Raw genomic sequence first — 49,125 nt, forward strand, 5'->3', positions numbered from 1 at the left:
ATGACTAATGACTAATGACTAATGACTAATGACTAATGACTAATGACTAATGACTAATGACTAATGACTAATGACTACACTACTTTTTTAAGATTAAATGCAGCTTCTGTGAGTTGTTGAGTACCGATTTTAACTTGATTAATGCCGCTGACTGTTTGAGACGCAGATTCCTTCATAGAACTCATGGCATCACCTACTTGCTGAATTGCGATCGCCTGCTGTTTAACATTAAATGAAATTTGCTGGTTGCTAGCAAACACCAAATTGCAAGCTTCCCTCACACCCATAAAAGCCTCTGCCGTATCTTGTGCTGTTTTCACCCCTTCTGCAACCGTTTTGCGACTATCTTCAGTTGCTTTCACCGTGGAGTCGATCGCGCCCTTAATTTCTGGAACAATACCATTAATCTTTTGTGCTGCTTGTTGGCTTTCATCTGCTAACTTACGAATTTCGCTTGCTACCACCGCAAAACCTTTACCGTACTCACCGGCTCTGACTGCTTCAACAGCGGCGTTAAGAGCCAGCATATTAGTTTGGCTGGCTAAATCGCTAACCAAACTTGCGAGAGTCGATATATTGCCAATCTGACTCGTGCTGTCGTCGAGTCGATGATTTTGCTTAGAAATTGCCACCACAGCTTCTCTAAGATTCAGCATTTGATTGAGAGTTTGATCTACCTTTTTAGTACCTTCTTCGGCTAAATTTAAAGCTTGGCGAGCGGCAATGGCAACAGACTCAGCTTGCTCGGCTGTTTGCTGAGAAGATCTGCCCAAATTTTCTAGAGTTATAGTTGTTTGATTGACCGAAACAAATTGCCTATCTGCTATTTGTTCTTGCCTATTCATATTAGATTCTATTTGCATTGAGAATGAGGAAATTTGGTAAATCAGCCCCCGAATGAGAGCCACAATCTGTTGCAGGAAAAACCAGCCAAATCCCAGCACGACAGCCAGGGAAACAATAGCAATCATCGCTGCTATTTTTTGAAGCGAATCGATGGAATAAAATAGCAACTTTTTGGGTGAACTATCCACTATCACTAAAAACTTATTGGTATTTTGTTTGCTGGGAAAAACTGTATTATAGCTAATCACTAGATCCCTATTATCAATATTTCCCTGACCACCTGAGAGTATTTTAGCAACAATGTCTCCTGAATAATCATTTTTGACATTTTCCTTAGTTTTGAGTTCAAATCCCCATGTTTTTTTATGATTGGGATGAGCCAGATAATACCCATCTTGATTTAAGATAAAAGATTGATCTGATAATTCATGATTAAGATTTTTAACCCTGTCGATCAGAGTGCTACCTAGAGCATTACTAATCAAAATACCTTGTCTTTCTCCTTTGGTATCAAAAATTGGAGTTGCGTAGCGAATTGTTGGCTTGTAAGGAATTTCTATTTTCCCCCTTTCCTGATTCAGCTCTAAAGAAGACACATAGACTTCTCCTAATTTTAGCTTCATAGTTGCTAGAAAGTAATCTCTGTCTGCTTTATTTTGTAGTTGAGAGTCTGGAATCACTTGGATATTTGGGCCGTCAGAATCTACGCGCACGATCTCCTTGCCACTGTTATCTATGTAACGCAATTGCATATAATATGGCTTAGCTTCCATCATGGCTAAAAATGTGAGTTGCATTCGATAAACCCAATCTTTATAAGTTGAATTAGTTTGTTTGTCTACTCCATTTCCTGCCCTTGCTCTAATCATTCCCTGAACAGGGGGAGTTTTGGGGAGAAACAAAATATCTGCTCTCAGATTTTCAAATTTGTTAATCATTTGATTGGCGCTAGAATCAACACTGTCACTTAGGGTTATTAATGCTAAATTTTGCAGTGCTTCTGTTGAAGAATAAATTCCATACCAGCCAACAATAGATACTGGAATCAAGGTACTTAAAATTAGGAGTAGCAACAGTCGGTGCTGCATTTTTTGGAAAAATTTGTTCATCATTGGTTACTGGTAACTTGTACGCTCGCATAGTCTAAGTATAGGGAATTGGGAAATTATACGCTCGCGTAGCCTGGAGCATCTCATATTTGTAAAAACACTTCTTCAGGCTTCTTCCTTCTGGCTGCTGGCTGCTGGCTGCTGGCTGCTGGCTCCAATTTCTAGGGGAGGGCTGCTTTCATTGAGATGCTCCCGCGTAGCCGAAGTATAGGGAATTGGGAATTGGTAGTAAAGAAAAAATAACAACTCCCAAATAATAACTCACAACTCACAACTAAGTACACTGCTGATTTGAGATTAGGTTCTGATTTGCCCAGAAACAAGTTATTACTCCCGTTAATATCGCTGGAATTGTAGCGAGGCCGATCGCCAAAGCAATTGATTTAATTTTTAAGGATATATTTGGCATTTTTGGGGAACTCCTCATAATTCATTGCTCTCCTACAAAACGGCTTTCAAATCTAAGGCTGCTTCATTCAATTTTTGAGTACCGACTTTAGTTTGACTGATACCGCAAGCGGTTTGGGCTGCGGCTTGATTGAGAGAGTTCATAGCTTGCACTACCTGTTCGATCGCGATCGATTGCTGTTTCGCATTCAGAGAAATTTGCTGAGAGCTCAAAACCACATTGTTAATGGCATTGGCAACTCCTGCAAATGCCACTGCGGTTTCTGAGGCAATATTCACGCCCGATTCCACTGTTTTAGTTCCTTCGTCTGTCACCATTACTGTTGAGTTAATCGCCTTTTGAATATCAGCAACTAATAGATTAATTTGCGCTCCCGATTTTTTACTGCGATCGGCAAGTTTGCGAATTTCTGACGCCACCACGCCAAACCCCTTGCCGTGTTCTCCCGCCCGCACAGCTTCAACAGCAGCGTTGAGTGCTAACATATTAGTTTGATTTGCCAAATCGCTAACTACAGTTGAGATATTACCAATGTGATCTGTTTGTTCGCTCAACTCTATAATTTGTCCTTGGATATCCTGAACTTTAGTTTTTAGAGTTGCCATTGCTTCTAAAGTTTGTTCTACAGCTTTTGTGCCACCTCCAGCTAAATTCAAAGCTTGCATTGCTTGAACCACCGCTGTTTCTATCTGCTGTGATGTCGCCCTGGAAGATGCTCCCAATTCGTCCATTGTAGTAGTAGTTTCATTTACTGAAGCTGCTTGCTGACTTGCCATGCGTTCCTGTTCTTCCACGGTGGCTGCAATCTCAGTGGAAGAAGTGGCGATCGAGCTAATTGCCCGATCGATAGTTTGGGCAATTCCTGACGAAATCAGCCAAGCTATAACCGTACCTAACACCAATAAAAGCACGGAACCCAATACCACAGCCCAGAGCAAGAAAACTAAAGATTGCTTCGTTTTTTCTGTAGCTTCCTTAATCGCTTTTACTTCTATTTCGCGAAATTGCTTATTCAATTCCACAAATTCATTCACAATTTTTGTCTGTTTTCCGGTGTTAAATATAGCCACTGCTTCCGCCCTCTTATTTTGTTGTAAAAAAACCACCATTTCGTTAGAACTCTCATAATATTGGTCGCAGAGTTGTAGCATCTTCTCTAAACGTTCTTTTTGTTCAGGATTTTGGATCATTGACTCAACACTATTAGCCGACTGGCGAGCTAATTCTACACCTGTTTTAAAATCATTTAAAAACTCCGTATTTTTATTATTAATTAAATACCCGCGCAACCCCCGTACCATTTGCTCGGCACCTGCAGACATATTATTTGTGTGTCTGATCACATTTTCGATCCTTTCTACTTCTTGAAAATTACTCAATACCTGATTAGTGATTGTATAAACTAGCAGGGGCAAACCCAAGTATATAGTTGCCGGCGCTACATATGCAAGCAGCATTCTTTTTCTAATATTTAATCTTATTAACTTAGAAAACATATTTTTCTCCTTAATTTAAGCAAGTGAATACACGAATTAGATTCCTTCGTCAAATCTCGCTTGAAAAGCGGATTTGGTATAATAACTCAATACGCTTGGGTTAAAACTATTTATTCCTCAGAGATTCCTTGCAGCATCCCCCGCATCGTTGCGAGGACTTTGAGTAAATTATTGTCCTCCCCCTTGAGAAGGGGGGCGTCAGGGAGATCGAGCTTAACTTAACCGTATTGTGGTATAACTAACTTCTTTAGTCCTGGACGCATTTCAAGATAATTCTCTCATGCTACGTCTCGCTCGTTACCAGTTCTGATCTATGCGTTGGATCGGGATTGGGAAGGAAATGAAGTACCAAGCCAGATGCTTCACTGGACTCATGGCACATAGGCTTTGCGTAAGTCCTGTTCTTGGTTCAAACCTCTTCATCAACAACTACTCCTCCTTTTGTCAGCAGTTTTTGCAAGTTCAAAATAGCCATCATTTTTTCCCCGTAAATAGCTGTCCCCCGTAGATATTCACGGTTGGCAGAATGCAGTGCTGCCGGAACAGACGCAATTTCCGACACATTTAAGTATATAATATCTAATATTTCGTCAACAACTATACCAGCGACCAAATCGGCTACTTCAACAACGATCGCCTTAGAGAGATAATTGGCAGCCTCCGACATATTGAAAGACATATTTAAAGCACTGCGAATATCAATTATGGTCACAATTTCTCCCCGCAAATTTATATTTCCCACTATGCGATCTGGAGTGCAAGGAACCGGAGTTACTTGACCAATGTCAGTAAATTCGCGGACTAGATCCAAATGAATACCAAAGTATTCGCCATTCAAAGCAAACACTGCCAAAGACATATTAATTGCAGCATCATTTTCCTCCTCGCCTCGCCGCCTCAAATTATTAGCCCGCGATTTAAAAATTTCCTTTTCTTCCGGCGTAGCCTGTGGACAAAAAACTTGACTCTTGCTCAAAATTTTAGGATTTGCGCCTAACAATTTTGCATTTATTTGCCACTGTAAATTTTCCCTGTCTGCCTCACCTCCTCTTTCTTCATTACCTGCATTGCTTGGAGAAACAGGCCAGCTTTCCTCTAATTTTTCGGGAGAATATCGAATTAAGTGCTCGAGATTCAGCAGCATGATAATATCGTCTTCGCAGCGGGCCAGTCCAGCTACAAAATGATGAGAGGCTTCTGAATTCCCTCGTCCGTAAGATAGCTGCGGAGTGATGGCATCTTCTGAGAGTTCCTTAACTTCGCGAACTTGATTGACAATTATACCGAGTTTCGATTCTTGCCACTCTATGACGATCGTACTATCTGTCACAGAATACTCTTGCCAAACGTATCCAAAACGAAGATTCAGATCCATCACGGGCAGAATTTCGCCCCGAAGGTCGATCGCCCCAACAATATCTTGAGGTGCTTCTGCAATTGCTGTCAACTCCGGCAGAAAGAAAATTTCCCGAACGTAGCAGGCTTCTATACCGCAGAGAAAACCGTTCTGTTCAAAGATAAGATACGGTTTAGTTTCCATATTTTAGTGTACAGTTTCTTTACTGTATAATCTTAACAATTTTTTTTTAACATTCATCAGCACTTGACTAGCTGTCATTTTCCCCTGTGAATCTATGGGAGTGTTTGGCGGTAGTGCTTTCAGGATTTCACAAGATGAATTGTACATTTTAAGAGCTCTTTTTACTTGACCTTCTTTATTGTATATATTCCCTAGTTCTATATAGGCTGACACAAAAGAGGGACACATATAAATAGTCCTCTTTAATAATTTCTTTGCTGTTTCCAATTGCCCCTGTTCTTCAGCAATTTGAGCTTGTAAATAATCAGTAAATACTGAGCCTGGATCGACTTTTCTAGCTCGATTACAGTATTCTATTGCCTGAGAATAATTGCCGGAATTTGCCTGAACTTGAGCCATCAAATAATAAGCCTCAAAATTATGTCCCTGCAAGTCTATTGCCTCTTGTGCCTTGTTGATTGCCTCAGTATAATCTTTATTTTTAAATGATTTTTTAGCCTCTAAGATTAGCATTTGAGACGTTTGATTTTGAGCATTTTCTGCTAGTATTTTTTCTGTAACTGACACGGCATTGTTCGGCAAGCCGTCCTCCAGATAGGGAGAGGGCAGCATCTTCCCCAGCGGATTACTTATTTTTAATACCGGAGGCATCTCTATCTCAGGAAAATTGCTGTTAGTAGTAACACTAGGTGGCATCGTTTCCCATGTTAGCAACTCACCACTATCATCGCCCATAGTATCTGCTTTGGGGAATTCCCGAAATGCCGAGTTGGCTTCCCCTACCGTTGCAACCCTAGACTCTATTTGACCGCCTTCCTCCGGTAATGCCTCCCGACGCTGATAAACCACCGACTCCGGAAAAATCTTGGCTTCAAACTCGTTCATAATTTGACCGTAAACTTCAGCGTGACCGGTCATTAAATATCCTCCAGGTCGCAGGGTATTGGAAAATTTTTTCAGTACCAGTGAAATATACTTATGTTCAAAATACACAAAAACGTTTCTACATAAAATTAAGTCTATGTTATAAAGATTTTGGTAAATATTAGGAAACTCATCTGTGATTAAATTTACACAGCTAAAGTTTACACTTTGGCGCAATTCTAGATTAATTTCCCAATCATTTTCCCTCTGATGAAAATACTGCTTTTGTATCTGCGGTTCAACCAAGCGAAACGACCAATGACTGTAAACTCCCTGGGGCGCTTTTTTGATTACTTTTTCATTGATATCTGTACCTAAAATTAATATTTTCCATTGATCCCAATCGGGAATCAACTGTTTTAAAACAATAGCTAAAGAATAAGGTTCTTCACCGGTGGAGCACCCCGCACTCCAGATTCGCAGGGTCGGCTGCATTCCCAAGGTATTGTGCAAGTTTCTTTTCTGCTCTATCAATTCAGGAAAAATTACTCTTCTTAACAGAGCAAACTGTCCTTTATCTCGCATAAAATAACTTTCAATTGTTGTTAATAGCAATACTAATTCGGTCCATTCATTTTTACTTTCCAAAGTTGGGGCGGTTAAAAGTTTATAATATTTTTCGGGTTCTGCGATTTTTTTGGCTCTCATCCGAGTCAAAATTTTGTGAGACAAAGCCGAACGATCTTGCGACCGTATTCGCAAACCAATCTGAGTAGTAATTAAGTTAATAAATAGCTGAATTATTGAATCATTCATGTCAACTGAGGTAGATTCATTTAATAATTTGGGAAGTGGCAACTTTTACTGAGCTGGTGCTGAGTTTGTGCTGAGCATAGCTGCTAGCCTGCGGCTCGTCGGTTCGCGAAGCCGAAGGGAAGTGCGTAGCCGAACTATTGGGAATTGGGGAACTTGTAAGCTCGTGTAGTCGAAGTATTGGTAATTGGAAATTGGGGAATTTGGAATTATAAATTGAGAATTTAGCCGATCGCCTTAACAAGAACAGTATCACACAACATCATATCAGAAAGTGGTCAGCTACTTAAAGGAAAAAGGCAAAAGGTAAAAGACAGAAGCCAGGAAAAAATTCTGCCTTCTGCCTTCTACCTTCTGCCTTCACAGGCATCAACCTCCCACTTTAAGCTGGATATATCCGCAGGCGGCGATTGGGTTCTTCCCCAAAACTGTGGGATTTCAGGTGATAGTGTTCCACAAGTTCGTGCTGCATTTTGCGGACGTTGGGAGAACGGGGCAGGAGTTCCACCGGCTGTCCCTTCGGAATGACAATTTGCTCCACTGCTAAGCGCGTTTCTTCGAGAGCTTCGAGCTCGTCAGAAGAACCGCTGCGGGCGAATAAAGCGAGGTCGGCCACTTCCGGGGTACCTGGGTCATCCATGTCCAACAGGCGCCGCAAAGCTCTCGCTACGTGGGGAATAGTGGCGGCCTTAATTGTGTGCAGGGGAACTTGGCGAGTTTTGGCCAAGTGCCTCAATTTCGACTGGTTCCGAACGTTCGATCGCAAAGCCAAAACCACGTCAGCACTCTCAATATCCTTCGTCAGCAGCACCGGCAGATTCAGCGTCGAAATCACCTGTTCGAGCTGGTGTCGAGGTATGCCGTAAGGATAAACGTGGAGGGGCAAATCTTCGCCGTTAGGGCCGACATTATGGGAATAGCGTCCGGGGGTGGGTACTGGTTCGACGGACAGGGATTCTTCGAGCAGTTGCTCGAAATACCGAGTCTCAGCAACCGGCGCGCTCTTAGCAGCGAAGTTCGCGCCTTGAGCGGGCATCGGCACCATTTTGCCAGCACTCCGCCACCCAGAGATCGGTGTGATCGGCCGGATTGCCGATACAGCAGCGGGGCCGCCGGAAGCTGGCATTCCCGGAAACCGGGCGGGGGGAGCGGCTGAGTCGCGCTCGATAATTACTTCTCCTGTCTCGCTGACACTTCTGATTTGCTGGCTCGGTTCGCGTCCCCGCAGCAGAGTGTCGATCGAATCTGCAACTCGCTCGTGTATTACCCAGCGCTGGCGTTCCAGCATTTCGACGGCTATTTCAAAAGTGGGCGGTGATTTGCGCTCCAAAACCGTCTTTTGAGAACCGCGCCGTCTTGCTTCGTCATCTCCCAGCGTCACCGCTTGGATGCCCCCAATTAAATCGGCCAGAGTCGGGTTTTTCATCAAGTTTTCGAGCCGGTTCCCGTGGGCGGTACCTACCAACTGCACGCCCCTTTCGGCGATCGTCCGAGCCGCCAAAGCTTCGAGTTCCGTGCCGATTTCGTCAATCACGATCACTTCCGGCATATGGTTTTCCACTGCTTCGATCATGACTTGGTGCTGGAGTTCGGGGCGGGAAACTTGCATTCTGCGAGCTCTGCCGATCGCTGGGTGGGGAATATCTCCATCTCCGGCAATTTCGTTGGAGGTGTCGATGATTACCACCCGTTTTTCCAAGTCATCGGCGAGCACGCGGGCAATTTCCCGCAGGGCCGTGGTTTTGCCAACACCGGGGCGGCCGAGCATCAAAATTGACTGACCGGTTTCCACCAAATCGCGGATAATGCCGATCGTCCCGAACACAGCGCGGCCCACCCTCAACGTCAAGCCGATAATCTCGCCGCTGCGGTTGCGAAGGGCGCTAATTCGGTGCAGGGTTTGCTCGATACCGGCTCGGTTGTCGCCGCCGAAGTGGCCGACTCGCTCGATGCAATAGTTGAGGTGTGCTTTGGTAATCGGAGTTTGGGAAAGAGGTTCGGCCAAGGATGGAAAACGAGCTTCTGGTTGGCGGCCCAAATCCATGACAATCTCAATGAGATTGTTGCGCTGCGGGTGCTGCTCTAAGGGCTGCCGGATCTCATCTGGCACGATGTCTAATAATTTGTTGAGGTCGTCTGTAATCTGCATTCGCCTCGATGTGTTCGGTGACTTTTTCAACTTTTTAGTCAGTTGTCAGTTGTCAGTTGTCAGTTGTCAGTTGTCAGTTGTTTTTTACTTGTAACTAATGACTAATGACTAATGACTAATGACTAATGACTTGTGACTAAATTTCTTTGAGCTGGGAAACTAGAGAACAAGCTAAACTCACGGCCTGTGAGAGAAGTTCTGGGACGGCTTCGAGCTGAGGTAGCCGAGATGTTTGAACTCCGGCTGCTGGCCGCGCGACTGCCACCGGAACGGCATAGGCTCGATCGGTCTGCATTGTTTCTAATTGTTCTAAAATTGGCGATAGCAAAACCCTGGCATAGCTGCCGTAAGCTACACCTGCAATGTATGGGACAGGGGGAACTGACAAATTTTTCCCGGCATCCTTCATCAGTCCCTCGGCTCTCAGCTTGCTGACAGTGTGAGCATTAGTGCCGCCTGCAAGTTGCACGTATCCCGGCAACTGGGCAGCCAAAACTTTTTGACCGAGTTTGACCGCGGCTCTAGTAGTTCCTGTTCCGATATCTCCGCTCATTGGCCTACCGTCCGTTTGCCAAATTAGGGGACAAGGAAGGGGGGAAATTATTTGATACAGTGTCCGCAAATAATCAATCAAACCGTCTCCATCGGGGCAACTAATTGCTATTACCTTGAGTTGAGCGACCCAGGGAGCTATGCTCGACCAAAGTCGCGCAAAATCTGCCTCTCTGCCTACTTGCGTGTGAATTTCTAGGGCATCCGCACCGGATTGCAAGATTAAAGGTGCGATCGCGGCGGGAGCAGACACGTAAGAACGAGTATAAATCAGTTGGCTCGGACAAATCGGCAGACAGCGACCGCAGCCATAGCATTGCTGGTCTATCACCCCGGAAAAACCACTGCCAGCACTCTGAAAAACTATTGCTTCGGCTGGACATATTTTTTCGCACGGCCGCCAGCAGTCCACCGGACAATCGGCTGGGTTGAATTCGGCTTTGCGAAAATGCGGGTCTTCCCCATCGTTTAAACTCACCATCAGCAACGGCAACCCTTTGCCGCCAAACCTGCGGTTTTGAGTTCTTGCCTGTAATTCGCTGGCCACTTGTAGGGCTTCTTTCGCTGCGGCGACGGCGGCGGGATCTGCCGCGACATCGATACAGTCAGCGCCTGCTAAGGTGTAAGCCAAGGTGAGATTCCGTACAGCCGGTAGGTGCTGAAAGCTCGCCCCACAGATCAGCTTGAACCAATGGCCATCTTTTAATGAGTTTAGGGGATGATAATGTTCTGTCACCCTTATATGTTAATCCTTTCAGCTAAAAATTACGAGGCAAAAATTTGTACTGAGTTTTCCGGCTCAGCCAGATACAAGTATCAAAACGCTACCGATAGGAGTGGGACTTGGGGGGTCAGCCCTAGATGTGGAGTATCGAGCATGACTTTTTTGGCAATCTAATTTTTTTAAGAGTTTTTGTTACGGGTACGATTTTTAATTTTTGGCTGAGGTTTTAATTGCAGGCAGACTTATAATAATATCATTTGTTAGCGGTGGGTGCAAGATAAAAGCCGACTATTATTGCAGGATTGAGAGTTTTGGACTCGGAAAACTCGATTCGGAGCCATCTAGCGCTAACCAAAGCACCTGCGCGTATTGAGCGCACTCAAACCAAGGCAGAATGAAAGTTAAATAGCCGATCGCCACTGCTGATAAATCGGTATTTGGGGGCGCGATCGCGCATTTCAAGCAATATCCCCACAAAGCAACAGCAGCGATTAGTCCCAGAATGCCTGTAGAAATAGCAGTATCTAAAATCCAATTGTGAGCTTTATAACTCGGTATTTTTTCAGTGCGAACCTGTCCGTTTGGGGCAATATAATCATAAGAAAACTGACCTAAATTCACAATTTCAGGAACCTTATTGGGAGTGGCGACGAAAGGATATGCGATGCCAAATCCGTTAAAACCCCAGCCAAAGAGAGGTCGTTTTTGAATCCCGCGCACGGAAATTTCCCACAAGGGCGATCGGCTGGACATTACTTGTGCAACAGATACTCGATTCCAGTCCAGAGGTCTAGTAAAAGTCATCGCACTAATGGCCAGCAAACCAATAAAAATACCCGGAATTAATTGTTTGTAATATTGCCGTCCCAATAAGTAAGATAGTGATATAATTAAAGATAAAACTGCTGTACGAGTGTTGGCAAATAGCAAAGCGGGGAGAATGAGAAATAAAGCGAGAGTGGAAGTGCGCTCGCTAATTAATTTCCGCTTCCAACCTACCGCACAAATAACGGCTGTCAAAGTCAATACTATAGCTGCGTGACCGCGATGGGAGAAAAGTGCGATCGGCTGCTGTCCTCGAAAAATCGTACTAGCCAAAACATCATTTGCGATCGACTGACCGTTCGTTGCTGTATAATCAATTTGCCAGTTGACAACTTGCGGAAAAACGCTAACAGCTACAACCGCACCTCCTATCAGCAAACCCCGTATTTGACAGCAAAACAATTCTGGATGCAGTTTTAACAGCAGCCTATTGGTGAGGCTAAAAATAGAAATTAACAGCCAGTACAGCCAGCCGTCTCCCATTTGGTCTTGTCCCCAAAAAGAACGCTCCGGGAAAGGACTGTTGAGGGTAGAAATCGCTCCCACCGTCAAAAAAAATCCCCACAAAATCAGGCAGACTTTCCACGACCGGGAAAAACTTAAAAGTTTCCTTTCTTCCCATAAAAATGATAAATTTGAAAGCACAATCAGCAGGACAACAAAAACTTTAGGCTGCGTCCAAATTTCGCCGCGGCTGCCTCCCCAAGGGTTGATGAGAATGAGACTGAAAGCATATAGCAAAGTGTAAATATTTTTCATATGAAATATAGTTGTGTAATTGCGAGCTTTGTGTCAGTGCCAGCGAATCGAAGCAATCGCAGCATCTTCAGTTCATTCGATAGTGATTCCTGTAGGGGCGGGTTCACCAACAATATCTGCTAATAATTGACAATCTCAAAAACCCGCCCCGGTCTGGATATTAGGGTCATTCGATAGTGATTCCTGTAGGGGCGGGTTCACCAACAATACCTGCTAATAATTGACAATCTCAAAAACCCGCCCCGGTCTGGATATTAGGGTCTAGAAAAATTATCCAGCCTGCCGCTTTTTTCGCAAAATATGCCGCATCCCAGCGAACCACAGCAGCATTCCCTTAGCCGCCAAAATACTTCCAGGTTCCGGTACAGCTTCCGCATCAATTGGCTTGGAAATTTGCCGCATCTTGAAACTTCCTTCCCGTTCCTGAAAAGCTAATTGAATCGGAAATGCTGTTTCTGCTGTTTCGCCAAATAATGAATCAATCCCCGTGATTCTAAAATTATCTACTGGATAACCCAATAAAGAAATAAAGTCTAACTTATCTCCCGGACTGAAATTACCGAGTATCGAATCTCCTACTGCAACAGTAAACTCCTGGTCATCGCCCGCAGGAAAATCAAGAATTTCAGTAAATAAAGTGTCTTCCAAAGATTGGAATTCAAAGCCGTAAGTAGTTGGGGGGTCAAACCAGCGGCAGCCGGGAACTTTGTTGAAGACTTGCCAGCCATTTTGGAGAGAATTGGGAAGGATGGGGTTTTGTTGAGTGAGGCCGCGCATTTCTTTTCCAAAGCCGCCACCGCCGCTAGCTGCAGAGCTAAAATCGGGCGATTCTTGCGGGTCGTAAACATCAACAAACAGCTCGTAATTGCCTCTGTCTTGTCCGCGAGCACCTCCACCAGCAGCACTGACATTGAGGTTGATATTGCCACTACTGCCCACAGTACCAGTTAGTGCGGAGGCAAAGCCATTTCCTACAGGGCTACTGTCGTCGTTAAATCCTAGCTGAAAACCTGAGTCATTCTGAGTGCTTAAAAATGTGTTTGGGTTGCAGCGGTTGGAGGGAAGGTCATTGTTTGTCCAGGCTATATATTTTGAACCTGGAGTAAGGTCAGAGAGGTTAAAGCGGTCTACTTCAAAACCGGAGGCGAGGCTGTCGGAAAACTTTTTAGAGGTTTTAGGAGGAGTGAATATGCTTTCCCAACCCCATGATATCCCATTATATATTGTCACTTCATTTGGGTTATTAATGGGATCTTTGACCTCAGCAAGATAAAGTTCTGCGCTCCAGTTTTTGTTGTTATAATAGATATCTTCTCGAGCTACAATATCTACAAAAAGAATTGTTTGATTTGGATACCTTACCACCTGACCATAGGTGTCGTAAAAAGGGTTAAATGTTGGTTTTTGGGGATTTCGAGGGTCGATAAAACCTAGTTGAGTTTGCTCTAGGACTGTATCAATTTTATCGTCAGGAGTTCCCGGCGGTTGCTGGATGGCTCCCTGCAGGGTAATGGTATTAGCATGATTGTTAACTACCCGTTGGATAAAATGGACGTTACTTCCTACTGGATCTCCGACACCAGGGTTATAAAGAACTTGTATTTCAGCTCCAATTCTTTCTGGGGTAGTAAGAAAAATAGAGGGAGCATAAACCCCAATATCAAACCTACCTGTTAAAGATTCTACAGGTTGCGCCTTGTTAAAAGTCCAACCATTTTGGGCCCAAACAGATGATGTGAGAAGGTTAAAAAAATCATTTGTGCCACCTAGTGGGAGTACAGAGACTGAGGTAGTAGAGACAGTCAAAGTACCAACACCAGGCTTTGTCTGAGATATTGAGGAACAGTAAGGCGAGGTAGGAGTGCATATCGGGTTTGGTTGTTGAGATGGCATTGTGAAAGAAAACGCGAAACTGGCTCTACCTGTGAGTAAAATCAGCAAGGGTGAACTTAATAAAATTGTCCAGTGTTGGGATAGTCTCATTGCTGACAACTCCTTTGTATGTACTAGGAAATAACAGTCTTGACCTGAAATCGAGTAAAAATTGCCACTTAAGTTTTATTTGGATTCAGATTGGACGATGCGAAACTTCACAAAGGGTGTGACTATTTGACCTGTCCAAATCCCTCGTGTTAATTTGTATTCAGTCATGTGTGGGTCATCACAGAATAATACTGACCTAGGATTGATGTATTTCAACCTAATTTGATAGTTACCAGGCCCAATATCGAAAGTCCATCCGCCACCCAATCCATCATTGCCTCCAAATAGAAGCTGATTGTTCTGCCAGAAAAGTTCCGCTTTCAAGAAAAAGGTTAGATTTTCTCGCGGTTGAACTAAGGGACAAGCCAGTTGCGGAGACTTGAGAAGCATACCTCTACCCCCAGAACTTCGTAATAAATTACCATCAGCATCTACTATTGCTAGTGGAAATACCAGCAGGGGATCGAGTGGAGGAAAGCGAATGGGGTAAGGTGTGTTGTTTGTAATTTGAAAACCGATCCGAACAGGAGTAGTAGCATCTTGTTTTTCAGGTATACGCCATACCCTGTCTGGTACTAAAATTTCCAACCGAATACCATTTCTTTCAACTGCATTGCTATCGATATTGCTATGTGTTGATTCAAAGGATGTCAATTCAGTTGCCCTCCCCAGTTCCGCATCAACAGCCCCAGCTAACAATCTGGGTACATGGCCGAGCGCAATTACACCGGAAGTGTCAGGTTGTTTTTTGGAAAGGGTCAATACAGGCTCTGGCATTATGCTTTCAAAGCGGATGCCATCAATTTCAGCGGATTTCAACTCAGTCACCCTGGTTATTCCTATATCAGAGGGCGCTGTCGCTCCTGCGGACACATGGCTCAGTGCCATTACACCCGAAATGATTAAAGCCAATAAAAACAAGGCAAAATGCTTAATCACATCAATTAGCTTTGCTTTCACAAAGTGACTCATCAATTACTTGGTTATATATTAGGACTAATTCATAAATGTTTTAACCGTAAAAATACTGATTTTTTACGTGATATTTTTATGATGAAACAATTAAAAATACTAAACTTCGATCGCCTCCAAAAAAAGTATCTTACACTACAATATATAATTTATCAATAAAGTTTCGTATGTTCATCAATTTACTAGGTGTAAGTCCACAAAAGGCATCGCTATCCAACCAGTCCAGACTTTTTCTAATACCTGTTCTTTGATGTTAGTTGCTCTTTGTGCGCCAATGAGGTATCTAAGTCCAAGATGATATTTACCGGGCTTGAGGTCATAAAAATAATAGAAGCCTCCAGCTTGGTATCGATGTTAGAACCCCGACTTCTTAGAGAAGTCGGGGTTCTGGGTGTTCTGTTTTTTTAGATTTGTCTGCTGGTTACTTGCTCAGCCGCTTGTAAACCGTAGCCAAAGCATGGCTATCCCCCACATTTCCCGGAAACAAAACAACTGGTAAATTGGGAAACAGAGGATGATTAGCCTCGGTTTTCACCACCGAACAACCTGCGATAATTTGACCGATTTGCCTGACACTTTTCAGCGACAAACCTGTACTCAAAACATCATTAGAAGTAATGCCGCCCTTGCTAATCAAAAACCCGATATCGGCAGGCAGTCCCCGCACGATATCCATCAATAAAGCAGAAACCGCCTCTCCAAATTTTAACCGGACTTCGGTATTTTCAAATTCGAGTTCCTTGCGGCTGGTATAAATTACAGGCGTTTTGCCATCGGCATGAGAAGTGCGGGCTTTTTCGAGAATTTCATCGAGCAGTTGGGTGCGATACTCTGGTGAATCTTCTAACAAGTGAGATACATCTATTTCAATGCTAACTATATTGGGTTCTTTTAACAAGCGCTCCAATTGTTCAGTAGTTTTCTTAACGTGGGAACCAACTATGACTGCACCGGGTTTGCCATCCCTCACGTATTTTGCCATTTCGTCGGCTGCTACTGGCTGCGGGCCGAGGTCAGCTAAGGATGTTAAAATACTTGCTGCACTGCGGAATAAAAACTTTTTGCCTTGACTGACTGCATGGAGAATGTGTTTGGCAAATGTGTCTAAATCGCCTTGGCTTTGGCCGTCAACAACTGCACATTGGTTGTCTGTCATGTCCATCAGTCGATCTAAACTTCCGTAGCGAATGTCTCCGAGTAAAATGCGATCGACTGCATCAGCAGGGATGCGACCTTTGGTTTTTTCTTCTACATAGTCTGGCAGGTAACTGTGACTGTAGCCGAAGACTGAATCTTTGGCAAATTCGGTTTCGTGTACTGGTGTCGGGACGCTGTTAACTATTAGGTAGTGTACGCTGTGGCGGGTAATTCTGCCTCCTTCAAAAAAGGCGGGAATTAGAAAATGGGCGTCGAAGGGACCAAGTTCTTCAGCGATCGCGTCGGTTTCGATGGGATAGTGGCCGCGCAGGGTAGAATCGGAACGGCTAACTATTAGGAAGTCTTCGATTTTTTCGCTGGCGATCGCCCTTTTTAGATTTTGGCACACTTCGCGGGTGACGGAGGCTGCTTTTTCGGGAGTTAGCGATCGAGTATTTGTCAGTATGAAGAAAATCGGGTACTTGTCCCGCAGCCCCAAACGCAGGGTGTCTTCGTCCCAACGTGTCAGCAGCAAGCAACTGTGCACGGTTTGAGAACCTGTCGGATCGTCGTCGAGAACTATAATCTTGGGTTTGGCAGAAGACATACTGACCTGGTTGTTAACGTCACCTTTCCAAGATATCCTTACCTGTTACGTAATAGGTAAAAATTTACAATAATTATGATATTTTTTCAACAATTCTCCTAATTCATAATTTTAAAAATGTCTTTGAGTTCGAGTGGAACAGGCATCCTGCCTGTTGCGGTTCAGCAAGCTGCATATTGCTACTGCGTAAGAGGCGCACGCAGCCGTGCACGCTACTTACTTTTGCCATTTTTAAAATTAGCAGCGTTTCGCTCTTGCAACTTTTTCATTTCTGCTTGAACTCCCACGGCTACCTGCAAAGCTTCGTTGAGTAATCGTCCCGGCTGGCTCGATCTATCGCTAATTTGCAGGGCATTCAAAGTTCTCAAATTATTGGCAAACAATTCGGAGTTAGTAGCGACAAATTTTTTGTTTTCCCTGAGAATTCTTTCGGTTTTCAAAGCTCGAACTAAATCGTCTCTGATTAGCTGCAAGGCTTGAATGACTTTTGCCCGATCGCCGATTTTGACTCCCGCATTGCCAGCATCTTCTATCCGATCATTAATGGCGATCGCTTCGATTATACCATTATAGCGATCCACATCATCAAAAAGATTGATTAAATCTTTGTTTTGCCGACTGCACCGAATTTTCCACGCATCCTCAAGGATTAAACCGAGTATCGCAACCAAGTGGAGGGCGAACCACAACAAATAAGCTCTAGGAAATATCGCAACCAGCAGCCAACAACTGATTAGAAGCAAAACAATTAAACCGACAGTTTTCAAAGCTTCGCGGGCAAACTTAGTCGCTGTCGGCGGGCGGTATACGCGATCGGGCCCCGCGCCTGTGAGGTGCTTGAGCTCACCGACAGTAATTTCTAATCCCTGAATGTCAGCTCGCATAAATCTTCACAAATATTTCTTAATTATAAAGTTTTGTAGTAGAACAAGGGGCTCGTCTACAATAAACCTAACACTTTTTTCACCCAAAACTGCACTATGTCCGCACGTCCTATATACCTCGACAACCACGCCACAACCCCCGTAGATCCAAGGGTACTTGATGCGATGCTGCCGTATTTCACCGAACAATTCGGCAACGCAGCCAGCATCAACCACGTCTACGGCTGGGAAGCAGAAGCAGCAGTAAAACAGTCACGACAAATCATAGCAGAAGCGATCAATGCTTCTCCAGAAGAAATTGTTTTTACCAGTGGCGCCAGCGAAGCAAATAACTTAGCGATCAAAGGTATCGCCGAAGCTTATTTCAGTAAAGGAAAGCACATTATCACAGTAAAAACCGAACACAATGCAATTCTAGACCCCTGTACCTATTTGCAAAAATTGGGGTTTGACATTACTGTTTTACCAGTGAAAAGCGACGGGCTGATTGATATAGGCGATTTGATCAAAGCGATTCGCGCCGAGACAATTTTAGTTTCAGTGATGACGGCAAATAATGAGATTGGCGTCATCCAGCCGATCGCAGAAATTGCAGCAATTTGTCGGGGAAATGACATTCTTTTTCACACAGATGCGGCACAGGCGATCGGCAAAATTCCCCTCGACGTAGAGGAGATGAATATCGATCTAATGTCCTTGACAGCCCACAAAATCTACGGGCCAAAAGGCATCGGTGCTCTCTACGTGCGCCGCAACAAACCGAGAGTGCAGCTAGCGCCGCAAATGCACGGAGGAGGCCACGAAAGGGGAATGCGATCGGGAACTCTCTACCCACCGCAAATAGTTGGGTTTGCCAAAGCAGTAGAATTGGCAATTGCGGAAATGGAGTCGGAAACAGAACGAGTGGTTAATTTGCGGCAGCGTTTGTGGGAAAACTTGAGTGAATTGGGCGATGTTTTTCTCAACGGTCATGCTACTAAGAGATTGCCGGGGAATCTCAATATTAGTGTAGCCGGGGTTGACGGTCAAGCGTTGATGTTGGGTTTGCAACCGGCGGCGGCAGTTTCTTCGGGATCTGCTTGCACTTCGGCGAAAATATCTCCATCTCATGTTTTAGCAGCGATCGGGCGATCGGACAAATTAGCTTATGCTTCAATTCGGTTCGGTATTGGCCGGTTCAATACCGAAGCCGAAATAGATGCAGTCGCCGAACACGCGATCGCAACTATTCAATCTCTCCGACAAGCTCAAAAAGTGATGAGTTAGAAAGTATTGGTGTCAACTTAAGCCTAAAACCCACTGTCTCTCTCATTTTTATCAAAGTCTCGATCCCCCTAAATCCCCCTTAATAAGGGGAGTAGGGGTTGACTATGAACATACTCTTGTCCCCCCCTTATTAAGGGGGGCTAGGGGGGATCGGGAAGATGAAAAAAAGTCATTTAGTTACTTAGAACCAAACACCTCGCGCACCCGATAAATCGGTTTTCCCTGCGACTCGTGATAAGTCCGCATCATCACTTCAGCCAGCAAACCAAAACAAAATAACTGTACGCCAGTCAACAGCAAAACCACAGCCAAAATCAGCAAAGGACGGTTCCCAATAATTTGGCCAAAACCCAATTTTAAGACTGTCAAATAAATCCCTAAAACCGTTCCCAACGTCATAGAAGTCAGTCCCAAAAGTCCAAAAACGTGCATCGGTCGAGTCAGGAACTTTTTCATAAAAGAAATAGTTAACAAATCCATCAACACCCGAAAAGTCCGCCAAATTCCGTACTTACTTTGACCGAAACGGCGGGCGTGATGGCGCACAGGCAGTTCTGCAATTCTCGCCCCTTCAATAAACGCCAAAGCAGGCAAAAAGCGGTGCAATTCCCCGTAGAGATTCAAGTCTGCTACCAACTCGGATTTATAAGCTTTCAAAGAACAGCCGTAGTCGTGCAAAGTTACGCCTGTAACGCGACCAATTAACCAGTTAGCAATTTTAGAAGGAATCAACCGGCTAATAGTATTGTCTTGCCTATTTTTGCGCCAGCCGCTAACTAAATCGTAGCCTTCATCTAACTTTGCCAACAATAGCGGAATATCAGCCGGATCATTTTGCAAATCGCCGTCTAGGGTAACAATAGCACGACCGCGAGCGCGATCGAAACCTGCCGACATGGCAGCAGTTTGCCCGTAATTGCGGCGCAAAATTACAGCACAAAGGTCATCGCGAGTGCTGGCTAACTGCTGGAGAAGTTCAGCAGAACCGTCCTTAGAACCGTCATCTACACAAATAATTTGATAGCTGAGTCCAGAGGGTTGGATAGAAGAGGCGATCGCCTCAATCAAATGAGGCAAACTTTCCACCTCATTATACACCGGCACCACCACCGAAACATCGAGAACAACCTCAGCCTCAGCTTGCTGTCTCGCCAATTTTTCCAAAAATAATGCAGCGTCCATTTTTTTATTCGATAATATCAGTAATCATTAGTCATTAGTCATTAGTTAACAGTCAACAGTCATTAGTCATTAGTCATTAGTTAACAGTCAACAGTCAACAGTCATTAGTCATTAGTTAACAGTCAACAGTCAACAGTCAACAGTCAACAACTAATTAGGTTGATAACTTGCCACAACTTTACCATATCCCCGCAATTGCTGGTAATAAGCTTGACTGACTCGATCGCCATCCTCCGACAAAACATCGATACCGATACCGTTGCGACCTTGTGCTTGTCCCGAACTGTGAATGTAGCGATTATCTCCGAGATATAATCCTACATGAGTGGCTTTTTCGGGCGTACCAAAAAATACTAAATCCCCCGGTTCTAAAGCACTGATACTAATAGGTTTAGTAAAAGCTTCCTGCTGATAAGCATCCCTCGGCAACCAGATGCCCGCAGCCACAAAAGCAGCTTGCATCAAGCCCGAACAATCATAATTGGGCCCGACTGTACCGCCCCAAAGATAATAATTGGATTGGTTCATAGCCTCGCGAGCGAAAGTAATTACAATTGGTAATTTTTCCTTGATTTGGGCCTCAGAAAGCACCAGAGGATGATACACTGTTTTTGCCACATCGAGCAACTCAACATCTCGAATATCCAGCCATCCCGGATAATCATCTTCGCACAGTCGCACCATCACAGCCGTTGTATCCCCCTCAACAACCGAGTCTATGGCATTTCTCCCCCCCTTGATAAGGGGGGGCTGGGGGGGGTCAACAACTCGCAAATGCCGCCCTAGGGCTGCTTGAGTTGCCAATCGATCGCACTTTGGGGAATCGTAAATATTTATGTGCGATCGCGCCCGGTACTCCACAACATCAGATAATTGATAATTGGCCATTGCTAATTGCTCATTGTTTGCTGTTAATTGTTCGCATTTATTGTTCGCATTTAACGATAGATTGCCATTAGCTGCTAGCCGTTAACCGTTAACCGTCAGCCATTAACCATGACATTTTTTCACAAAGACGAACAATTAGAAACCCTCGGCAGTAGCATTATAGACTCCGCATTGTCAGAATTTACAGGATTAAGTGGCGATAGTATAGCCATTACCTGGATAGTCTACGATCCGCCGGTGCGAGTCAATACAGGCGGCGCGCTGAGTGCAGAAGAATTTTGGAAGTATCAACCGCGAGGTTTTAGCGCTAGAGCTTCCCAACGAATTTATCCCGCCAGCATCGTCAAATTATTCTACCTCGTTGCCATCTGGGAATGGGCGCAAAAAGGCATGATTCAAACATCGCCCGAATTAGAACGCGCCGTCCGAGATATGATAGTTGATTCCAGCAACGACGCCACCAGTTTAGTAGTAGACGCCCTCACCGGCACCACCAGCGGCCCAGAATTATCACCCGCGCCCTTTGAAACTTGGAAACAGCAGCGAAACATCGTCAACCGTTACTTTCAATCATTGGATTGGCCAGAATTAGAAAATATTAACGTCAATCAGAAAACCTGGTGTGACGGCCCCTACGGTCGCGAGCGAGCAGTTCTGGGAGAATTAATGGAAAATAGAAATATGCTGACCACAAATGCAGCGGCGCGTTTGCTGCACACTATAATCGGCGGCGTAGCTGTTTCTGCCCAAGCATCACAAGAAATGATGGGTTTAATGAAACGCAGTTTAGACCCAGCAGAATTAGAGGCAGATCCCGAAAATCAAGTTACAGGTTTTTTAGGTGGCGGATTGCCAGAATCAGCAAAATTGTGGTCAAAAGCGGGACTGACAAGTCAAGTTCGTCACGATGCTGCTTATATTGAAATATCGGGTTTGCGGCCGTATTTGTTGGTTGTATTTACCGAGGGGAAAGAGAATAGCAAGAATGAAGAAATTTTGCCATTTATCTCGCGGCAATTTGTCGAAGCGATGAAGACATTGAATTAGATTTAGTAGTTGATTATTGCGGCTAGACTAGACTTGAACTGCAAAAATAATTGGGACGGGCTAGAAGCCCATCCCACAATAAAATTTTGTGGGATGGGCTTCTAGCCCGTCCCAAAATTTGATTAAAAGGAATTTTTTCCTAGAAGCTCTAAAACGGAGAGGGAGGGATTTGAACCCTCGAAGGATGTTAACACCCTTAACAGATTAGCAATCTGCCGCTTTCGACCACTCAGCCACCTCTCCAAGATGACAGTAACTAACTATAGCACACACATCTTATTTTTGCCAACCCCTAATTTAAAAATTCCTCAATCCCTTACTCTGTATACTTTTCGCGACCTCAACCTCCAGCCTATTCCCCAAAGCCCCTCGCCTTCAAGTGCTTTTCCCAACTAAAATTGGAACTCAAAAAGAACCTCTTAGTATACAAATACCCCAAGCGGTACAGGTGAGCCTTGCGATCGCCATCGAGATTAAAGTCCGTCGTCGTCACCCCAGCATCAGTCACATCAATATTAATCACCCTGCCTTTATCCATTTCCCGCTGGTGATAGCGGTCTCTTGCTTTCATCATCGTTCGGAACATCGCCGCCAGCATCGACAGCGGAGTATCAATCTTAACTTTAGTCTCAATTCCGGTATCGACTAATCGAAACCCAAAGGTAAACCAGCGCGGCATAGCAGGAGTCGCACCGACGGATTGTTTGTCATAAATCCACAGGGGGAAATTGCTCAAAATTCCGCCATCTACAATTAAGTCATCGCCGAGTTTTCCAGGTTCAAAAAATAGCGGAATACTCATCGACAACCGAACGGCTTCAGCCACGCTAAAATGTTCAGCACTTTGGAGTCGCAACTGCTCGTACAAAGGATCGGAATCCGTCGATTCTCGTCGGTGTAAGTCGTCGGGCAGCACCAACATTTCACCGCGAGTCAGGTTGGATACTACTACTTTTAATTCCCGGTCTTTTACGATTTGTTTGACATCGGCAAAAGTGTGCAAGTTACCTCGACCGAGCATTGCTTCCAGCCACTGCCGGAAGGGCTGCGCCGAATATTCTCCCATCTGACGGCTAACTGTTAGGAAAAGCAGCGTCCAAGCAGGAGATTGCAAGTCGTCGGCGGGGTCGCCGTTTAAAATTAGAGGACTGTTTTTTTTAGTTAAAAATATGCTGTAATCGAGCTGTCCTAAAATTTCCTCTAAGTCATCTATTGACAAGTCGGTTGCCAATACTGCTGCAGTAATTGCACCTGCGGAAGTGCCGGCCAATTTTCGCCAGTTGATGCCCAAATCGCTACAACACCGGAGTGCTCCTAAAAACGCAACTCCGCGCACGCCGCCGCCTTCAAAAACCCCGTCGGCATAGATGTGACCGTTTTCGTCGGGAGGGGGAAATTTGCTGAGAATTGTTTGTTTTTCGGTGGCAGTGATTCTGACACCGGGTTCTTGCAAAATTTGCTGGGGATACCACTTGCTCATGGGAAATACCTCGGATCAATTTTGGGTTTTAGATTTGAGATTTATATCTATTGTTCTTGATTGTTGTCGGCATCCATTGCCTCTTTGACGTATTGTTGAACTTGCGATCGCACTTGTTCGTAGGCCACCGACGCGCACCAAGGTCGGAGAGATAAAATAGTTGTATCGGGAGTAATCTCGGCCACCAAACAAGTCGGGGGCGGATTCTCCAACACCAGCGGGTGAGAGTGGGCAATTTCTAATAACTCAGCTACAGTTGGACGAATTGGCCGATCGCCAATATCAATCTTCAAGTCTACTCGCCTCGTTCCCATTGCCGTTGTATTTTTCAGTGTACCGTTAAACAACTGATTGTTCGGGACAATAATTTTTATGCGATCGTCTGTCACCACCGTTGTTGAAAAAATCCCGATGCTGTCCACCACTCCCTTAACATCGCCAGCTTCAATCCCATCCCCGACTTCAAAGGGCCGCAAACTAATCAACATTACCCCAGCAGCAAAGTGCGACAAAGTATTTTGCCACGCCAAACCAATGGCTAAACCCGCCGCGCCCACCACCGCAACCACACTGGTAGTTTGAATTCCCAACTGACTCAAAGCGGCGACTACTCCCACTACCAAAATCGTAATTTCAGCAGCTTGAACTAAAAATTTCCGCAGCGTGGCTTCGGTGCGACTCAGTGCACGGCGAGTCACGCGGCCCGCAAAGCCGATCGCAAATCGCGTAATTAACAAAATGCCGATCGCCCACAGCAGTTGAGGTACAATTTTAAACCCCAATTCTACGAATTTTTTCGAGAATTCTTGGGCTACTTCCAAGGCTTGTGTTCTTTCTGCATTTAGCTGAGAATAGAATGTTTGGGCTATTGGTAAAAACGTCTGAATAACTGTCATGTTAATTTGGAATTGGGAATGGGAAATTGAAAATTGCAGTCTCAGTCTTATCGCTTATTCCGAGAGTCCGACAGGGGTTGAAAACCCTGTCTCATAGCTAAAGTCCTCTAAAAGAGGACTAATACCCATTTAATGTGAATTTTCACATATCTCGCTCCCCCTCGCATACCCCCTACTCCCCCTTAATAAGGGAAGTAGGGGTTGACTTTGATCGGAATCTTGTCCCCCCCTTAGTAGGGGCGGTGCTAAGAGTGCCCGCCCTCTTGGCTAGGGGGGATCGGATTCTATGTAGCCTCATAAAAATTGGTATAAAGTCGATAATTTTATCCTTCAAACTCTTGAGTCGGTTTTAACCGACTTTAGCTATGAGGCAGGGGTTTAAACCCCTGCCGGACTATTGTTAACAGTTTACTGCTACGCGGGGCAATCGGTGTTTAAAACCGCAGAGAATTTCCCACGAAATAGTTCCTAAAGTCGCGGCCCAATCGTCAGCAGTAATGTGATATTCCCCATCTTTGCCCAACAGCGTCACCACTTCGCCGACTTCTAAATCGGGAATATCAGTTACATCCAGCATTAATTGATCCATCGTCACCGCGCCCACTTGCCGCACGAACTGACCCCTGACTAAAACCTGCATTTTATTAGAAAGATTGCGCGGAATACCATCTGCATAGCCGATACCAATTACGGCAATCTGTGTCTGCCGCTGAGCTATAAATTGATAGCCGTAACTTACGCCGGTTCCTGCTTCAATTGTTTTCACCTGGGTTACTCTAGCTTTTACCTGCATTGCGGGCTTCAAATTGGATCTCGACTGCAAGTGAGGAGCTGGATATAGACCGTAGGTAGCTAAACCGACTCGCACTAAATCGTAGTGCAAATCCGGGTCAGCGAGGGCGGCAGCAGAGTTTGCTAAGTGGAGGCGAGGGGGGTTAATTCCTGCTATTTTAATTTGCTCGATCGCCTGTTGAAACCGCTGGTGCTGGTCTCTCATAACTGTGGGGTCGGGACTGTCTGCAGTCGCCAAGTGAGAGTAAATACTGGCTAATTTTAAATTTGGCAACCGCTTGACTAATTGCACAAATTCTGTTGCTTCCTGCCAGGGCGTACCCAAGCGAGACATTCCCGTATCCAACTTAGCGTGAACTGGCAAAGATTGGTTAAGACCAGCGAGAACTTCCGAAAAAATTAGGGCTTGTTTGGCAGTACAAATAGTCGGCTGCAAGTGCCATTGGGCGATCGCCTTTACCTGTTGGGCTGTATGGGTTGCCCCCAACAGCAAAATCGGCGCTTCTATCCCAGCTTCTCGCAATTCTATTCCTTCGGGAATTGTCGCCACTCCCAGCCAACTAGCACCTGCTTGCAATGCTGTTTGACTGACTGCAACAGCACCGTGCCCGTAAGCATCCGCTTTCACAACGGCCATCAGTTCCGTGTGGGGAGATAAGCGATTTTTAAGCTGTTTTACATTGTGAGTTAAAGCTGCTAAATCGATTTCTACCCAAGCCCGCTGGCATAGTCCCCCGTCACCTTCCCACAGCAAAGTCTGGCGGGATTCTTTTGTCGTTGATTCTGCGGTTGTTTGTTCCCCACTCCACATTGTCGATCGCTCCTACTTGCTTACACCATTAAAAACTGCTCTCAAAACTGCTAGGATATTTTACCCTAAGTTTGATTATAAGATTTTTCCTTTAATCAATGTTATACAAGTTTGAAAAAAGAATGCAACGGTCGGCAAGCTGCAAACCCATATTCCATAAGTCATTCCCCATCTAAAATCTAAAATCTAAAATCTAAAATCTAAAATCTAAAATGGTATTAACTGGTGTATCATAGCACCAAAAATACCCGGTAAAAACTATGGACGGACTAGCCTACCTACATTTAGCTAAAACTTGGGAAACGGCTACAAATCAGGCTTTCAAGGGCGGGCAAGATGCCCAACCCCTACTCCCCACAAACAACAACTTAAACTCTTGTGGAACAGGCATCTTGCCTGTTCATGAAAATGGTACAAGATGTCTGCTTCAAAGAACTAACTCAAAAATGCACCTAAAGTTAGCCTCTGCTCCTTTACTTTTCTTTACGATCGCTCTCACAATTTTAAATTTAGTCAATCCCGCACTCGCCATCAAAAAAGGTGATTCAGGCCCCCAAGTAGCCCAACTTCAGAAAACTCTACAAAACGCAGGCTATTTTCGCGGTAAGGCTACAGGATTTTACGGTTCTCTCACCCAGGCTGCTGTGAAAAAGTTTCAAGCAGAGAACAACCTGAAAGTTGACGGAATTGTCGGCCCTAAAACCTTGTCAGCGCTGAAAGGTAAGCCGGAAGAGGGGAGTATTGAAGCTGCGGAAAAAATCGCGCCAAATGTCGATCGACCTTCGCCATCTCCTACCGCCACAGAAAACACAAACGAAGTCGAAGATAAAACTAAAACTCAGCCCCCAGAACCTCTATTTCAAGAACCATCTTTGCCACCTTTTAAAACTGAAAATTCCGAGGATAAAAAAAGTGAATCACCAACCACAAGGCTAGTAAATCCTCCCGACAACACTCAAGGAAAAATGACCTTGAAAAAAACAATTTACGGCAACATCTCGCCAAAATCAATAGTTTATTCGGGAGACGGCTTGTTTTTTGCTCAAAACATGATGTACCGTCACACCATCACAGTTTACGACAGGAACTTTAAATTAGTCAAGACTATTCCCGATACAGTAAACTTGTCGAAGTTCGGCTTTTCTAAATTCAAAGGCAATTATAAAGGATCTCCCGTAGAAGCCGCTTTTTCAACTGATGGCAAATATGCCTACGTCTCCAACTACAAAATGTACGGTTCTGGGTTTAGCAATCCGGGAACCGACAGGTGTTCTCCAGCCGCAAAACACGACCAAAGTTTTCTGTACCGCATCAATACCAAAACTTTGAAAATAGAAAAGGTAATTCCTGTAGGTGCAGTGCCGAAATTCAATGCTGTTTCGCCTGACAATCGCTTCGCCCTGGCTAGCAATTGGTGCAGTTGGGATTTGAGCATAGTTGATATCAATAAAAATATCGAAATCGAGCGGGTGAAACTGGGTGCATATCCTCGCGGTATTGTTGTTACTCCCGACTCAAAAAATGCCTATGTTGCCATCATGGGTTCTTCCGACATTGCGAAAGTAAATCTGATAGACTTTTCGGTAGAATGGCTGAGAAATATTGGCAATGCGCCGCGTCATTTGACGATAGATCCTAACGGAAAGTATCTTTATGCCACTTTAAATGGTGAAGGAAATGTGGCCAAAATTGACCTACAAACTGGTAAAGTGGTGGACAAAGTTTCGACAGGAAGAGCACCTCGCAGCATGACAATTTCCGATCAGGGAAAACTACTTTATGTGGTGAACTATTTCTCGAATACTGTTAGCAAAGTTAGGACGAGCGATATGAAAGTGCTGCAAACAGTGAAGGTTAATTCAAGCCCGATCGGGATTACTTACGATCCGGAAACTAATCAGGTTTGGGTAGCTTGCTATTCGGGCAGTATTATGGTGTTTCAAGATTAATTTAGCTTGTTTCTATGTTCACTCAAGCGTGGACTAAGAAAGAAGGACTAAAGTCCTTACTACAAAATGGTTCGGAGTGAGAACTTTAGTCCTCAGAATTAAGGCGGTAGCAAAGGTGACGATGCCTTTGCAACCGAATTTCATATCAATTACGAAGCTTTTAGATTAATTTTGTGCAAACTTATAAAAAGACAATCGATATCTTTACTACGAGGTACTAACTTATCTTTTCCAGTTAAGAGATGTTGTGTGATTAGTGGTGGAATGGGAAAGCAAGCTTTAATTTTAGTATCTTTAGCTTGAGGGCAATAAATTTCAAAATCATCTCGATTACTTACTTGTTCTTTCAATCGATCGATTATGGTGGTGTTTTGGTTATAGTTACATAAATCAATAATTATTATTACACCACCTACAGGTATTTCATTAAGCAAAAAATTGAGATTTGTTTGAACTGTAGATATATTATAAATTTCATTCAAACAATTTTGAAAAATGAACATTTGGCTTTTTTGAATTGTTGTTTTGATTGAGTGAAGAGAATTAGATTCGCATAAATCTAGGTAATTACTATTTAGCTTTAAATCTCCGGACCAGTATTCCGGTATCACAAATTTTTCGGTAATATTTCTGCTTAAAGTCCATTCCTCAGAAGCAATATCATATACATTAACAGTTAATTTTTTAATGTTTTGATACTTATCTGATAAGTATTTACTTAAACCTACGATTTCTGGACAGGGCCCTGCACCAAATAAGCATACTTCTAGCGTTTCATTTGTTAGATTCTTTAATAAATTTTGAGCGTGTATCATTTCTAATATTTGAAAATTCATGTACGCATAATGGGGATAATAACGCATTAAATAAACTGCTTGAATTGACGGCTCCGAATAATTTACTTTAACCTGATTCGATCTATAAGAATACCACAATTCTTCTGCGGGTTTTTGTAATGATTGTAAATAGTTTTCAAAGCTTCCCTGGTTGTTTTTGTGATAAAAGTATGTCGAATTTTCTAATCCATCTAAAATGCAATTGTACAATATTGTCTTTCTTGTCTTTTTGATTGGTTTTGCTACTTCAGTTTTAACAGGAATTTGAGGTTTAATTTTTATGTCTTGAATTTTAGGATTAGCAATTACATTGTGCAGACTTTCTCGCTGTATATTGAGAGATTTAACCTCTTCTTTAAGCCGCTCTACTTCGCTCACAATTGAGTTGTATTCTGCTTCAATCGTGGTTTTTGATTTAGTTTTGCTATCAATTGCCTGTACAAGTTTTATTCTTTTATTTTTCAGGCTTAAAATCTGATTTTCAATGCTTTTTAAATTTTCGGCATGGCTGCGGATATTTTCAAGTTCTCGGTCAGATTTTTTGCTTAAAACGAAGGCACTACTAAGGGTGCTAATTGTCGCTATACCACCGATGGCAGCACTTTTAGGAATATTTTTTTCTACTGCTATACCCAAACAAAAAGCAATACTAAAGCTTAAGGTTCCTAATAAAAGTAGATTTTTCATAACTCACTTAACCCTGATTTGATAGCAGCGATGAAATTTTATTTTATTTATTTTAAACTGGTTTGATAACTCTAAAAGTTAGATTGATTCTTGGTTCCACAAATTTAGAAGTTTTAGGGATTTGATGTTGCCAGCAATGCTGGGTTTTACCTTTCATCAACAGCAAACTACCATTGAGCAAATTAATATCAATTTTGTTGTCTTTTGAGATTTTATGCTTTAAGGAAAATCGGCGAGTTGCCCCAAAGCTAATTGAGGCTATAATCGGATTTTCTCCTAATTCTGGCTCGTCATCGCTATGCCATGAAACGCTATCTTTACCGTGACGGTATAGATTGAGAAGAACGCTATTAAAAGTAACTTCTGATATCTCTTCAGCCTTTAATTTAATTAATTTGAGTGTGGGAGTCCAAGGATCTGGATGCTGTTCGATGCCGGAATATGTATAGGATTTGCCTTCATCTCCATACCAACCTGTAAGTCGGGGTAAAGGTATCTTTTTTCCATAAAAATGAATAATATCCTGTTTCCAGTTAATACTAGAATATAAATCGGAAAAAAGACGATCGCTTTCTTCGATACTAAAAAAATTGGGATAAAATATCACTTCTCCATCAGTATCAATAACTACTGTTTCTTGAAGATCGCTGCTATCTAGCTGATTATCCCCAAGTCTTATCTGATGATACATAATAATTGCCTCAAATCGAATCAATGAGTGTGGAATGATGATTTGGCATGATTCCTGTGATTTTAACATCGATCTCAACTGCCCGCAAACCCAAGAAACCGGGTTTTTGGCTGATTCTGTCAGCTATGAGGAAGTATTGTCGCAAAAAAACCGGTTTCTGACGGCCGGCAAACCCAAGAAACCGGGTTTTTGGCTGATTCTGTCAGCTATGAGGAAGTATTGTCGCAAAAAACCCGGTTTCTGACTACCCGCAAGCCCAAGTCAGACTAATAGAAAAAAGAAGGGCTTCAGTCCTCTAATTACTGTCGCACAACATACTCAGAAGACTTAGCAGGTACTTGCCCTTTTTTGGCCATAGCTTGGTAAATCATGGCTGCTACTTCAGCGCGAGTTGCTGTTCTATTAGGCTGCAGAAGTGCGCGCTTCGGGTGGTTGACCACAATGCCAGCTTCTGTGGCTGCTGCTACTTTGTTAACTGCCCATTTCGGCACTTTTTTCCTGTCTGTATAAACCTGTAAAGTTTTGCTGGCTTTTGTTGAGGGTTTCAGGCTCAAACCGCTCGCTAAAGCTGTGATGACTTCCACGCGGGGAATATTTTTGTCGGGACGGAACTCATTGTTTGGGTATCCTTTAAGATATCCAGTTTTGACGCTGCGGTCGATCGCAGGAGCGACAGGACTCTTGTCTTTTACGTCTTTAAAATCAATGGGTTTTCGGATCGGCTCTTTGTCGTCGGACATTCGCTGAACCAAGCGCGCTAGTTCTGCTCGCGTCATCGGTTCGTCGGGACGAAATTTGTTGTCCGTGAAATCAGTAAAGATTTTCCGATCGACTAAAGCGACAATGAACGGACGCGCCCAATATTTGTCAGGAACATCGGAGAATCTAACGGGCCCAACTTTGGGTTTATCAGCTTTCGGTTTGGTAATTGCTGGATTGGGAGTCGATCGCGCAATTGGCTTGGGAGGAACAACGATTACACCCACCGGAGGAGTTGCCGGTAAAATCCGCCCTAAAGGTGCAACAGGTGCGACATCCGGTTTTGACGGAACGGGGGTTGCAGCGGGCGATCGCAAATCCGAATTTGGCGATTCTGGCGTTAATATTCCCGGAGTCGCGGGCGTAACAGCAGGCTGAGAAAAAACGGCTGGAAATTGCCAATTTCTGGCATTCAATCGATCGGGATTTTTACCTGTTACCCAAAATAAAATTGCTCCCATCGTGCCGAAGGCAACCAAGATAGCAATCAATTCATCCAATCCTAGAGGATTTCTTTCCCCTGACGGGGGTTGTGAAGAAGACATATTGTCACCTACATACTAATGTAGAAATTAAATCACATATTTTTTGGGTCTGGTAGTGACTGAAATAAATAAATCAACTATTCCAAAGTTCTCACTGTTAATACTTGCGGGGGCGTAGAATCGGGAGGATAAATAAAATCAATTTTTACCGATTGCGTTTCTGTCGCAGCTAACCTCAACTTTACCATCGGTTCCACAACTTGACCGAAACGGTGCCACAAATGCACGTAGCGAGTTACATCGTAACCTCCATCATCTCGGTAGCGCAGCCGCACAGTACCTCGAAAATAGGGAAAATCTAGGGAAGGTTGGCGAAATCGCAATCCATTTTTTGAGAGTCGATCTTCTTTTAAAGGCGTTTCCAAACTCACCGCTACCGTTTGCGGTTTTTGGGCAGTGTTATGCAGTGGCAAAATCAGATTGTAGTGTACGCCGTAATTGCCGTGGGCTTCGTAAGCGGTGTCGGGATAGCGCGCCAGCATTTTTCCTGCTTGCACTTGTTGGGTTCCCAAAGTGCCCCCGCGCAAGGTAGAGATCGCATAGGATATCGCTTTTCCAGTCTGGGGAATTGCCAGATTTTTAGCATCGCGATCGACTAATTCCGCTTCCCATCCCGAACCTTGCTGCACCCCTGCCACGCGGCCGTAAATCAGGCTTCCCGAAGTCGCGTCGGGGGGAGTCGGGGTTTTGTCGCGGGGGCCTGCCAAACCGCCATTATTCAGCAATTGCTGCCATTCTTCCAGAGTTGGCGCGCGCTCGCCCCCATCAGCATTTTGAGGTGCATACATTGCCAAAGTTGCGGCGTAAACCTTGCCGCTACTTTTGAGCCGCACAAAGGTAGAACGACCATTTATCGGCGTTTCCAGACCCCGCACGGGAATAGGGCGATTCATCAACAATGCGGTTTCTCCCGGTGCAATCAGCAGTTTTGCGGGAAAATCCGGCTGCCGCATTCCCCGCAAAACGTTATCGACAGCGCGAATCCCAGGGCCAGAATATATTTCGCCGTTGGGAGTCTCACTTAGTGCTGGTTTTTGTTTGAACGGTGCGTCTGGTTCCATCAGGTAACTGGCAGCCTGCAACACTTCCACCGTCACGGGTTCGGAGCCGGGATTGTAGAGCAAAGCTGCGATATACAAAGTGCGTAAATTTGCCGGAGTGTGAGAAAAATGGTGAGCAAACAGGTTGAATTGCCCTTGAAAGGCAAAGTTCAGGTGAGCTGCGGGGACTTTTTTGCCGTCTGGGGGAAACGTTGAAAGCAAAATGCCTTCTTTTTTGACCCATTCGGGACTGTTGCTGTTGAAGAGGGGGATGTTGTCGAGTTTTCCGGGGAGCGATCGCACTTCCGTAGCTTGTACAATTTCTGCGGGTGCTGGTTTTGCGGGAACAGATTGTACGGGTTTTTTGACGTACAACAATCCGCCGACTGCACAAAGGACGATCGTAGAAATGCCAGCAATTCGAGAAAAGAGATTTGGTTTCTGAATCATGAAAGTTAACTGTCAGCCCAATCTCTGTACATCTTCCACCGACAGCGACAGCGCCTGAGCCACTTGCTCTACGGTTAAACCCATTGCCAGCAGTTGGGGAATCGCATCCCGTTGGGTTTGTTCTGCGCGATCGGCCCTTTGGCGTTCCTGTTCGGTATGGAGGCGTTCGAGTCTAGCTTGTTCGCTACCAGTTAACAACAAATTACCCTGATTATCCCACCAACGCAACCATCGCTGATGCTGATTTTGATAGCTACCTTCCCACACACCTAACTCTACTCCCATCAGGTCGATCGGATGATGTCCGCGATCGTTCGGTTGCAAACGGCGATAACGAGTATTCACCCAGTTATAGACTTCCAATTCACTCGTTTTAATGATGTAAATCGCATAGTAAGGAATGCGAATAATCTGCTCGTATACCCAAAACTTTCCTGGTTTCTGGTTGACACCTTCTGGTAAGCGAGATAAGGCAGTATTGTTTCGTTCTTCAGAGCCATTACCACTAGCAAATTCGATCGCAATCAATGGCACAATATACTCGCGCCAAATCACGTAAGAGCGGCGAATTTCCCCATCTATTAGGGGCGGAACGTTGGGAACGTAGAACCAGTCAGGTGCTTCGGCTCCCTTTTCTGGAGGGTCGGTTTCGCGCCAGTAAATGCCGCTATCTTGCCCGATCGCATATTGTCCGTCGGGGTGAAGGGTTTGCAGTGTAGTTTCCAGGGAGTCGGTGAGTAGAATACTCTGGGGATGTTCTTGGAAGTTTTTCACAAACGTGCCGTCGGAGTCAGGTAGTTGGGTGTGATCGGGAAAGGCGGGAGGTAAGGTTGTGGGGTTGAGGCTTTGGGTCATGTCAGCTATCCGATCGTGAAAGGACAGATGCTTTATTTAAGTATAGCCATTTTATATGGAAAGGCTTTAAACTGTTTAATACGCTCTCTGTCTATCGTTTAACTAGAGGTGTGACCATGCCGTTAATTGCCAAAATCGCAAGCACTAACGAACGAGTAGACATTACAAAATTGAAAAATCCTCGTGCTGAACTGCAAGCAGGTGACTTAGTATGTCAGCTTTGTGGTAGTCCGATGATTATTAAGCAAGGGATGATCAAAAAACCTCATTTTGCCCACAAAGCAGAATGCACAAGCGATTACCAAAGCCATCCAGAAAGTCCTGAACATCTTGCAGGGAAAGAGTTGATAGCAAAAACTCTCAAGACAGAACTGCCAGAGTACAGCCTTGCCGAAATAGAATATGAGTTTCCTATTCCTGAAGTAAGGCGGATTGCTGATGTTGTAGCAAAGTTTCCTAACGGGTGGATAGTCGCTCACGAGTGCCAACTAGCTTCAATAACAGTTGAAGAACTTGAAAAACGAACAGAGGATTACTTATATGCAGGAGTTGACGTTATTTGGTGGCTTGGCAAAGCTGCAAATACCAAATCCAATCTCGATTGGTCTCACTCAAAGTTTGGATTTGCCCTCGTACTCAATTACGACCAATTGTCCGCCCACGCTCAAGGAAGTCAAGATGGAGTTAAAGTGGGTTTACTCTAGGTTAAGTGAAGGTTATTGGTATGACAATCAAAAAAATGAACGCTCTGGCAAAATGCTTGATCTCTTCGATCTCTTTATGACTAACTTAGAATTAGAAAAACGGCTAAATGAAAGAAAACCTACTGCAAAAGTTATTGAGACGCTATATATTTTTCGCTGCCTTTACATTCAAAATAATGAATGGCAGAGATTTGACCTAACTATTGAGCAGTCTGGACTGGCGATTTTAGATAAGATTATCAACTCTTGTTTCGATCGTTTTGGAAGCTCTGTCAAGAAGTTTGAACTGGGTATTCAATATTATTATGAATTTGATTGTGGTTTGGCTTCTGGTAAATCTCCTTGGCTGCACTACACTACGGATTTGATGCTTAAGCGATGTTTAGAGATTTGGCCAAAAATTAAACCCGATCAAATTAAGCGAGGGTTAGCGCTGCAAAAGCGCGGTGAACCGTCCGTAAATGGTCATATTGGATCGCTCAATGCGAAGAAAGCTATAAAAAAAGAAAAAGAAGAAAAAAAAGAGGGGTATGGGGCTGATGAATATTGGGTGGTGGAAAATCCAGAAGCACTGAAACCCTGGCGTGGTGAACTTCTACCTAAAAGTGGTATCGAGGCTGCAAAAAGAAGGGCGCATGAGTGGCAGTTGAAACGTACAGGCACATCTCATAAATAATAGCGATATCTCTTACTTTGCATCCTTTGCGGTTGAAATTTTTCAAAGAGATCGTCCGATTTTATCATCAGGAATTGAGGGCAAATGATTTACAGCCCTGGCCTAAATTGCTGACGATAAATCCAGAGTGGAATCCTCGAATTAGCAATGATCGAAGGCCAGGATACATTTGGCCTGAGTTTGAAACATGATATTCTTAACGCCTTCTGCCGCCAAAAGAACGACTGCGACTCGGTTGACGAGAATTCCTGCCACTACCAAAACTCGGACTCCGCCTTTGCTGGGGGGAATTTGAGTTGGGCGATCGCCTCAAAGTGCTGCCACCGTAACCCGAACCGGTCGATCGATTGCCATTTGGCCGTGCTGAGGGTCTTACTGGCTGGTTGTATGTGGGCGATCGCAAGCGGCCAGTCGTCCTTAAAACTTGACGGTTTCTCACAGCCGGAGGCGGAGTTTGGTAGCGAGTTTGATATTGGTTAACAGCTTGGCCGTAAGTATTGCCATAGCCGCCATATCCTGTCATAATTCCCGGCTGATAGACTGGCGGCATATAATATTGCGGTCTAAATAACAAACTGCCGATCGCCTGACCGGCCACAGCTCCAGCAAACGGTGCCCAGAAGCCAGATTGCTGCCGCACTACTACGGTTTGTGGCTGACCTGTTTGAGGATTAGGAACAGTTTCGGTAACGTTGTGAACGTACTCAATTTTAAAATCTTCTGTCAAATGCAAAACCGCTTGATTGTTATCCACATTTAGATAACTTTTCTTGCCTGCCGATATTTCTTCATTTGTTAAGCGAGCCATTTGCAAATCCCTAGTGCGGTAAACTGGGGGACTGCCGGGGGGAGTATTCAGCAACATCAAACTGTATTCGCCATCAGCATCGTCGTAGGTAGCTTGCTGTACGGGATATTGGCCTTGAGCCAAGTTATTGTTTGGTGCAGGACGCACAGTGTTAATATTCGGATTTCCAGCAGGATTTGTAGAAGTTTGTGTGCGAGGAGAACCGCAGCCGGTTGCCGTCCACAAAAAAGTTAAAGCCATTAAATAAATTGTCAGTTTTCGCAGCATCATAAATAGTAATTGGGAATTGGGCATTGGGCATCGGGCATCGCGCATTGGTAGCAAATAACCCTTCGACTCCGCTCTGGGCACCGCAAATAACTAATAACTAATAACTAATTACTCCTTCCTTAAAGGGGAATAAGTTCGGGGAAATTGACCAACACTTGCTCGTTGGTAAGTTCGTCTCCCAACTGTGCGGGAGAAAAGTGAACTTGCACAGCTCGGAGCCTTTCTTGGTAATGTAAATTAATCAGGGCTTTTAAACCGACTTTCAGCGCACTGATGTCAGCAAGGTCAGTTTCTAGAGCAGGAACTTCGCCTTCATACGCAACTGTCAGCATCACCACCACATTTCTAGTTACCGGCAAAGACAAAGGAGAATTTTTATCGTAAACAGATGTACTGTATTGAGGCTCGCTGAGATAGCGATCGGCTGAATCAATGAAAAGTTCATCCACATAATCGCCCGCTTCGCCTTCATTCCAAAAAACATCGCCTTCATTGGCGGCTGATTGCCAGTAGTTATCGTACTGCAACAGGTGATTGCAAATTTCTACAAGACCTTCTCCTAAAACTGCTATGTCGCCATCAGCATCAATTGCTTGTCTGGCGGTGCGGTTGAGAACTCCTAACAGCGGTGCAACTTCTTCGCCTGTTAGGTGAACGAACACCCGGCAAACTGCCAATCTAGTTTGACCTGTAAATTGATTGAATCGATCGCGCCAAGCATTCATAATAACCGAGAATAGTAATCTGTAGGGCTATATTTCCCACCATAGCAGGGGATTTGAACTCTTGCCGTCTACCCTCAGATTGATCTGAAGAGTATTTTTAGCGATCGCCTCGGCTGCCTACTGTCTCGCTTTGACTCCTCTAATTTTATCGCAGTTTTCCATCGGATCAAATACAGTAGGAAAACGATACTGCCTTGTCGTGACTGGGAGCAGCGACTTTTAATAATTGGTATGAGATTGATGATTGTAGCAAGAGTTTTTTTAATTGATATTAATTCAGCGCTCGTTTGCTTTGCCGAAATATGAGATTGTGTGCGATCGATTCATCTGTCTATTGTTTGCAGTGCTTCGCGATCGCCATGACAAGAAATTGTAGGGTAGATAATTTAGACTCAAAAAACCTCCAATCTTGCAAGATTGGAGGTGCGCTAAGCGAATATGTTGGTTTGAGATAACTATTTGACGATCGCGCTTTGGACTTGTTCGATCGCAATTTCAGAACTCAACTCAGCAACTGGCGAAACCGGCAAATCCAGCTCGCCGCCTGGAGCTTCTGGGTGTTCGCGAACGACTGCAACCGCATTTGCTGACTCAGCTACAGCACCCGCCGGCGCCAAATCGAGCAATGCCGGAACTTCCAAGTGTCCAGAAACACCTGCATCTGCCATCGGAGCCGACTCTTCAAAAACTTCAAAATTATCGGTCATCGCAGCGCAAGCAGCAGAGGCGCGCTTGCCGGCACGGTAGCTCATGTAGGCCGCTCCGCCACCCAAAACTCCAGCCAAACCGAGGAAACCGAGAGCTGCTGTTTTGTATGATTTCCACGGATTAATGCGCTCCGAGCCGCCGGAACCTAGGAGGGTTGTCGCAGAACCAGATTTAGCAGCGCCAGATTTGCTGTAGGAACAGGGGAAAGCAGATGCGGCGTCACCTATGGCGATGCTGCTTGCGATCGCGACGACGGAAGCAATGCCAGCTAACACTTGAAACTTCTTCATGTTGCTCGGGAGATTGTAAAGGATAATTAAAAAATTAATGGTAACAGCTCTTTACAAAAGTATCAACTCTGCCCGCCGCCCATATCGAGGATCGATCGCAAAAGTCAGCTATAGCCTCACGCAATTCAAATTTAAAATTGCCCGCTAAAAAATCTGCCATGTTTGATATGTAAGCGTTTGGACTAAGACAGGGGTATAATTTCCAGTCAGGTGAGCCAAGAGTTCGATCGCGCCCAAATAAGAAAATCTGAGGTGAGACAGTAGAAAATTTAATTACAGAGCGGCAAACACTTGGTGACAAACTACTTTTAAGGCTACTTTTGTAAAGGCTTAGTTATTGGAATAACTCTTATTTTTATGACAGACAACGCGACTCAAGGCATTGAGCGAGCCCCTCGCCGATTGTTGGTGACGGGGGGGGCTGGATTTATCGGCTCGAATTTTGTCCATCACTGGTGCAAAAGCTATCCGGGCGATCGAGTAGTCGTACTCGACGCTTTAACCTACGCCGGAAACCGACAAACCCTGGCAACTTTGGAAGGAGGCGAAAATTTTCGGTTTGTGCAGGGTGATATTTGCGATCGTACCTTAGTCGATACCTTGCTCAAAGAAGAAAACATCACCACAGTCGCGCACTTTGCCGCAGAATCCCACGTTGACAGGTCAATTATCGGGCCTGCCGCCTTTGTTCAAACAAACGTTGTCGGAACCTTCACACTGTTAGAAGCCTTCCGCAAGCATTTTGAAGCAATTGATGAGGCATCTCTCAAAGCACAAATGCGCTTCCTCCACGTTTCTACCGACGAAGTTTACGGCAGTCTCGGTCCCGATGACCCAGCCTTCACAGAAACAACCGCCTACTCGCCGAACAGTCCCTACTCAGCCTCCAAAGCTGGCAGCGACCACCTCGCCCGCGCCTATTTCCACACCTACGGCGTCCCGACAATTATCACCAACTGTTCCAACAATTACGGCCCCTATCACTTCCCAGAAAAGCTCATTCCATTAATGTGCATCAATATGCTATTGGGCAAACCGCTGCCAGTTTACGGCGACGGTCAAAACGTGCGAGATTGGCTCTACGTTCTCGACCACTGCCGCGCTTTAGATGCCGTTATTCACCGTGGTCAGCCTGGGGAAACCTACAATGTTGGCGGCAATAACGAGGTAAAAAATATCGATTTAGTAAAAATGCTGTGTCAGCTAATGGACGAATTAGCTTCTGATTTACCCGCTCGTCCTTGCGAACAATTGATCGCATTTGTCAAAGACAGAGCCGGGCACGATCGGCGTTATGCTATTGATGCCACCAAAATTAAAACAGAGTTAGGTTGGACTCCCTCAGTAACAGTTGAAGAAGGTTTGCGACAGACTGTAGAATGGTACTTAGCCCATCGAGAGTGGTGGGAACCCCTGCTTTCGGAGGAATATCAAACTTACTACCGGAAAGTCTACTCTAACTAATCTCCTCCTGGACGCACCGGCTACAAAAAACCAGAACCAGTAAAAAACTGGTTTTCCAGCTCAAGAGTGCGTCCAGAAAGGTTTCTGTCTTGCCTTCAAACTTTACATTTAAACTCCCGGCGCAAAAACCCGGTTAGAGAAAGGAAAATCTTTCGTTAAGTGCGATCGACCCGAGTTAAAAAACCTGTTTTCTTTGGTCTTTGCTCCTAACTTCAGAATTAATTGGGTGCAGGTAACTATCACACACATTCGCCATTGTCAATCATTGTGAAGATTTAGTGAAAAATCATCCGAAACGTATAAATTCAAGTGTTTGTAGCTGATAATTTTAATAGAGTTACAAGAGTAAGCATTTTAGAAGCTTTTAGGAAAAACACAAAGCAGCAATGACCGAAATCAACTGGCTCAAGCACATCCAAGAACCTAAATACTGGCTGTTAGGCATCGCCTCCGGTTTGATTGCCCTACACCTAACTCTAACTTCCAGAACAAACGACACAGACCTATTCGGTACAATGTTACTGTTTTGGGGAGTCGTAGCATTTCTCATTTGGGAAAGGCACGAATCCTTAACTTTTGAAAGCGGAATTTTCGCCAGCTTATTTGGGACATCGTTAATTGCTTTAATATTGCTCAAAAGTTCGTCGATATCTGGATACGACTTCTTTATCAGAGCAACGCCTTTTTTGTCGGCAATTAGTCTCGCATTGCTGGCTTCCGGCACAAAAGGACTGAAACAATATTGGCAGGAACTTCTAATTCTTGGCTATACAGCTATTCCTCCAGGATTGATCGGAGTATTGGTTGATGTCCCCCAATTAACCGCTAAATTTTCAGCTTTCATCCTGCACTATGTAGGATTTGACGTGGTGCGAAAAGGGGTTTTTCTAATTCTGGAAAAGGGAAGCGTGGAAGTGAATCACGGCTGTTCCGGGGTGAATGCGATGCTACAATTGTTAGGACTAGCTCTGGTTTTCTTACTGATGTTTCCTACCACTACGGGTCAGAAAATTGTATTGCCATTCGTGGCAATAATTACTGCATTTGTAGTTAATGCCGCGCGAGTGGGTCTCCTAGCCGTGCTGGTATCGCTATCTCAACCCGCAGCATTTAAATACTGGCACGAAGGAAATGGTTCGGTAATATTTTCGATGATTGCTGTATTTATTTTCGGGTTATTCTGCTGGTTTGCAATTTTGAAAGACCAACCCCAAAATAAGGAAGGACAGAATTGCTAATGGCTATTACCTCTTGGAAACCACTTAGGCTTTCCCTGTTGGCTGTTACTTTGGGAGGGGTTTTGTTGGTTGCCGGAAAATTGGTTTTCTATCCCTCGGATGGCAAGCCTGTGGCCACCCCGTTTGAGTTTCCCGAGTCGGTGCCTTTAGCCGATTGGAAACTAAACAAGAGCGCGCCGATCGAACTTAGCGACAATTCAGAATTCAAAGCTGCCAGGAAATATGAATATCAAAAAAATAGCATGGCTCTAGAAATAGAGATGCGCTATGCGGTAGACACCATTGGGGCAGTGGAAGGTATGATGAGGGGACATACAGTTCTCAAGTCGTCTCCTGGTAAACTAGCATTGGCAAACATTCAAGGCGCGGGGTTTCACGGAATTTTGCAACAGCAAGATCGACTGTATTTGAGTTCGTGTATCAATCCTCGTGGCAGTGCTACAGTAACTTCCCAACAGTTTAGATATAATCGAAATACTCGCGATTGGCAGCCAAACCGTATTCTGTTTTGGTTGTTGGGTAGGGGAAATATTCAAGACCGGCGCTGTTTGTGGACTCAGATGTCTGTGCCTTTGGATAAAACAACTCCAGAAGATGCCAAAAAAATTCTAGAGAATGCTTGGGTTTCTTGGTATGAGTGGTGGCAGCCGCGATTCCCCGAGCCTTGACTCGATTCAGTCGATTTTAGCTTTTAGCTTTTAGATTTACTCCACAGGTGAATCGGGAAGCTGGGACAAAAGTCTAAAATGTTTGACTCTCCACGACTGTTGTCGGGGGCTTGTATCCGTTCTTGGGCGGCGTCAAGAGAGATTTTTCTTAACAACAACTCTGATTATTTTATGAATGACTTACAAGGCGAACAAGGTTTTTCTATCTACAGACTGCGTTGGATTGGCTACGGTCTATTAATTTTGTCTGTATTAGATACGATCGCAACTCTTATACCAGCAAATTTTGGCAATCGCCTCTGGGAATTGCAAACGATTGGGGCTGTAGTGGAACGGGTTCCCGTTCCTTTACTGGCAATGGCGCTGATATTTTTTGGCGAAGGGTACGACCGCAGAGGTTTGGAAGAAGTTTTTTTGAAGGTTTTGTCTTGGGTTTGTCTGCTGCTAGGTCTGGTTTTTCTGTTGATGCTGCCTTTGGGAATTTTTGGCACTATCTACGTCAACAACCAAAACAACCAGCAAATTACTACTCAAGCAAACCAACAATTAGCTCAGTTGCAGCAGGTGGAAGAACGGCTGAATAAGGGTAGTCCTGAAGATTTAAGGAATTTGGCGGGGGAACTTACTCGTTTGGGGGTACCAGCGGATACGCAAAACCCACAGCAATTGAAAGAGCAAATTCTTTCGAGAATTACTCCGGCTAAGGAACAGTTACAGACGCAAAGTGCTGCGGTTCAGCAAAGTCAGCGCTTGGGGTTATTTAAAAATGCTGTTAAGTGGCTGCTGGGCGCGCTGATTTCTAGTGTTTTGTTTTTTACACTGTGGCGCGGTACTGACTGGGCTCGCTAGTAGTCCAGCCATTTCAATATTCGTAGGGGCGGGTTCACCAACCATATATAACAATGACGAACAATCTAAATAAACCCGTCCCCGCCCCACGGTAAATATGAATGTACATTTAGATTGTTGGTGGGGTTGGGGCGGGTTTATGGAATTTTGGGTTTTCCATCTATATGGTTGGTGAACCCGCCCCTACTTAGGAATTTAGGTGCTGACTGAGGGTATTTTCTAGTTTGTCGGCAATGCCTTCAACCCAGTTTTCATCTTGTTTTGTGTAGCTGCGGGGCGCGTTAGCACCTAAGATTAAAACGCCTTGGGTGCCGATGGGTTGACAGATAACTCCTTGAGTATTTTCTGGCAAATAGTCAAATTCAATTTTGCCGGGGTAAATATTAAGATTTACTAAATAAATTGGTTTATTTTTGTCGAGCACTCGCTGCAAAATTGGCCCGGGTTTGACTTCGGGATTGATGCCTAAAATGCCGCGCCGCAATAGGACTTTTCCCTGATACACAATTACGATCGACCTTGTGGCGGTATTTGTCAACAGCAAACGCGACGCCCAGGCTAATTCTATTTTCACGGCATCCGGCAAATCCGGCGCAAATTCAAAACCTTCTTCGCCGATAAGTTTTACCGAATCGGGCGATCGCGCTTGCACCTGCTGCCACAGCAAACCTGTTAAAATCAGCAGAGCGCTGATAATTACTCCCAAAGCGTCCGATCGAGCTTGAGAATCTGTAATTTGCTCTGTCAGCAAGCGGTTTACCATTAGCAGCGTACCTGCTAACCCTCCTGCAACTAAGGGCAATTGCCGCAAAACTTTATTGGGATCAGATTTAGTCATTAGTCATTAGTCATTAGTCATTAGTCAGCAGTCATTAGTCATTAGTCAACAGTCATTAGTCATTAGTCAACAGTCATTAGTCATTAGTCATTGGTAATTGGTAGTTGGTAATTTAACTAATGCCAACTGCCAACTGCCAACTGCCAACTGACTTTATCCTACTTCTCCAATTTCGACAATTCGCTGGAAGAGATAGCCGGTGCCGCGGGCGGTGAGAATTAATTCGGGATTGCTGGGGTCGTCTTCCAACTTTGCCCTAAGCCGCGAGATGTGAACGTCCACTACGCGGGTGTCTACGTGGCGTTCTGGCGTGTATCCCCAGACTTCCTGCAAAATTTCCGATCGCGAAAAAGGCTCTCCAGAACGGCTGACAAGCAGTTCTAACAGGCTGAATTCCATGCCCGTGAGGCGAATTCGTTCGTCGCCTTTGTAAACTTGGCGCTTGTTGGTGTCAATCCTGATATTGGTGACGTGGATGACTCCAGAGCTGGGAATGCCCGATGCTCCATTTTTGTCAACCCTCCGCAGTACCGAACGGATGCGGGCTTCAAGTTCTTTGGGAGAGAAAGGTTTGACGACGTAATCGTCGGCGCCCAATTCTAAACCGGTGATGCGATCGGCTACGTCTCCCAAAGCAGTTAGCATGATGATGGGTACGTCTGACTCTTTACGCAACTCCTGACAGACGCCGTAACCGTCTAGCTTCGGCATCATCACGTCCAAAACCACTAAGTCGGGTTCGGTGTTGCGAAATGTTTCAAGAGCTTCTTCGCCGTCAGCAGCGGTGACGACATCGTAGCCAATCATGGAAAGGCGAGTCTCCAGAATGCGCCGGATACTGGCTTCGTCATCGACTACCAGAATTTTTTCTTTATGGTTTTCCAAGTTACCGAGCACTCCTTAAGTTACATTTCAGATAATGTTATTTTTTTGTACCCTATCATAGAAGACACAAATTGAATCATGGGCGGCGATCGGTCTGAAAGCTTGATAATTGCTTTAACTCAGACTTTTCTAAATGTTAGGGTGACTATTTATCATAGTAAACAATGCCTAAGCCTCGAATACAATATATTTGTCGGGAATGCGGGTATGATTCACCACAATATTTTGGCAGATGTCCTAGCTGTCAGAAGTGGGATTCTTTTGACGAGCAGTTAGAACAACCTACTGCTGGTGTGCCGCGGGCGGGTTTAACTGGGGTGACAACTAAGACAGTGGGCGGTTCGCCCCCTGATAAGTCGAAGGGTCAACCAAGGGTATCTTTCAGATTATCGCAGATTGCTGACCAAACTCAGTCTCGCTGGCCTTCTGGTTACGGGGAACTCGATCGAGTTTTGGGAGGCGGGATTGTTCCGGGCTCGCTGGTGTTGATTGGCGGGGAACCGGGAATCGGTAAATCGACGCTGCTGTTGCAGGTGGCGAATATGTTGGCCCGCAAGGATCGGATACTGTATGTTAGTGCGGAGGAGTCCGGCCAGCAGGTGAAGTTGCGATCGCAGCGTTTGGGCGTGGCTAATCCGGTTGAATTGTCAAGCAACGGCGGGCATAAATCTGGCAGTAACGGGGAAGCTAAAAGGGATTCCGAGGACAATTCAGCGGAGAATTTCTATTTGCTTCCAGAGACGGATTTAGAAGTTGTTTTGCGGGAGTTGGAAGCCCTGAAACCGAATGTGGCGGTGATTGACAGCATCCAAACTATTTATTTTGCTAGTTTAACATCGGCTCCGGGTTCGGTGGCTCAGGTGCGGGAATGTACGTCTGCTTTGATGCAGGTGGCGAAAAGGGAAAATATTACTTTATTTATTGTCGGTCACGTTACGAAAGATGGAGCTTTGGCGGGGCCGAGGGTTTTGGAACATTTGGTAGATACTGTACTTTATTTTGAGGGCGATCGCTTTGCTTCTCATCGACTTTTGCGATCAATGAAAAACCGTTTTGGGGCGACTCACGAAATCGGTGTTTTTGAAATGGTAGCCCACGGTTTGCGAGAAGTAGATAATCCGTCGGAGTTGTTTTTAGGGAATAGAGATGAATTTTCTCCCGGTACTTCGACGACTGTTACTTGCGAAGGAACTCGACCGATTTTAGTGGAAATTCAGGCGTTAGTCAGCCCTGCGAGTTTTGGTTCGCCGCGCCGTACTACTACGGGTGTGGACAATGCTAGATTGCAGCAAATTTTAGCTGTTTTGGAGAAAAGGGTGGGGATTCCTTTATCTAAATTAGATGTGATTTTGGCGACGGTGGGCGGGTTGAAGGTGGACGAACCGGCGGCGGATTTGGCAGTTGCGATCGCCGTTGTGGCCAGTTTTCGCGATCGGGTGGTTGATGCACGCACTGTTTTGCTTGGGGAAGTGGGTTTGGGGGGACAGGTGCGGCCGGTTTCCCAATTAGAGTTGCGGCTGAGGGAAGCAGCTAAGTTGGGTTTCAAAAGGGCGATTATTCCTAAGAATCAACCGGTGCCAGAGTTGGGGATGGAGATTATTCCGGTGGCGAAAGTAATCGATGCAATTATTGCAGCGATTCCTGCTACTCCGGCTCAGTTGCAGTCTGGTGATATGGAATTACAGTCGGTTGATTTGGAGGAAGAGGATTTGTTTAATTGAGATTATGTTAAGGTAGCAATAACTGGGAAAACACCAATCTAAAACTCACATTATGAAAGCCTACGAATTTCCAGCAAAAGTTACATCGGAAGGGAAAATAAACTTGACCGATGACATTTTAAAATACTTGGCAGTCAACCAAGATGTAAGAGTGATAATTCTGGTGAATGAACAAACAAACTCAGAAGCCGATGAAGTAGAGGAGAAAACAGATTGGCATCGTCTTGCCGCCGAACAATTCTTTGCCGATTACAGCGAAGAAGATGCAATTTACGATGAGATTTGAGCTATGACTAATTATCAGTTTGGAGAATTAGTTCTAGTCGGATTCATCTTTGCGGGTGCAGCCGAAACTAAACGCCGTCCTGGTTTGGTACTGTTGGACACAGGAGATGAAGACATGATTGTTGCCAAGATAACCAGTCAAATTACTCGTACAAACTTTGATGTCGAAATTCAGGAATGGCAACAAGCAGGATTAAAGCGGCCTTCAGTGGTTCGCTTGCATAAACTGAACACGTTACAAAAAAGTTTAGTTGAAAGGAGACTGGGAATATTAACCCCTGATGATTTGGCGCAAGTGCGAGATAGAGTCAAACAAATCTGGTCTTTCATTTGATGAAAATACAGGATCGCAAGCTTCATTAGTCACGGCAAATCTCAAATCTCAAATTTCCAACTGTATGCGGAGGCACGAGTTATGTATCAAGTAGACATTCTTGAGGCAAAAGAAAAGCTTCTGGAATTAATCGAAGCGGCGATGAGAAGCGAAGAAGTAGCGATTACTCAAGATAACCCGCCTGTTGTAAAATTGGTAGGAATACCGCCAGCTAATAAGAAGCGCTGGCCATCCAAAGCTGGGAGTGCTAAAGGAATGGTTTGGATGTCCGATGATTTTGACGAACCGCTAGAAGAGTTTAAGGAGTACATGGAATGAGGTTGTTGTTGGACACTCATGCCTAACCACGATCGAAGGAAAAAATATCGTTCTTTAGTAGCAAACACTATGAGACGATTGCAAATAACCACACTTATTAAAGGGATAGTTATGGCAATCGTAACACTCTATCACGGTACAGATATTGAGAGTGCATTGGATATTCTTAATAACGGGTTAAACGGATCTCGCTTGCTAGCTTTGCAAACTCAGCCCATACAATTAGGTATCGGTTGGTATGCTGCATTCGATCCAGAAGTGGCCTGGTTCTTTGCTACCCTAGCACCCGGTTTAGAGGCATTAGGCTGCACAGTTATTGAAATGTCTTTGCCTGTGGTAGAATTAAACTATCTGTTGGGTAGAGGAGAAGCTAAAATTGAGCCAATTGCCAATGTGATGTTCTCTGCACAGCAAATATGGTTTTCAATTAATGCGTTTGAATTTTTAAATGAAAAAGCTGAGTTTCAACCTTACGAAGAAGTAGGATAAATGAAAAAACATTACACTTTGAAGGATTTAACAATTCGTTCAAAAAATCGCCAAAGTACAAATAATAATATCACTGCACATACTCATACTGTGTTGTTCGCTCGTGCGCTTACAGTTGAAGAACAGCAAGAATTTACACAAATATTACAGATTGTTTGCGAAACCTTTGATTCATCACAAGGTTTAGATAATAACTTTTTAGCTAAGCCTAATGTGACATTTATTGCTCCTAACCAGGCATATTACACAGTGAATCAGGGCATTTGGGCAGGTTCGCGGAAGGATGAGCTATTTGCTAAGTTAGCTGCATTCAGTCAAGATGTTGCGACCATTGCTGAACATGATGGCAATCCTGTCTTTAGCAAACTAGGAAAGTTAAAGCAACTGCAAGAGTGGGCGCAGTCGCAGATTGACAATACGGTGCAACCAGAAGTTAGACCAGATATTGCAATTACAGTGTTGCAGTTAATTGATGAAATTGCCAGGTTGCAAAACAAAATCAAGGAATTAGAAAATAAATCACAAACTGTGTAATGTTGTCAAAAAAATCATAATTTATCAATTTTTTAATTCGCTTGTTAGCCGAAACATGAACAAATCAAAAAGACGTAAAAATCAGTGGTCTAATGAACTAAACGACATCATTCGAGGTGCATCGGGTGGCTTTTTGTTCGGGATTCCCCTGCTTTATACGATGGAGGTTTGGTGGATTGGTTCGTATACTAAACCAGCGCAAATGTCGATCGCGATCGCAACTACTTTTCTCGTCGTTTTCTTGCTGACTCGCACTGAAGGTTTTCGCAAAACTAAGGACATCCGCTGGCTAGATGCTGCAATCGATACCGTAGAAGCGATCGCCATTGGCATTGTCTGCGCCGCTTTTGTCCTATTTTTGCTCAGGGAAATTACGCCGGAGACTCCGCTGCAAGAAACTTTGGGGAAAATCATCTTTGAAGGCCTGCCCTTTGCCTTGGGAGTAGCCCTGGCGAACGGTTTTTTGAGCGGTGATCGCTATCAAAGTTCCGACAGCGACAGCGAACCTAATATTAACCCAACTTTAGCAGATATCGGCGCTACTTTAATCGGCGCGATGATCATTGCTTTCAACATCGCCCCAACAGACGAAATTCCCATGCTAGCGGCAGGTATTTCGCCGCCTTGGCAATTAGCAATTATCGCCGCCTCGCTGCTAATTTCCTACGGTATTGTATTTGTAGCCGGCTTTACTTATCAAGCAAAACGGCAGCAGCAGCAAGGGATTTTTCAGCGTCCCCTCAGCGAAACTGTCATGGCCTATTTAGTGTCGCTGGCGGCTTCTGCATTTATGATGTTTTTCTTCCACAAACTCAGTTTTGACGATCCGTGGTCGATTTGGTTGAACTATACGTTAGTATTAGGACTGCCGGCGGCTGTTGGTGGCGCGGCGGGGAGGTTGGCGGTATGAGTGAAACTAATAACGAACAGCAACAAAAAAGAACGCCTGCTGAATGGGTGACATTTGCGATCGCCTGCTCGATCCTCTTTTCCCTCACCGGGCTTGTACTCTACAACTGGGTGACTAAAAAGCAGGAACCTCCGGTTATTTCTCTCACTCGCAACACGCCTATTCGCGAAACTCAAGGGCAATTTTACGTGCCGTTTGCAGTAACTAACACGGGCGGCGAAACGGCAGAGTCTGTGCAAATTATTGCCGAATTGCGCGTCAACGGTGAAGTTGTAGAATCCGGCGATCAACAAATTGATTTTTTGTCAAGTGGCGAAACTCAAGAAGGGGCTTTTATTTTCAGCCGCAACCCCAGTCAAGGTGAGTTGATTGTGCGATCGAGCAGTTATCAACTACCTTAACAAAGTTTTCAAGTCTCGTGTCCGTTAAGTGTGACCCTAATAAAATCCTGTCGCTGGGTGGGGGCGGGTTTAAAAATACCTTACTTATTAAGGATCGCGAATTAAATAACTTACAATTTTAATTGTTATTGTGGGATGGGCGTCCCGCCCGTCCTTTTTGGACGGGC

At 44.6% G+C, this 49,125-nt stretch carries 44 protein-coding genes and 1 tRNA gene; 17 read left to right on the forward strand and 28 right to left on the reverse strand.

Annotated elements, in window-relative coordinates:
- Positions 1-74 precede the first annotated feature (74 nt).
- The 12 genes from QUB10_RS22670 to QUB10_RS22725 form a co-directional block, all read right to left on the reverse strand.
- Complete coding sequence (locus tag QUB10_RS22670) at positions 75-1,958, reverse strand: methyl-accepting chemotaxis protein (RefSeq protein WP_333205533.1); 1,884 nt, start codon at positions 1,956-1,958, stop codon at positions 75-77.
- Positions 1,959-2,060: 102 nt separating this feature from the next.
- Positions 2,061-2,201, reverse strand: a complete 141-nt coding sequence (locus tag QUB10_RS22675; RefSeq protein ID WP_333154003.1) for a hypothetical protein — start codon at positions 2,199-2,201, stop codon at positions 2,061-2,063.
- A 195-nt stretch (positions 2,202-2,396) separates the two neighbouring features.
- Positions 2,397-3,821 carry a methyl-accepting chemotaxis protein gene (locus QUB10_RS22680; protein ID WP_333205534.1) on the reverse strand — a complete coding sequence of 475 codons (1,425 nt, stop codon included), beginning with the start codon at positions 3,819-3,821 and terminating at the stop codon, positions 2,397-2,399.
- Between the two features lie 448 nt (positions 3,822-4,269).
- The gene (locus QUB10_RS22685; RefSeq protein ID WP_333205535.1) at positions 4,270-5,400 is read right to left on the reverse strand and encodes a chemotaxis protein CheW; all 1,131 of its coding nucleotides are present in this window, start codon (positions 5,398-5,400) and stop codon (positions 4,270-4,272) included.
- A 3-nt stretch (positions 5,401-5,403) separates the two neighbouring features.
- Positions 5,404-6,972, reverse strand: coding sequence for a CheR family methyltransferase (locus QUB10_RS22690; protein WP_333205536.1), 1,569 nt, complete (start codon positions 6,970-6,972; stop codon positions 5,404-5,406).
- Between the two features lie 487 nt (positions 6,973-7,459).
- Positions 7,460-9,226 (reverse strand): R3H domain-containing nucleic acid-binding protein, encoded by a 1,767-nt coding sequence (locus QUB10_RS22695; RefSeq protein WP_333205537.1) that lies wholly within the window; start codon positions 9,224-9,226, stop codon positions 7,460-7,462.
- A 136-nt stretch (positions 9,227-9,362) separates the two neighbouring features.
- Complete coding sequence (gene ldpA, locus QUB10_RS22700) at positions 9,363-10,514, reverse strand: circadian clock protein LdpA (RefSeq protein ID WP_333143895.1); 1,152 nt, start codon at positions 10,512-10,514, stop codon at positions 9,363-9,365.
- Positions 10,515-10,793: 279 nt separating this feature from the next.
- Positions 10,794-12,086 (reverse strand): O-antigen ligase family protein, encoded by a 1,293-nt coding sequence (locus QUB10_RS22705; protein ID WP_333205538.1) that lies wholly within the window; start codon positions 12,084-12,086, stop codon positions 10,794-10,796.
- A 270-nt stretch (positions 12,087-12,356) separates the two neighbouring features.
- Positions 12,357-14,069: a hypothetical protein gene (locus QUB10_RS22710; RefSeq protein ID WP_333205539.1), complete on the reverse strand. Its 1,713-nt coding sequence runs from the start codon at positions 14,067-14,069 to the stop codon at positions 12,357-12,359.
- A 75-nt stretch (positions 14,070-14,144) separates the two neighbouring features.
- The gene (locus QUB10_RS22715) at positions 14,145-15,044 is read right to left on the reverse strand and encodes a hypothetical protein (protein ID WP_333205540.1); all 900 of its coding nucleotides are present in this window, start codon (positions 15,042-15,044) and stop codon (positions 14,145-14,147) included.
- Between the two features lie 418 nt (positions 15,045-15,462).
- On the reverse strand, positions 15,463-16,785 hold the full coding sequence (locus QUB10_RS22720) for a four-carbon acid sugar kinase family protein (protein WP_333205541.1): 1,323 nt from the start codon (positions 16,783-16,785) through the stop codon (positions 15,463-15,465).
- 212 nt (positions 16,786-16,997) lie between these two features.
- The gene (locus QUB10_RS22725) at positions 16,998-17,669 is read right to left on the reverse strand and encodes a hypothetical protein (RefSeq protein WP_333143903.1); all 672 of its coding nucleotides are present in this window, start codon (positions 17,667-17,669) and stop codon (positions 16,998-17,000) included.
- Between the two features lie 96 nt (positions 17,670-17,765).
- Here QUB10_RS22725 and QUB10_RS22730 point away from each other — a divergent pair, with 96 nt between their 5' ends.
- Positions 17,766-18,935 (forward strand): IscS subfamily cysteine desulfurase, encoded by a 1,170-nt coding sequence (locus QUB10_RS22730; RefSeq protein ID WP_333205542.1) that lies wholly within the window; start codon positions 17,766-17,768, stop codon positions 18,933-18,935.
- Between the two features lie 177 nt (positions 18,936-19,112).
- Here the strand turns inward: QUB10_RS22730 and QUB10_RS22735 are convergent, their stop codons facing one another.
- Both QUB10_RS22735 and QUB10_RS22740 read right to left on the reverse strand, forming a co-directional pair.
- Positions 19,113-20,117, reverse strand: coding sequence for a glycosyltransferase family 2 protein (locus QUB10_RS22735; protein WP_333205543.1), 1,005 nt, complete (start codon positions 20,115-20,117; stop codon positions 19,113-19,115).
- 150 nt (positions 20,118-20,267) lie between these two features.
- On the reverse strand, positions 20,268-21,005 hold the full coding sequence (locus QUB10_RS22740; RefSeq protein ID WP_333205544.1) for a C40 family peptidase: 738 nt from the start codon (positions 21,003-21,005) through the stop codon (positions 20,268-20,270).
- Between the two features lie 108 nt (positions 21,006-21,113).
- Here QUB10_RS22740 and QUB10_RS22745 point away from each other — a divergent pair, with 108 nt between their 5' ends.
- Entirely contained in the window at positions 21,114-22,052 is a 939-nt protein-coding gene (locus tag QUB10_RS22745; RefSeq protein WP_333205545.1) for a serine hydrolase, read from the forward strand.
- Positions 22,053-22,206: 154 nt separating this feature from the next.
- Here the strand turns inward: QUB10_RS22745 and QUB10_RS22750 are convergent.
- From QUB10_RS22750 to alr, 4 genes are all read right to left on the reverse strand, one after another.
- Positions 22,207-22,295 (reverse strand) — tRNA-Ser (locus QUB10_RS22750).
- 109 nt (positions 22,296-22,404) lie between these two features.
- Positions 22,405-23,532 (reverse strand): patatin-like phospholipase family protein, encoded by a 1,128-nt coding sequence (locus QUB10_RS22755; RefSeq protein WP_333154016.1) that lies wholly within the window; start codon positions 23,530-23,532, stop codon positions 22,405-22,407.
- 47 nt (positions 23,533-23,579) lie between these two features.
- Positions 23,580-24,428, reverse strand: coding sequence for a mechanosensitive ion channel family protein (locus tag QUB10_RS22760; protein ID WP_333037311.1), 849 nt, complete (start codon positions 24,426-24,428; stop codon positions 23,580-23,582).
- Between the two features lie 400 nt (positions 24,429-24,828).
- Entirely contained in the window at positions 24,829-26,031 is a 1,203-nt protein-coding gene (gene alr, locus QUB10_RS22765) for an alanine racemase (protein ID WP_333154017.1), read from the reverse strand.
- Positions 26,032-26,291: 260 nt separating this feature from the next.
- Here alr and QUB10_RS22770 point away from each other — a divergent pair, with 260 nt between their 5' ends.
- The gene (locus QUB10_RS22770; RefSeq protein ID WP_333154018.1) at positions 26,292-27,980 is read left to right on the forward strand and encodes a peptidoglycan-binding protein; all 1,689 of its coding nucleotides are present in this window, start codon (positions 26,292-26,294) and stop codon (positions 27,978-27,980) included.
- 149 nt (positions 27,981-28,129) lie between these two features.
- On the opposite strand, the gene QUB10_RS22775 is transcribed toward QUB10_RS22770, so the two are convergent.
- The 5 genes from QUB10_RS22775 to QUB10_RS22795 all read right to left on the reverse strand — a co-directional run bounded on the left by QUB10_RS22775 (position 28,130) and on the right by QUB10_RS22795 (position 33,843).
- On the reverse strand, positions 28,130-29,503 hold the full coding sequence (locus tag QUB10_RS22775) for a hypothetical protein (protein WP_333154019.1): 1,374 nt from the start codon (positions 29,501-29,503) through the stop codon (positions 28,130-28,132).
- Positions 29,504-29,555: 52 nt separating this feature from the next.
- Entirely contained in the window at positions 29,556-30,263 is a 708-nt protein-coding gene (locus tag QUB10_RS22780; RefSeq protein WP_333205546.1) for an alpha-ketoglutarate-dependent dioxygenase AlkB, read from the reverse strand.
- Between the two features lie 230 nt (positions 30,264-30,493).
- Positions 30,494-31,498 carry an S-layer homology domain-containing protein gene (locus QUB10_RS22785; protein WP_333205547.1) on the reverse strand — a complete coding sequence of 335 codons (1,005 nt, stop codon included), beginning with the start codon at positions 31,496-31,498 and terminating at the stop codon, positions 30,494-30,496.
- 77 nt (positions 31,499-31,575) lie between these two features.
- Positions 31,576-32,988 (reverse strand): DUF3370 domain-containing protein, encoded by a 1,413-nt coding sequence (locus QUB10_RS22790; RefSeq protein WP_333205548.1) that lies wholly within the window; start codon positions 32,986-32,988, stop codon positions 31,576-31,578.
- A gap of 12 nt (positions 32,989-33,000) precedes the next feature.
- Complete coding sequence (locus tag QUB10_RS22795) at positions 33,001-33,843, reverse strand: Uma2 family endonuclease (protein WP_333205549.1); 843 nt, start codon at positions 33,841-33,843, stop codon at positions 33,001-33,003.
- Positions 33,844-33,959: 116 nt separating this feature from the next.
- On the opposite strand from QUB10_RS22795, the gene QUB10_RS22800 reads away from it, so the two are divergent.
- The gene (locus tag QUB10_RS22800) at positions 33,960-34,547 is read left to right on the forward strand and encodes a competence protein CoiA family protein (protein ID WP_333058152.1); all 588 of its coding nucleotides are present in this window, start codon (positions 33,960-33,962) and stop codon (positions 34,545-34,547) included.
- Complete coding sequence (locus tag QUB10_RS22805) at positions 34,522-35,223, forward strand: hypothetical protein (protein ID WP_333058151.1); 702 nt, start codon at positions 34,522-34,524, stop codon at positions 35,221-35,223. The genes QUB10_RS22800 and QUB10_RS22805 overlap by 26 nt, the downstream gene beginning before the upstream one ends.
- Before the next feature lie 196 nt (positions 35,224-35,419).
- Here the strand turns inward: QUB10_RS22805 and QUB10_RS22810 are convergent, their stop codons facing one another.
- From QUB10_RS22810 to QUB10_RS22820, 3 genes are all read right to left on the reverse strand, one after another.
- The gene (locus QUB10_RS22810; protein ID WP_333205550.1) at positions 35,420-36,301 is read right to left on the reverse strand and encodes a hypothetical protein; all 882 of its coding nucleotides are present in this window, start codon (positions 36,299-36,301) and stop codon (positions 35,420-35,422) included.
- A 119-nt stretch (positions 36,302-36,420) separates the two neighbouring features.
- Complete coding sequence (locus tag QUB10_RS22815) at positions 36,421-37,026, reverse strand: DUF1517 domain-containing protein (protein ID WP_333205551.1); 606 nt, start codon at positions 37,024-37,026, stop codon at positions 36,421-36,423.
- Positions 37,027-37,481: 455 nt separating this feature from the next.
- The gene (locus QUB10_RS22820; protein WP_333205552.1) at positions 37,482-38,024 is read right to left on the reverse strand and encodes a hypothetical protein; all 543 of its coding nucleotides are present in this window, start codon (positions 38,022-38,024) and stop codon (positions 37,482-37,484) included.
- Positions 38,025-38,381: 357 nt separating this feature from the next.
- Here QUB10_RS22820 and rfbB point away from each other — a divergent pair, with 357 nt between their 5' ends.
- The 4 genes from rfbB to hpsJ-A all read left to right on the forward strand — a co-directional run bounded on the left by rfbB (position 38,382) and on the right by hpsJ-A (position 42,243).
- Positions 38,382-39,488, forward strand: coding sequence for a dTDP-glucose 4,6-dehydratase (gene rfbB / locus QUB10_RS22825; protein ID WP_333205553.1), 1,107 nt, complete (start codon positions 38,382-38,384; stop codon positions 39,486-39,488).
- A 386-nt stretch (positions 39,489-39,874) separates the two neighbouring features.
- The gene (crtA, locus tag QUB10_RS22830) at positions 39,875-40,726 is read left to right on the forward strand and encodes a cyanoexosortase A (RefSeq protein ID WP_333205554.1); all 852 of its coding nucleotides are present in this window, start codon (positions 39,875-39,877) and stop codon (positions 40,724-40,726) included.
- Positions 40,726-41,394, forward strand: coding sequence for a cyanoexosortase A system-associated protein (locus QUB10_RS22835; RefSeq protein ID WP_333205555.1), 669 nt, complete (start codon positions 40,726-40,728; stop codon positions 41,392-41,394). Before crtA ends, QUB10_RS22835 begins: the two co-directional genes overlap by 1 nt.
- 171 nt (positions 41,395-41,565) lie before the next feature.
- The gene (hpsJ-A, locus tag QUB10_RS22840) at positions 41,566-42,243 is read left to right on the forward strand and encodes an HpsJ-like protein, cyanoexosortase A-associated (RefSeq protein WP_333205556.1); all 678 of its coding nucleotides are present in this window, start codon (positions 41,566-41,568) and stop codon (positions 42,241-42,243) included.
- Between the two features lie 187 nt (positions 42,244-42,430).
- On the opposite strand, the gene QUB10_RS22845 is transcribed toward hpsJ-A, so the two are convergent.
- Both QUB10_RS22845 and rpaB read right to left on the reverse strand, forming a co-directional pair.
- Complete coding sequence (locus QUB10_RS22845; RefSeq protein ID WP_333205557.1) at positions 42,431-43,081, reverse strand: cofactor assembly of complex C subunit B; 651 nt, start codon at positions 43,079-43,081, stop codon at positions 42,431-42,433.
- A gap of 153 nt (positions 43,082-43,234) precedes the next feature.
- Positions 43,235-43,966 carry a response regulator transcription factor RpaB gene (gene rpaB, locus QUB10_RS22850; protein ID WP_071587789.1) on the reverse strand — a complete coding sequence of 244 codons (732 nt, stop codon included), beginning with the start codon at positions 43,964-43,966 and terminating at the stop codon, positions 43,235-43,237.
- Between the two features lie 164 nt (positions 43,967-44,130).
- Between rpaB and radA the strand changes: the two genes are divergently transcribed.
- From radA to QUB10_RS22890, 8 genes are all read left to right on the forward strand, one after another.
- A complete protein-coding gene (gene radA / locus QUB10_RS22855) occupies positions 44,131-45,687 on the forward strand; it encodes a DNA repair protein RadA (protein WP_333205558.1) in 1,557 nt (518 codons plus the stop codon).
- 52 nt (positions 45,688-45,739) lie between these two features.
- Positions 45,740-45,973, forward strand: a complete 234-nt coding sequence (locus tag QUB10_RS22860; protein ID WP_333205559.1) for a hypothetical protein — start codon at positions 45,740-45,742, stop codon at positions 45,971-45,973.
- A gap of 3 nt (positions 45,974-45,976) precedes the next feature.
- The gene (locus QUB10_RS22865) at positions 45,977-46,306 is read left to right on the forward strand and encodes a type II toxin-antitoxin system PemK/MazF family toxin (protein ID WP_333205560.1); all 330 of its coding nucleotides are present in this window, start codon (positions 45,977-45,979) and stop codon (positions 46,304-46,306) included.
- Positions 46,307-46,387: 81 nt separating this feature from the next.
- A complete protein-coding gene (locus tag QUB10_RS22870; protein ID WP_333205561.1) occupies positions 46,388-46,624 on the forward strand; it encodes a type II toxin-antitoxin system prevent-host-death family antitoxin in 237 nt (78 codons plus the stop codon).
- A 111-nt stretch (positions 46,625-46,735) separates the two neighbouring features.
- A complete protein-coding gene (locus QUB10_RS22875) occupies positions 46,736-47,113 on the forward strand; it encodes a hypothetical protein (protein WP_333205562.1) in 378 nt (125 codons plus the stop codon).
- Entirely contained in the window at positions 47,114-47,647 is a 534-nt protein-coding gene (locus QUB10_RS22880) for a hypothetical protein (protein ID WP_333205563.1), read from the forward strand.
- Positions 47,648-47,702: 55 nt separating this feature from the next.
- Positions 47,703-48,557, forward strand: a complete 855-nt coding sequence (locus QUB10_RS22885) for a TIGR02587 family membrane protein (RefSeq protein WP_333205564.1) — start codon at positions 47,703-47,705, stop codon at positions 48,555-48,557.
- On the forward strand, positions 48,554-48,958 hold the full coding sequence (locus tag QUB10_RS22890) for a TIGR02588 family protein (protein WP_333205565.1): 405 nt from the start codon (positions 48,554-48,556) through the stop codon (positions 48,956-48,958). The genes QUB10_RS22885 and QUB10_RS22890 overlap by 4 nt, the downstream gene beginning before the upstream one ends.
- Positions 48,959-49,125 lie beyond the last annotated feature (167 nt).

The organism is Microcoleus sp. B5-D4 (assembly GCF_036705145.1).
Lineage (GTDB): Bacteria > Cyanobacteriota > Cyanobacteriia > Cyanobacteriales > Microcoleaceae > Microcoleus.

Bases quoted from the DNA above. Each gene is read 5' to 3' on its own strand.
- QUB10_RS22670 (WP_333205533.1), bottom strand. From the start codon at position 1,958: ATGATGAACAAATTTTTCCAAAAAATGCAGCACCGACTGTTGCTACTC.
- QUB10_RS22680 (WP_333205534.1), bottom strand. From the start codon at position 3,821: ATGCTGCTTGCATATGTAGCGCCGGCAACTATATACTTGGGTTTGCCC.
- QUB10_RS22685 (WP_333205535.1), bottom strand. From the start codon at position 5,400: ATGGAAACTAAACCGTATCTTATCTTTGAACAGAACGGTTTTCTCTGC.
- QUB10_RS22690 (WP_333205536.1), bottom strand. From the start codon at position 6,972: ATGAGAGCCAAAAAAATCGCAGAACCCGAAAAATATTATAAACTTTTA.
- QUB10_RS22695 (WP_333205537.1), bottom strand. From the start codon at position 9,226: ATGCAGATTACAGACGACCTCAACAAATTATTAGACATCGTGCCAGAT.
- QUB10_RS22705 (WP_333205538.1), bottom strand. From the start codon at position 12,086: ATGAAAAATATTTACACTTTGCTATATGCTTTCAGTCTCATTCTCATC.
- QUB10_RS22710 (WP_333205539.1), bottom strand. From the start codon at position 14,069: ATGAGACTATCCCAACACTGGACAATTTTATTAAGTTCACCCTTGCTG.
- QUB10_RS22720 (WP_333205541.1), bottom strand. From the start codon at position 16,785: ATGTCTTCTGCCAAACCCAAGATTATAGTTCTCGACGACGATCCGACA.
- QUB10_RS22725 (WP_333143903.1), bottom strand. From the start codon at position 17,669: ATGCGAGCTGACATTCAGGGATTAGAAATTACTGTCGGTGAGCTCAAG.
- QUB10_RS22730 (WP_333205542.1), top strand. From the start codon at position 17,766: ATGTCCGCACGTCCTATATACCTCGACAACCACGCCACAACCCCCGTA.
- QUB10_RS22735 (WP_333205543.1), bottom strand. From the start codon at position 20,117: ATGGACGCTGCATTATTTTTGGAAAAATTGGCGAGACAGCAAGCTGAG.
- QUB10_RS22740 (WP_333205544.1), bottom strand. From the start codon at position 21,005: ATGGCCAATTATCAATTATCTGATGTTGTGGAGTACCGGGCGCGATCG.
- QUB10_RS22745 (WP_333205545.1), top strand. From the start codon at position 21,114: ATGACATTTTTTCACAAAGACGAACAATTAGAAACCCTCGGCAGTAGC.
- QUB10_RS22755 (WP_333154016.1), bottom strand. From the start codon at position 23,532: ATGAGCAAGTGGTATCCCCAGCAAATTTTGCAAGAACCCGGTGTCAGA.
- QUB10_RS22760 (WP_333037311.1), bottom strand. From the start codon at position 24,428: ATGACAGTTATTCAGACGTTTTTACCAATAGCCCAAACATTCTATTCT.
- alr (WP_333154017.1), bottom strand. From the start codon at position 26,031: ATGTGGAGTGGGGAACAAACAACCGCAGAATCAACGACAAAAGAATCC.
- QUB10_RS22770 (WP_333154018.1), top strand. From the start codon at position 26,292: ATGGACGGACTAGCCTACCTACATTTAGCTAAAACTTGGGAAACGGCT.
- QUB10_RS22775 (WP_333154019.1), bottom strand. From the start codon at position 29,503: ATGAAAAATCTACTTTTATTAGGAACCTTAAGCTTTAGTATTGCTTTT.
- QUB10_RS22780 (WP_333205546.1), bottom strand. From the start codon at position 30,263: ATGTTAAAATCACAGGAATCATGCCAAATCATCATTCCACACTCATTG.
- QUB10_RS22785 (WP_333205547.1), bottom strand. From the start codon at position 31,498: ATGTCTTCTTCACAACCCCCGTCAGGGGAAAGAAATCCTCTAGGATTG.
- QUB10_RS22790 (WP_333205548.1), bottom strand. From the start codon at position 32,988: ATGATTCAGAAACCAAATCTCTTTTCTCGAATTGCTGGCATTTCTACG.
- QUB10_RS22795 (WP_333205549.1), bottom strand. From the start codon at position 33,843: ATGACCCAAAGCCTCAACCCCACAACCTTACCTCCCGCCTTTCCCGAT.
- QUB10_RS22800 (WP_333058152.1), top strand. From the start codon at position 33,960: ATGCCGTTAATTGCCAAAATCGCAAGCACTAACGAACGAGTAGACATT.
- QUB10_RS22805 (WP_333058151.1), top strand. From the start codon at position 34,522: ATGGAGTTAAAGTGGGTTTACTCTAGGTTAAGTGAAGGTTATTGGTAT.
- QUB10_RS22810 (WP_333205550.1), bottom strand. From the start codon at position 36,301: ATGATGCTGCGAAAACTGACAATTTATTTAATGGCTTTAACTTTTTTG.
- QUB10_RS22815 (WP_333205551.1), bottom strand. From the start codon at position 37,026: ATGAATGCTTGGCGCGATCGATTCAATCAATTTACAGGTCAAACTAGA.
- QUB10_RS22820 (WP_333205552.1), bottom strand. From the start codon at position 38,024: ATGAAGAAGTTTCAAGTGTTAGCTGGCATTGCTTCCGTCGTCGCGATC.
- rfbB (WP_333205553.1), top strand. From the start codon at position 38,382: ATGACAGACAACGCGACTCAAGGCATTGAGCGAGCCCCTCGCCGATTG.
- crtA (WP_333205554.1), top strand. From the start codon at position 39,875: ATGACCGAAATCAACTGGCTCAAGCACATCCAAGAACCTAAATACTGG.
- QUB10_RS22835 (WP_333205555.1), top strand. From the start codon at position 40,726: ATGGCTATTACCTCTTGGAAACCACTTAGGCTTTCCCTGTTGGCTGTT.
- hpsJ-A (WP_333205556.1), top strand. From the start codon at position 41,566: ATGAATGACTTACAAGGCGAACAAGGTTTTTCTATCTACAGACTGCGT.
- QUB10_RS22845 (WP_333205557.1), bottom strand. From the start codon at position 43,081: ATGACTAAATCTGATCCCAATAAAGTTTTGCGGCAATTGCCCTTAGTT.
- radA (WP_333205558.1), top strand. From the start codon at position 44,131: ATGCCTAAGCCTCGAATACAATATATTTGTCGGGAATGCGGGTATGAT.
- QUB10_RS22860 (WP_333205559.1), top strand. From the start codon at position 45,740: ATGAAAGCCTACGAATTTCCAGCAAAAGTTACATCGGAAGGGAAAATA.
- QUB10_RS22865 (WP_333205560.1), top strand. From the start codon at position 45,977: ATGACTAATTATCAGTTTGGAGAATTAGTTCTAGTCGGATTCATCTTT.
- QUB10_RS22870 (WP_333205561.1), top strand. From the start codon at position 46,388: ATGTATCAAGTAGACATTCTTGAGGCAAAAGAAAAGCTTCTGGAATTA.
- QUB10_RS22875 (WP_333205562.1), top strand. From the start codon at position 46,736: ATGGCAATCGTAACACTCTATCACGGTACAGATATTGAGAGTGCATTG.
- QUB10_RS22880 (WP_333205563.1), top strand. From the start codon at position 47,114: ATGAAAAAACATTACACTTTGAAGGATTTAACAATTCGTTCAAAAAAT.
- QUB10_RS22885 (WP_333205564.1), top strand. From the start codon at position 47,703: ATGAACAAATCAAAAAGACGTAAAAATCAGTGGTCTAATGAACTAAAC.
- QUB10_RS22890 (WP_333205565.1), top strand. From the start codon at position 48,554: ATGAGTGAAACTAATAACGAACAGCAACAAAAAAGAACGCCTGCTGAA.